We start from the raw sequence: 56,582 nt of genomic DNA, 5'->3' as shown, positions 1-56,582 counted from the left end.
CTGGTACTAATTTACCTAACTGTTCTTGTGTTACTTCTTTTGCCATATCAATTGCTATTGATAATGCTGTTTTGTCAATAACAACAGGATCTACAGCAGAAGCCATATTCATACCATAATCTACAACTTGTACTTCTAAATCATCTGCAATAGACTTGTCAGGTAGATTTTCAATCAAATCTTTCAAATCAATTGTCATAGTTGTTTCGGTTTTGTTGACACGAATAATATCACTAACACGGTTATCTTTATAATAAACAGCTAAAGCCTGAATTCCAGAAGCATCACTAGCATTAACAGTAAGTACATTATCTTTAGTCAAAGACATATCCACTTCAGGTGTAGTTATATCTACATTTACATCAAAAGATTGAGTCTGAACATTATCAGAATTTAACAAGACTTCTAAACAAGAATCTTTATCACCGTAATCCACAGAGTTTAGATACTCATATTCTAGCATAGCTCGAACTTCAAAAGTGTAAGCACCTTCTTCTACTAGATTACCATCAAAATCAGTACCATCCCAGTACATCTGACGGTTATACTTAGTACCATAGCTCAAAGCAGCCTGCTGTGTTAGATTACCATCATTGACTTTTGCTTCAAAATATTCATACTCTGGCCCGATTACATTAACAATATTTCCATCCTTATCTTTAATCGCCACACATAGAGCCTTAGCGTTACGCAATAGATAAAGTGCTGTATAAGCAATATCATCCATACCGTCTCCATTTGGAGAAATAGTGACATAAGCACCATTTAGTTCTTCATTAGCACGTAGACCATTCAAGTAATTACGAATCGTATTATAATAGCTAGTTGAAGATCCTCCAAAATAATCTGGCAATGATGTTCCAGTATACTGGTTAGCCCCCAAAACCACATCATTCCCGTTAACCAAAGAATTCAAAGTAGTTGTGTGGAACAAAGGATACTTAGCATCAGAAGTATTTAAATCACTAATGTCATCATAAGCAGTAGCCAAATCAAAAATTGGAGCTGCATTCCAATCTCCTCTAAATCCCATATAAGGAATATTAAGAGTCTCATAATCTGAATCCACATTATCAAAGAAGACAAAACCTTCTAGGAACATACCATTAGGATATTTTTCATCATAGGCTTTCATTGTCTCTTCGTTTAAAGTTACACTAACTGTAATCTTAGCTGAGCTATTAGCAGGAACAGAAATTTTTGTTGCAGAAGCACCGTCGCCATAGCGATTGATATTGTCAGATGCATTGTCAATAGTACCTCCAGAAACAGAAGTAACTTTCATCACACCATCTTCAATTGCATCGATATCTGAACCATAAGTGTTGACACCAGCAATATTTGTACGCCCATCGGCCTCTGTGGTATTATCAGTCTGAAGACATGCAAGTACATCAAATGTCTTTGCCACAGAATCATAATTATCCATAGTAAATGTAATATCAAAATTTGTACCTAGCTTATCACCCAATTCTACTTTAGCACGAGCAGATTCACCAGTAATATCGTTATAAGAGGCATCGTTATGCAACACAACTAAACTATTGATTATGTTATCAATATTAACCATACCAGCGCCTTGACGTCTTGGAGAGAAATATAGGTTTTGACGAGTCTGATTTGATGAACTCACAAAAGGCTGATAAGCTTTAGCATTAGAAGCTACCAACTGATTCACCAAATTACTATATTCTTGAGTTCCAGGTTTCACTCCAAAAATATCTAGATTATCATCCACATATTGCTGTGCAAGGATAAAGAGTCCCTCTGCATTTGGAGATGCCATTGAAGTACCGCTCTTTGAAGTTAGGGCTGAATCAGATGCTGCACCTGCAGACCAAATATTACCACCAGGAGACATTACATCTGGTTTCAAACTCAAAGATTCAGTAACACCCCAAGAAGTAGAACTTGCAGGACCATTGTCACTATAATTACGATTTACTGTCTGAGATTTTTTCTCAGAAGAGAAACTAACCTGCACAATATAATTAGCAACAGCAGCAGACAAAGTACTATAAACACTGCCATTAGTAGAAGTACCACCAAAAACAGGAATACTCTCACCATTTTCGCCAGTCCATAGACCATCAGTACCAAAATAGTCACCATAATAATCAAAGGTCATATACACAGCTACAGCACCAGCCTTATAAGCGTTCTGCTGAGCAGCCATAATACCCTCTTCATCGTAAGGAACATAACCATAAGTACGTTTTACCAAAGCAATTTTACCTGTTAAATCCCGAGTAATAGATGAACCATCACCACAATCAACCAGCTCATAATTACCAGTTAACGTCTCACCAAGTCCAGTATCGTAAATATCCTCGATTGCAACAGTATTCACAACATCACCAGTTACTCTTCTAGCAATAGCTGTAGTTTCTGTCCAATTGTTAATATAAGAATATCCCGTACCTTGAGCAGAAGCAATAGTCATAGGTGCATATAAAGAACCAGAGAAACCACCTGCTGAACTATTAGGTAACAAAGTAGTATATCCATTTACTAAAGCACCTGGATGACTGTCACGAGCATCATTACCCGCAGAAACGCAAATAGAAATACCACTAGCACTAGCTCGGTTGTAAGCACGTTGATAACCTGCTTGAGCATATGTATTCATAGTTGTAAATCCATTTGGAATACCAAGGGATAGGTTAAAGGCATTGACACCTAAAGTTATAGCATCATCCAAAGCAGCAAATACAGCTTCGTCTGATTCCTGACCAAAGTCATCATTTTCATCAAACACCTTAAAAAACATGATTTGAGAATCGTAGGCAGAACCCTTAACACCAGAAAGTTCGTAATAGCCATCACCACCGTTACCAGCAACAATACCGCTGACGTGTGTACCATGACTGCTAGAATCACCATCCCATGCATCTAAATCACCGCAAGCATAATCAACAGAAAATGGAACTTTAGAGTTGTAATAGAAATCACCATTTAAAATGGTTTCTTGTACATCTTTTGAAAAACCAGTCTCATCATTTTGGTGGAACCAGCTTCCCCAACCAGATTGGAATAAGTTCAAAGTACTCTGATTAGCTTTGATAGACTCAAGTAGATTATCTTTTGTTTTATAGTTAGAAAGCAAACCAGCTTCCCCATCTTTTTCTACTTTAGGATCCATATAAGAAAATAACTGATGAGTGTAACGGATACTACTGTCAAAAACACCAACAACTTTGCCTGCACCAGTATAACCAGCTTCCCAAGCTGCTTCAAGTCCCATTTGACTAGAAGAACCGGCATCAGACATAACAGATTTGTTTAAATCTATAGCATCACATCCAGTAAGCTCGTAATATTCTTCAAGAGATATATATTCCGTGCTCTCTTCATCTTCTTCCCAGTTATCATTATAATCATAGCTTTGGCTTAAATAGACAGACATTACTCCATCCAAAGCTTCAATCTTTTCTATGTATTGGTACTCAATCTGAGCAGCAAAACCATTAAGCAGATTGGTGTAATGATACTTATATACCGTATTAGGAGCAAATGCCGAAATTTGAGTTTGGATTTTCTCCTGTTGGCTTACCATATCAGCTCGGTGAGCTGCTACAGACGCATCAGCAGAATAGCCAATGCTATCATTTCGAAACATAGTAGTAAATTCATCCACGTCCAGGGTGGTTTCTTCTTCCAATTCCACGATTACAGTTACGATCTCATCTGGCTCATACTGGTCGGTAGAAATTTTCTCCCCAGCAGTAAGCTCGTCTAAAAGATTCGCAGCTTCGGTGTTAGTATTTGCATTATTTATCGCTGTGCTTGTCGTAAATGACATGCCAAGCACCATCGCCACAGCAAGAATACTCACCAAAAACTTATTGAATAAAGTTTTTTTCATAAATTCATTTTCTTCTAGTATATTATAAATGACTTATTTAACAGTCATAAATGATATACCTTTCCCCTTCTTTAAATTTTTGTTAGGAATCAAAAAAGTGAATGTCTACTTTGACTACCTTAAAAAGGTCATTGCTACATCATTGTATTTGAATTGTAATAAGTCTTTAAACTTGTATCTCCCGTTAAGTTCTTTGATACCCCATTTGTGATTACCAAATTACATAAAACAAAAAAGAATGTAATGTATATGTATTGCTGGTAAGTTTAATCATTGATCTTCTTTCACTAATCCTGATGCTGCTAAACGTAAAGAAAAAATACGTATGATCAAAGCTGATAAACTCTATACCTTTATCATTGCTTTGATTATGCAAAACAAAACTATATAACTGTGACCAAAAGTAAACTTAAAATGGAGAAAATGAAAAACTCACTCACTATCATTCTTCTTTAACGGAAAATATTAATAGACTTAAAAATCAATTACAGAAATGTATTGACATTGCTTTCCCAAAATTCAATTCAAAATATTCCATTGGTGAAAACAATGATGTTATAACTCTTAAAATAAAGATACTTATTGAAAGACAATTAAAAGATATGGATAAAAAAAATAGAAGAATTAGCTAAAAAGCTTAACTCTCCTATCTTCTCTATCCCTGGTATTGAATTCTACACAGGAATGTGCATTTTAAGCGAAATCAGTGATATTTATTACTTTGATTCTTCCAGAAAAATTGTCGGTTTTGCTAGTATGGATCCCAGTACATATCAGTCAAGACAATGCAACGCCCCCAAAACGCCATTATCCAAACAAGGATTTCGTTATCTTCGTAAAGCCCTATCAGTATATATTACCAACATGCAGATTTAATCCCACTTTTAATAAATATTGTAGTCTAAATCGTGCACAAGATAAATTCCATAAATACATTCAAGGTCATGCAATAAGAAAATTACTAAGAGTTATTTATAAACCTTTATCTGAAAACAAAGATTTCAATGCAGAACTTTTAAAATAACACAAATAAATATTTATCAATGTTTTAAAAAAGCTACAAAAGTAGTTGTTTCAGTGTACAGTTTTATTCACTTTTCAATGTCCTAAAAATACCTGCTAACTTTTATAAGATTACTTTAATCTTATATAATTAGCTTTCTAAAATAAGAATGGCACATTTAAATCAAAATACTTCTGTGTGTAAAACATATTACACAGATTCCCTTGTGTCGTTGCACCACTCGGTTTACAAAATTCCATTTTATCCGCCCCCTGACCTCCTCATATTGAGGCATTTCAAAAAACAAACAGTAAAAAGTTTCCTGAACAAACCTATACATTTCCTCTTTGAAAAGATATTAAGCCACTAAAGGCGAGAAAATAGAAATATTGTAATTCCATTATATCAGAAATAGTAAAAATTGACAATTAGGAGTTTGATAGTTAAACAAGCAAAAAAGCGAAAAAAGTATTGATGTATACTTTATTTTTTATCAATTAGCACTATGCCAGCTTGGTGAATTGTAATCATAATGTAAGTAAGATTATAGAACCCTTCTATAATTAAACACTAATTTATGTGCCAGTTTATAATTCCTTATCTTATATATATTTAACTATGTCCAAAATAAAAAGGATCAACTCCTGTACAATACAGAAATCAATCCTTATTAACTGCTTGATTAAACTTATTAACTTTTAGTCCAAATAATTGGGGTCACTTCAAATTCCTTGTACTGCTTAATTTCTATTTACCCATTATCGAGTAAGATCCACATTAATTAACAGCCTTTTTGTTTAAAAGTTCATTTTCTAACTACGATACATCATATTCATTTGACGTATTTCATCTTTTATTTTATCTCTTAACTCTAATGGTTTAAATACTTCAATATAATTTGCTAACTGTAAAAACCAATTTACTAGACTATCATCATATACAACATTTTCAATCGATATATCTACAAACTGATGAAACTGATTCACTATAAACACACTATCTTTAAAACGATCATGTAACAATTCAAATACTTTATTGCTATTAACTGCATATACTCTTATTTGTAAATTTATCGATACATCTTTTGATACATTAAGAGGATCATTAGATAGCCAAACTTGATCTTTAAATGGTGCAATTCTTTTTTGCACATATTTAGGTGTACGCACCACTCTTAGCTCTGTGATACGATTTATTCGGTAATATTCCAATTCTAAATCTTCACCATTATTAATATGATAACCAATTACATAAATTTGATTATCAATAATATCAATATTAGTTGGATACATCATAATAGCTTTACCAGCTACACTTTCTTTTAATACATTATCATTGACAACATAATCTAAACGTTTAAATGAAATACAAGCAAAGTTATTTATGGCATTAATGATTTTCTCTAAATAAGATAATGTATTTATTTGTTTATTTTCACCATTTAAATTATCTAGTAAATGATATTGATTTATTTTATGTAAAGATGTATCTGATAAAACCTTTTCAATTAATTTAGAATTACCATCCTTATCTAAACTTAAACATTTTTGTAATAATCTAGTCAATATAATTAATTCTATATCACTATAATATGTTTTTTCAACAAATGCTCCTTTTTTCTGTTTAGTTGTATAACCAACACTACAATTTATATTTGCTTTATAAGGAGCCAATAAAGTATCTTGACAATCACTAATAATATCATTAAACGCCTTTATAGATTCTATATCTGCTTTAATCGTATTACTAGATATAGTAGTTCCTAAGCCACTAATCTTTGAAATTAATTCTTCTCTAGAAAGAGCATGATTTTCATCAGTTAATCTTTTTAAAAGATATTCAGTTAACAAAATTCTTGTACCATTGCTAATATCTCCCATACATTTTCCTCCATTACTTTAATTCTACTTTATCTCTTTAAATATGTAAAATCTCAAATAATTATATACATTAATTATTTGGTACATTTAAAAAAAATAATAAATAAATATCCAATATTTTTACTAAAAACAAAAAAAGAGTCAAAAATCGACTCTCATTTTCGAATAAACTAAACTATATTTCTTTAAAAGCTAACACCCTTTATTAAAAAAGCGTCCCTTGCTTTCCCCAGTTTTGATACTCATCAAAAGATACATAAATATCATTAGGTTCAATATTAGTTGTTTCTTTAATCATCTTCATTAACTCTTCAGTAAATTTCTTCTTAGCATCAAAATCAATTGATTTGTATAATTTAACATCTACCATCATACAAGGAATATCTTCACCTCTAAAATACATAATCTGATTATCTTCTAAATGAAGCATTAAATTTTCTTCTTTTTTACCTGGAAGTATTGTAATCAGCTCCCCTGTTCTTCTTGCAATCTCGTTTTCTTGTCTAAGAGTTAATTTATGATTTGTTGTAAATGAAATAAATGGCATATTCATTTCCTCCTTTTAATTAATTTATTATATTCTAACATGTTTTAACGATGATGTTAACATACAATTATATTATAAAAAATAATAAAGCGTTTACTAAACAATTTGATTTATTTAAAAAAATATGGTAATATAAAGGAGCAAAAGTAGCAATATGATTTTCAAAGTATCACAAGTATTAGAAGATTGTATTCCTTTATGTACCGCCGCAATCCTATATTTGTGATTTAGAGTTACATAGAGTATTTCCTTTTTGCACATCTTTCAAGGAGGTACCATTAATGAGTACAGGTAAAGTAAAATGGTTTAATCAAGAAAAAGGTTTTGGATTTATTACTAATGATGAAGATGGAAAAGATATCTTCGTACATTTCTCAGCTATCAATGCTGATGGTTTCAAAACTTTAGAAGAAGGTCAAGTTGTTGATTTCGAAATCAACGAAACTGATCGTGGACCACAAGCTCAAAACGTTACAGTTAAATAATTTTTGAGTTTGAGAAACCCATTTGGGTTTCTTTTTTTATTAAACCTAACTAATAAATAACCTTAAAATTCAATCTAGCTTTATTAAAGCATAATTAATATAGATATGATAAAATATATCCGGATGGAGGTTTATTGCATGAAAACATACTGCGGTTTAGAATATAGTCTAAAAATTAAAAATATTATTATTGATACAATTAAAACAGCAAAAGAAAATCCTTTCATTAATTATTATTTTATTGTTGATGATCCATTATTTTTTGAAGAAGTTTTTTTTAAGTATACTGATACTTTGTTTAATATCCAAATAATTTGCTATCAAGATTTATTAAAAAAATTACTGAATTTTTATCATTTACATCAATACGAAGAATTAACAAGATTGGATAAAATTTTAATTACTAAAGATTTAATTGAATCTTCGAATAATCTTTTCAATACAGATAATAAAATAGAGCTTATTTATGAACTAATAGATATTTTTGATTTATTTCATTTAGAGCAAATCAAAAACTCCCAACTAGAATTATCATTTGCTTCAAAGGAAAAAATAACAACAATAATAGAGCTATATCTATTATTAAATAAAAATATCCCACAATACAAATGTTATCTGTATGAAGATATCTTAATAGATAAAATTGATGAAAATTTATCTAATAATCATTATATCTTTATAACAGATAAAATATTTTATCAACTACGTTTTCAATTTATCAAAAAAATTGCAAAATTTAATGATACTACTATTCTAATTAACGATCATGATGATCCAAGAAATTTAAATACCCCATTTAAAAAATTTCATGAAAATGATTATTATACTGATTTTAATCACCCTTTTCTTAATCATTTAAATACATTTCTTTTTTCACTTCAATCACCAAAATATTTACCAAACTCCCCCTTTTACAATTTAATCCAGACTACCCCAAAAGCCCAAATTGAAAGTGTAGTTTTAAATATCTATCAAAATATTGTTGATAACAACAAACATTACCATGATTTTGCAATTTACTATCCAAATCAAGAATATTTAGATCTTTTGATTGAAACATTAAATAATTTTAATATACCCCATAATATTAAAAAAACATTAGTTTTTAAGGAAATGGATACTTGTTTATTGTGGCTTAAATATTGTTGCAGCAATGATGATAAAGATTTACTTGATTTATTAGATTCTAAGATGATTAATGGTTTCACAGATTATAATTACTTAGATGTGATAAAAAAAAGATATATAGAAACCGGATATATTGAAAATCCTTTTATAGATAAATATGATATAGTTAATTGTAATACCTTGACAGAATTTAGTAACATGATGATAACATTTATTAACAATGAAATCATTTATAGTCAAAATCAAGCTACACTAATCAATTTTTTTAAAAATCTCTTTAGTGAACAATTATTTACACTTAAAGATTTTTATAATCTTGTCACAAAATTAAAGCCAATTTTAAAGGAAGATAAGAAAATATATAATGATCATCTATATCTATTAAATTATAATCAATGCTATAGCGGAATCCTTGAATGTTCTTACATATATCTAGTTGGTGTAAATGAAACTATTGTTCCCATTCAAGCTAAAGATACTGGTATCTTATTAGATCACGATTATCAGGTACTAAATTTACCTGATTTAAACTATAAGATTGCTTTAAACCAAAATAATATTTTAAAAGTATTAAATAGTAATATAAATTTTATTGCAATATGTTTCAGTAATGCAACAATTGACGGACAGCCACTATTAAAATCTTCTTTATATAATCAACTAAAATCAATGTTTAGCTTCACTAATATCGATATTAGCAATGATTATCTACATTATAGTTTAAAAGATAAATTATATCTTTTAGGTGGAAAAGATCCCAATTATAAATTCTTAAATAATATGATTGATCATTATAAACATACAAATAATCAACCAGATAATCTAACTCAATCTTTATTTTCATCCCATCTTTCACCAAGTAAATTAGAAACTTATAATGCTTGTCCTTATAAATATTTTAATCAATATGGTTTAAAAATATATCCATTTAAAAATCCAACTTTTCAAACAAATGAGATTGGTACTATTGTGCATTATGTTTTAGAAAAAACTAAAGCATTATTTTGTGATAACAATGCAGCAATAAATGTAGATTTCAGTCAATTAAATCAATATATTGATCAATATATTAGTGAATATATTGATCTTAATGAATTAAGTGAACGATTAAGCTATGGAACTAACAATTTTATTATTACAATGATCAAACAGGATCTTTTAAACACAATAATTGTCTTAATTAATCAGATGAAAATTACAGATTTTAAAATTATTGGAAATGAGGTTGAAGTTAAACGTGATTATTCTAATTTTAAATTAAGCGGAATAGTTGACAGAGTCGATCAGTATGATAAATATTTAAAAATAATAGACTATAAATCCAGTAATAAAGATCTAGATATTTCTCTAGCTATTCAAGGTTTTAATATTCAAATGTTGTTATATTTAGACACTTTAACAAATCAAATGAAATTAGAAAAAGGAGCCTTATTATATTTTAATACCAAAAAAAGAATTTTAGCTAGTTCAATGAAAATAAATGAAACAGAAAATCCAAATAATTTTTTTAAACTATATAAGATGAATGGATATGTCAATGAAGAGATCATTGAAGAAATTGATAATCAAATAGACAAAGAATCTACAATTATTAAAGCTAAGTTTGTTAAAAAGGATAATTGTTATAAAGGAAATATTTTAAATAGCTACTCTTTTGAAAGACTTTTGGCTTATGTTAACAGGCACATCGAAGAACTATATAAAGAAATTATTTCAGGAAAAATCAGTATTAATCCAAAAGGAAGTGATGATATAACAATACATAATAAAATTAATCCTTGCACTTATTGTAAATATCAAAGCTTATGTAATTATGATGTTTTTTATAACGAACATACACTGATTGATAAAAATAATCTCGAATATCTAATAAAGGAGGATATAAATAATGACAATTAGTTCATTAAATGATGGTCAATTAGAGGCGGTTATAACTCGTAATTGTTCTATTCTAGTTTCTGCTCCAGCGGGTTCTGGAAAAACAAAAATTTTAGTTAATCGGATTATGACCTTAATTGAAGAAGAACATTATAATGTCAACCAGCTTCTTGTTCTAACTTTTACTAATGCCGCTGCTTTAGAAATGAAACAACGACTTCAGACAGCATTACAACAAAGACTCCAAGAGAATATTTGTCAGCAATTAAAAGAACATCTATTAAAACAACAACAGTTATTACCAAAAGCTTATATTACTAATTTTCATGGTTTTTGTAGCACCTTATTAAAACAATACGGCTATCTAATTAACCTAAATAGTAGATTTGATATTTGTACTGATCCAACTATAATTAAACATCAGGTTCTCGATCATTGTATTCAAACATGGGTAGAAGACCCCTTATTTGTTGAGTTTATAAGTATATACTTTCCTGAATATTACTTTAATAATTTTAAAAATGCTATTTTTAAATTCGAAAACTTAAGTAATACGATATATAATTTTAATAATTATCTTGATGAAATTAAAGTTTCTATCTATGACCATATCATCAATGGTGATAACTCATCACTAACTTCATGGCCTATTAATCAGAAAATCATTGAATTATTAAAAATTCAAGCTGCAATGGGATTAAATAAAGTCTATGAACTAGCTAATTTTGCTCGTGATCACAACCTAACATTTTACTACCAAAATCCTTTTGATAATAGTAAACCAAAAAAAGCAGATTTACCATCTCCTTTTGATTGTCACCTTAAATATTATCATGATGTTATAAATGCAATAGATAGTAAAAACATGGAAAAAATTATTAGTGCAAGTAATGCTGCTTTAATAAAAAGTTATGATAGTAGAGGACTTTTTGATGAAAATAATGAAGAATATAAAACTGAATATAATCGTCTAAAGAACAGCATTATTAAATTCTATAAAGATAAATTTAAAGATCTTGTTTATGAGGATATTGAAGAATTTAAATTAGTATTATCAACTTCCTTAATTCCTCTAGAAAAGCTTGTTAATTATTTAGAAGAATATAAACAAGCTTATAGGCAATACAAACAAAATCATAACCTTCTAGATTTCAATGATTTAGAAACTAATGCTTTAAAATTACTAGAACCAAAATACGGAATTGCAAATTTGCTATATAATCAGTTAAAAGAAATAATGATTGATGAATACCAGGATACTAATCAAATCCAGGAAACATTGATTAATAAAATTGCAGATTTTAAAGATCCTAAAATTAATCGTTTTATGGTAGGTGATATGAAACAATCAATATATCGTTTTAGAGAAGCCGATCCAGAGATATTTAATGAAAAATATCTTACCTTTAATCATCTCCCTAATACTAAAAGAATTGATTTAAAATTCAATTATCGTTCTAATAAAATCGTTTTAGATAGTGTCAATTATATATTCAATCAAATCATGGATATTGATATTGGCGGGCTAGATTATTATTTAGATGATAGCGCTAAATTAAATTATGACTATTTAAGAAAAGAAGGTGCAAAAGAATTAGAAGATTTGACAGATGTAACATTAAAAGCCTCAAAACGTTTTGATGAAGAAAAACGTTTTACTAGTGAAGTTCTTTTATCATATCAAACAAAGACAAGTTCTGAAGATGCAGAATTAGAAGCTAAAATGATAGCTAAAAAAATTCAAGAAATCGTAGGACATCTAGAACTTGATAATTTTGATAAGTCTAAAAGAGCTGCAAATTATAAAGATATTGTAGTATTAATGCGTAATACTCGGAGTTTTATTGCTTTCAAGAAAATCTTTTCACGATATAATATCCCTAGTCATATTGTTTTATCTCAAGGTTTTTTACAAGCCTCAGAAATAATAGATATTATAAATGTCTTAAAAGCTTTTGATAATCACTTAGATGATATAGCTTTTACTAGTCTACTAAAAGGAAATTATGCTATTAGTTGTTTTGATGAAAACATGTTAGCAAAAATCAGAATAGATGATAACGCTTCTATCTATGATAATGTTATAAATTATATTGAAACAAAACAATCTAACTATCAATCATTAGAAAAATTTATAAACTATTATCATCAAATGCGAGAATATTTTAATCATCACTCTGTTAAAGATAGTTTATATAAATTCTATCAAGATAGCGAATATTTGAGTTTTTTAGCCTCATTAATTAATGGTGCCCAAAGAGTTGCAAATCTAGAGTTATTGTTACAAAAAATGGATGAAATGAAAGAAGAATCTTTACATACAATTATTACTAAGTTTAATGAAATGATGATCAATGGTGTAAATCTTTCTCCAGCTATGGTTTCTAGTAATGACGATAATGTAGTTTCTTTTATGACGATCCATAAATCAAAAGGTCTTGAATTTCCAATTGTTTTTGTTTCTAATCTTCAAAATAAATTTAATCAGCAAGATGCAAGAGAGAGAATTATTAGTGATAAAAAACTTGGAATTGCAATCAAGCCACGAATAAAACAACAATTAGAACCTTATCAAAATGTTGTTTGCGAATATGAAAATAAATACCGAAAAGTTATTGCTAGTTATCAAACAAACGAAGCCATTAATGAAGAAATGAGAATATTTTATGTTGCTTTAACAAGAGCATCTCAAAAATTGATTTTAACAGGATTAATTAAAGATCCTCAAGATATTCTTAAATGGCAAAAGTATGTTATTAATAATAATGAAGATACTATGGTACATCCGCGTTGCAATGATAAAGTAATTCTCTATTATAATGCCAGAAGACAAAATAGTTACTTAGACTGGTTAGGTATTTCTTTAATGAGTCATGATGATATTATTAATCAGGGAATTAATAAAGAGCTTATAAATAGTGATAATTCAGATGAAATAATTAACGAAATCAAACATAATTTCCAAACAATTATGATTCATAAAAATCAAAATTTAATTAAGGAAAATACTAAACATAGTAAATTTTCAATTAAAATCTATAGTCATAAAGAAATTGAGCAACAAATATTAATTACAGATAAAAAAGACAAAGTTCTCGATTTTATTAATTATAACCGTTATAACAATTTTAAATATCCATATTTATCTAATTTAGATAAAGCTATTGCTGTTACACGTAAGATCAAAGATGGAGATCGTATCTTTAATGATGTAAGTTATGATACCGATGATTCTAATGTCGATGGAGCAACACGTGGTACTATCATACATAGTGTCCTTGAACAATTTGATTTAAAACTTGGATTAGATGATAATTTAGCTCTTTTAAAGAAATATGGTCTTTATGATCAAGAAGCATGGAAAATAATTGATAAATATTATCTGCATCTTAAAAACTTTCTTTCAAGTGAAGTCTATTCATTAATGTGTAATTCTAAAATCGTATATAAAGAAAAAGAATTTTCAATGTTAGATGAAGGACAAATTATTCATGGAATTTTTGATGTTGTTTGTATTAATGATAATGATATTACTATTATTGATTATAAGACTGATAATATTAAGAGTTCTACTTCTAACGACCTATTAGTATCACTTCATAAAGATCAAATGGATTATTATAAAAAAATATTAGCTCGAGTTTTTCCTCAAGCTAATATCAAAGCAATTGTTTATTATTTACATATTAATAAATATGTTACTATTTAGATACACAGTTTTTACTGTGTATCTATTATTTTATCACAACATCCTTTATATTTTTTAAAGTTATTTTTGTCATTCCTCGTTCATCCATTTCCCGGGAAATATCGACACCTTCTAAATAATCTTCTACACTTAATTCAATAATTCGATCATCATCCAACACTAATTTACAGCGTGACATCCTATCTAACGAAACAGGTACATTAACAATCTCATCATCTTCTTCTATTCCTAGATCACGCATAATCGTCTCAACCTCTTCAGTTGCATTATAATCGTTACCCATAACTTTTTTTGCTAACTCCATTGGTTTTACTGGACGATGTTCCATTACAAGTTCAGCTAATTCTTTTTTTACAACTGGCAAAGGATCACCTTCAATTACTCCATATTCACTATCAACCTTTTTAACCACTTTATTAACAATACTCATCTTCTGTTTATCAGTTAATTTAGGTTCTCCTTTGATATATTGTTCATTTAAATAGTACCCAGGTTTTCCATCAATCATAAATCTTTTTTCGATAATTGACAAAACATTATCTTCGATATCGATTATAATAGCTTCTTCAACTGCTGTTGTCTTATTAGGCAAAATTTGTTGATTAATAAATCGAATACTACGTACTCCATCATTTTCTTCAATCAAACTCATTGGCATTGTTTTATAATTTAACTTAATTATCAAAATAAATTTCTTACCATCTACTTTACACTCAACAAACATTAAATTAGCATTTGGCATTTCTTCAATCTTAGTACAAAGGTTAAAAATATCTTGAGCTATTTTAATCGATTCTTCTTTAAAGCTATCATCACTTTCAAGCATTTTTTTACCTGCTTGTAACAAGTGATGTTCACTTCCTGTAAGCAGCTGCTTTATCCCAGAATTTTCTAAACATTTCTCTATTTTTTTATCATAGTATTCTGTCGTTCCTTCTGTTAAATTTATAAAGGTATCAGAGTAAACAACCTTACCATGTTCTAAATCCAACATATGGATCAAGATTTTATCAATTATAATTGTATTATTCATTCTTTCATCACCACGACAAGTATATCATATTTTGACAAATTAATGTATAATAATCTTGGTGATTGAAATGAAAATTATTATTGCACCTGCAAAGGTAATGAAAACTAAATATGTTAAAATTGAACAAACAAAACTTTTATTTCCTAAAAAGACAAAACAGTTACTTAATTATTTGGAAAAATATACTATTAACGAATTACATGAAAATATGAAAATATCATTTAAAATGGCGGAAACCGTTTATAATTATTATCATAATGATTACAATTTTACGCCTGCTATTTATTGTTACCAGGGGACTGTATTAAAACAACTTAATTTGAATTCATATCAAAATGAAGAATTTGATTATTTAGACAAGTATTTTAATATCATGTCTGCATATTATGGTGTTCTAAAATACAATACAGGAATTACTCCATATCGACTAGATATGATTATGAAATTTGATTTAGACTTATATGATTTTTGGCAAAAAGATATAAATAAATATTTTAAAGATGAAGATTATCTTATTTCTCTGGCTTCAAAAGAATTTATAAAAATGATTAATCATCCAAATATTATTAATATTGACTTTGTAGAGGATAAAGCTGGTAAGCTAGTTCGTAATTCTATGTATATTAAACAAGCACGTGGAAAAATGTTAGATATGATGGTTAAAAATAAAATTATTTTATTAGAGGAATTAAAAAAGATTACTTTTGATGATTACTATTATGATGATAATCTATCTACTAATGATAATTATGTATTTATCCGAGATGCTAAACAACATTATAAAAAAATATAGAAAAACAGATAGCTAATGTTATCTGTTTTTATTTAAATAATTAGTTAAAAACTGTATTAATACTTCCATTTGATCTTCTGTACCAATAGTGATACGTAAATATTGATCAATTCTTTCTTTATTCCAGTGACGAACAATAATCCCCTCTTGACGTAGTGCCAAAAACAATTCTTGTCCATCAACTTCGGGATGTTTAACAAAAACAAAGTTAGCATAACTATCAGGAACTATAAATCCTAATTCTTTTAATCTTTGTTTTGTCTTTTCACGTGTTTTAATAATCTTAGCACACTTTTGTTTTGTATCCTGATCATCTAAAATGCTGGCTAATGCTATTTGTTGAGTAATATAATCAATTGGATAAGAGTTGAATGAATTTTTAATATCATAAAGATGGCTAATAGCTTCTTTATTACCTAAAGCTACTCCTAAACGAATTCCTGCTAATGAACGAGATTTAGAGTAGGTTTGAATTACTATTAAATTATCATACTTATTAATTAATGGTACACAGCTTTCACCACCAAAATCAATATATGCTTCATCAACTACAACAATACTATTAGGATTGTTTTTTAAAACTGTTTCTATAAATTTTAAATCTTCCAATAACCCTGTTGGAGCATTAGGATTAGGAAAAATAATTCCACTATTAGGCTGAATAAAATCTTCAACATTTATTTTAAAATCATCATCTAATTTAACTAGTTTATAATCCATTTGATATAGATCACAATATACTGGATAAAAAGAATATGTAATATCTGGAAAAAGAACCGGTTCTTTTCCATTGAAGAAAGTTAAAAATGTTAATGCTAAAACTTCATCTGAACCATTACCAATAAATACCTGTTCATCTTTTAAATTATAATAATTTGCTAATGCTTTCCTCAAATCAACAGCATCACTATTTGGATATAATCTTAACTTATCAATATTTATTGACTTAATTACTTCTTGTACCCTTAAACTAGGTCCATAAGGATTTTCATTAGTATTAAGCTTGATCATATTTACAATCTTAGGTTGTTCCCCTGCCACATACGGCTCCACTTTACGTAATTTTTCTTGCCAAGTCATTAGTTTTACCCCCTTAAAGTATTTCCTCAATCAACATTGATAAATTATCTATCTGCTTATCACTATATTTTTAATGTCATCACTTACATGATTAAATATATAACTATAATCAGTATGCTCAAACACACTTATATCATTGTATGAATCCCCGATAGCATAACTGATTAAATCTTCATTAATTAGATTAGTTAGTTCCTAAATCTTTAGAACTAATATCTAAATAATGCTGATTCAATGTTCTTGAGCATTATTACTATAGTTTTTGCAACAATTTCTTTTATTTTTAAAATATTATCTATTTGTTGATCATCTCGGTGTATTGCTATTATATCAAACTCTTCTACTTTTGAATACTCTTTTACAAAATCATAATTATTACAAGCTATTATTTTCTGACTATCAAATTTATATGTTTGACCTCAATAATATGCTAAAGTAGTTTTACTATCAAAAAAAACAGATCCACAAATTATCATATGTTAAAAAACATTCAATAATCTTAATACCTACACTTCCAAAAATAACCTGTTAATATAAAATAATACGATTGTTATCTATAATATGAGCATCATTGTTTAAAACTAGATTTTCATACTCTAACTAATAACACTCACTATTTCTTTAATATTTCTCTTGGTATTAAAAACAAATATATTACCTGTTTTATGAAATTTCCTTATCATTATTTTATCTTTTGGATAAAGTAATCCTGATAATCAATAATTGTTCCATCCATATCACAAAATAATATTTTTTTCATATCTTTCTCCTACACTAAATCATCAAATAACTGATAAAGCACTTCTTTACTTTTATTCGTTTCTTTTAAAGCTTCTTCTATTCCTTTAGCAACAATTTCACTATTTTTTAAACATACACATTTACCACTTTGTTTATTTACTAATAATTCTATTGCCTTACCAGCCATTCTAGAAGCTAGGATACGGTCCTCTGGAACTGGTGAGCCTCCTCTTTGAATATGTCCTAAAACTATTGCCCGTCCAGAAAAACCAGTTTCTTCACTGATACGTTTTGCTAGACTTTCAACATCAAGTATTTTTTCACTTGCAATAATAATTGCATGACGTTTATTATAAACTGTTTCATTTTTTATCATTTCAGCAATCACAAAATCTTCATCATAACCCGTTTTATGAGTAATTACCAATTCACTGCCACATGAAATAGCTGAATACAAAGCTAGACTATCAGCATTATTACCCATGACTTCAATTACAAAACAACGATGATGTGAACTAGATGTATCTCTTAACTTATTAACAGCATCAATAATATTAGATAACGCAGTATGGAAACCGATCGTTTCGTCTGTACCATTAATATCATTATCAATCGTACCTGGAATTCCAATACAGTTAATTCCTTTTTTACTTAATGATAAAGCGCCTCGATAACTTCCATCACCGCCAATTACTACCAAACTATCAATATCATATCTTTTTAAATTATCTATTGCTTTATCTTGAACTTCTTCCAGTTTAAATTCAGGTAATCTCGAAGATTCTAAAATTGTTCCCCCTTTAGCTAAAATTTCGGATACATCACTATAACCTAGTTTTTTAATATCTCCCTCAACTAAACCACGAAATCCCCCATAAACCCCATAAACTTCAAATCCTCTTTTAATCCCAACTCTGACAATTGCCCTAATCGCTCCATTCATCCCAGGAGCATCGCCACCAGATGTTAATACTGCTATTTTATTCATTATTCAACCCTCACTTAATCTTTTCTTCTAACCATTTTTGATAAAATTGTAATTGGCTATCTAGATGAAAAAAGTGTTCCCCATTTTCCATAATTTTTAAATCACATTTAAATCTCTTTGTAAATCTTTGCACGTATTCATATTCACATAAATTATCTTTTTCACCATATAAAATCATTGTTTGCTTATTCCAGTTAGTGATTGGATGTTCCTTTACATAACAATAATAATCATAATATATAGATTCACCAATTGGTGTTTCAATAATCGTTTGTTCTTTTAAATCTTTTTCACAAATATTAAACCAACTCATCATATTTTCAATTAGTCTTTGCATATCAACTACTGGAGATAAAAATAAACAATGTTTAAAATTGATTTGTTGATAAGCTACCAAACTAAAATATGCACCTAAACTACAAGCCCATAAATTAATTTCTTTATACCTCTTACTTACAAAATCATATACTTTTAAAAACTCGGGTATACAATTTTGTACTTTACACAAAGTATTTTCAGATATTCTATCACCATGTTTTGGTAAATCAAAACTAATTACCTGGTAGCCTTTACTAGCTGCAATTTTAGCTAATATCTCAATTACAATATCTTCCTTATTTGACTGATTACCATGGATTGCAATAAATACTTTTAAACTATCTTCTCCCCAGATAACCGCAGGAATATTATCTATCTTAATATATTTCTTTTTCATTTTCCCACCACTTTCATATCAAAGATTATAACACAGACCAATTACAATAAATAACTTTTCATAAAAAATAATGCTATAACTAATGTATAGTTATAGCATTACTTCATTTCTACTGTATTACATCTTAAACTTGTTTTAGATATTTGCCAGAAACCCAGCCACTTGGAATGTGTGCCCAATTACCAGTCCACTCTTTGACCGAGACTTTTGTACCTTTCAATAATCCACCATTATCATTAGAATGTTTTTTACCACCTTCAGTTAATTCACTTTTTACTTTTCTAGCATAATTAATCCCTGGATCATTATAGACAATGATTAAAAACTATATCATCAACAAGTGCTTCCATGTATTTTTACCAACAATACCGTCCACCTGTAATCCTTTATCTTGTTGGAATTTCTTAATTGCTTTTTGCGTATTAACTCCATTTATACCATCTATACTTCCACAATTATAACCTAGCATGTTTAATCTTTCTTGGACTAATGCAGTAATCTTTCCTCTAGATGTATTTGATAATTGAGGACAAGCAGCTAATGTTATTTTACCCGCAATACCATCAACCTTTTGACTGCTAAATCCCTGCCGGTTACATTCTAATTGTAAACAAGCAATCCAGTTATTAGTATTATTTTCTTGTAGATACTCAATATAAGGACTTTTTCCATGTTTTAACCATTTTCTTTCTTTTTGACCATTATTAATATTTTTACAAGTTGTAATTTGTACTCCATTATCCCATTTAGGTGTAGCTTCGACAACTTGACCATTACCAATATAAATACCCATATGTCCTTTAATCCATACTATTTCTCCAGCTTTAATATCACTAAAATCACTACTAATATTTAAACAATTCGAAATGATTGTATCAGCGTTTTGGTCTAATACTCCATTTGATGCATATTTACCATTTTCAGGATAACCCCATAAAATTCCTTTTAATAGACCACTACAATCCCACTGTCTTTTTCCTTTTGATACCTTATTTCCAAATGTTCCTAATTTATATACTGTAGCACTACTTGCTACAGATTTTACTTTTTCTACTAATTGCTTTGCTGTCATTATCATTTTATTTATCTTCCTCGTTGATCATTTTATCAGCTACTTCTAACCCTTTTGTAAATACTATTGGAATATCGTAACCTGCTTCCACTAAGTTTTCTACAATACTTCTAAGTTCATTTATTGCTAACGAGGCTAATACAAACCATCCTAGCAAAGTAGTAATGCTTAAATCGATTCCTAAAGCATTACCAATTTCAATGAATAAAACTGATGCCAAAAATGAAATCATAATCATAATCCAATATCCTAATTTTTTTAAAATACCTAGTAATCCTGCTGCAGAGTTTATTTTATTAGTCATTTTAGATTTCATCCAGCCTGTTATATAATCAATAACATTGAATAACAAAAAGATTGCAAATAAAATCCAGTGTTCTCCAAAAATCAGACTAAAAAAAGCAATAACTGCACCTATAAATGCATTGTATGTATCCATATAATTTAAATTTCCTAAAATATTCATATTTTCATATTACTCATCTTTATTAACTATTTTTTCTTCTAAGACTTAAATATGCCATTAATAATGCTTTATAAGCATCATCTACAGTATCCTGTGTTGCCCTTCGATCATCTAATACATCCTTTGCATTAGATAATGCTATTGAGAAATTTTCCCAAGTACTTTCAGTATAATCGTTTTGATTCAAGCTTTTCATCTGGTCATAATAATTTTGTAAAGTACTTTTATCAGAATTTACCTCTTCATCCTTTTCATCTTCTTCTACATCATCTTTAGTATAATACAATGTACAAACACAGTTATTAGTTCTAACACTCCAATCAGTTCCTATTCCACAAACCTCAATTTGATTACTGTTGACTATAAACTGTATTTTAACATCAGATGCATCTCTTCTAAAATCAAAAAACCAGAAATTATCATATGTATCAAACCAAGATGATTTTATACTAACCAAAGTATTGAAATTATTTATATTATGATTTATTTGCTTTTTTTGATTGTTAGGTAATGCTCCAATATTAAAAGATTTCTGATAAATCTTACGACCATCTATCCAATAATCCCCTATCCACTGTTCTTCTGTGCTATATGTAAAATTAGCAATATTTCTACCATTAACCTGCAATAATCCCCCAACATCCAAATCATAAAATCCTCCAAAAGCAACACCATTACGGTGTATTGACATATTAGGTTTACCAGTAGTTAAAATGGTGGTTTTTCCTACATTTACTAACTTATCCGTAACAACTAGCTTGAAATCATAATTTTTTCCTGCATCAAAGCCATTAGCCTCCAAATCCCCTTTTATTTCATATTCACCTTCAAATTCATCTGAACGAAAGACCCTTGGTGTAATAGTCGTAGACCCTTGAATCCATGTACCAGCTCCCTGTTCTTTATAATAATATTGTGCAGTTACACCATTGCTTGCTTTTCCAAAAGTATTGTTCCAAAAAATTCCTTTATAGCTTAACGTAACGTTTGTACCAATCCCACCTACAGACCTGCTTAAAGATAAAGAAGTAATTACTGGTGATTCATACTGCTTGTAATTTGTAATATTTAATATCTTCTCAACCGTGTTTCCGCGAGAGTCTTCCACATAGCATTTAATTATGCTGTCACTTACATTTTTTAGATTAAAATCACCATAAGCAGCTCTCGTTTGAACTATATTTCCGCAGATAACTTTATACTGCTTAATAGTTGCTTCTTTTACTGGAGCTGCAATAGGAACTGTAACTGTTACATTACTATATCCTTTTATAACAGTTGTATTATCAGCTAAAGTAGTTAGATTGGTACTTTTCCATGTCGGAGTTGCTACAATCGGCATAGGATCCTTAATAATATATGCTCTATCATGATAACTTGCCCATGTAGTTCCGTTACTGTATAGTCCGATACGAATTAAACAGCTGTTGCCTTTGCATGCCTGTCTTAACTGTTTACGTTCAGCATCTGTCAAAGCCCAGGTATATCTTCCTCCAGTACCTCTAAAAGTTCGTTCACATAAATGCGGTCCTGTTGGATTAGGTTCAAGCCAAGTTTTCAATTCCCAGTTGGCTGGATTGGTATACTCAAACCATGGGTTTTCTTCGTCATTAAAATTATTAATGACATTTGTAATGTTTGCTTGTCTTGGAATTGTTGGCAGTGACCATGATGTAGATACATCTTCGTTAACACTGCTTGTATAGACCGCTGCCACGACATGAGCGCCAAAAGAAGCATTCCCGTTAGCATCATGTTGGATAGTTTTATACCCGTTGTTCAAATCGCCTTTATACCGCTGTGTACGACTGTTACTGTTTACCAAAACTTCTCCAAATGCATCTGCGTAGTCCCTGTAATGATAGTAGTAAGAACTAGATCCACCTACAACTGTAACACGCCAGTATATTGTAGATGTATTGCTTGCAATATCCTGACTAATTAATTGCCATGCAAATTCCAGATATCTTCCTTGATATCCGCCACCACCTAATACTCCACTATTTACCATTGTCTATTACCTCCACTTCTTCTGGATTTATTCTATTGATTACGGTCTGATTGTTAATATCTTGAATCAAAAGGTTTACAATTGTTGCCTTGTTTTTTACTATTATAGAACTAGCTACAAGTCCCTCATTATCGAAAGTAGTAATATATTCACCTTGTTTATTCATAAATCCGATAATATCTGCATTGGCCACAAATATTACATCTGTTCCACTGCTTGATATACGAATTCCTCGTCCAATCTGTACTGTATCAGACCATGTTTCATTTGGATTTAAAGACCATTCTACTGGCTGGTCACCTTTATTTAACATTAGATTTATTATTGGACATGCATTTTCAGTATCACTTACAAATTCTATTTCTATACTGCCAGTTGTTACATTTAATAGGTGTTTAAATTCTGTATAACTGTTGTTAGATAACGCAAATTCTTCTCCATTTATGATAACTTTTACTTTTGCTAGATTAATAAGCTTTTTATATATAAATGATAGCGTATAAGTACCATTAACGACATTTATATGTTGTTTTAAATTGCCTTTTTTTAATAAGATAGCATAACCATAAGAATTCATATTTCGTATCTCATTTGTCGAATCTAAATTAAAACTACCTTCCCATGAACCATCGTTAAAGACACCAATACTATCATGAATCAGATTTTCTCCAAAAGAATTAAATCCATTTATTTTTAGTTCACCATTTTCATTCAAATAAAAACTTGGGTTACTGATATCACCATCATTATCACGTTTACCAATCTTAATTACACCAGTCTGTAGATCAAGTTCAAACATCTCACCATTAATTACTCCAGTATTAATGATATTAGCATTAAAATTACCTTCTAAATCAAAAGCAATATTTTTAAATGTCTTACCACCATCTTCACTATATCCTAAGCCGCCTTGATTCATTTTCCATAACTTTGTATATGATTCTAAAGTAGGAGTATTCATAATTGTCCAGCCACTAGGTTTACCATCGCTATTTAAATCAATGACCAGATTTCCACCATGTTGACCTAAAATAGTTTCAGTACTATGTTTTAATGCATTTGTTAGAGTATTATAAAGCTTATTTAATTTAATTTCAGTTGGACTAGATGTTTTCATTACAACATCATTATCTAGTTTTCCCATACATTCAACTTGGCTACTAAAACCACCATCTAAAATTAGTGTCTGTTTCATTATTACTATATTTTTATCATTATATTTAATAATATCACTATTTTCGATACAAGGATTTCCTCGCCATTTAAGTGAACACGGTTGATAACTAAATCCCTCAATCTTTAAAAAAATCTTATCCAATAACTCTTGAGTCATATATGGGTTTGTAAAACTAATTCCATTACCCGAACCACATACATAGGTATTAGTTTCATCACCACTAGTTAAAGAGTTAATAACTAATTCATTTTCAAATGACTCTTGATAACTATCTTGATAAATTAATTCATCACTAATAACTATCCCAGTATCTTGATACCAATAAAATTCTAATTCATTAACACGATTGATTCTTACATTGCATCCCATCAAACCAGCTAAATAGCCAATTAGTTCTTTACAAGTTATCCCTTCAAAATAATGATCAATAATAATATTTTCATACTCATTTAAATCAATAGGTGCTAATGATACAATACATTGTCTTAATAGATCATTTAGTACATCAATAAACTTTGTTTCATCATTAAAAATAATATTTGGATTATATACTTCTTCAAATCTTTTCATAGCATCAAAACCACTTAATTTAATTGAATATTTATCACGTGTTACTTCATTTACTATATATGTCCCTAAATCAACCCATTCAATCTTATCATCATATTTCAATCCACTTTTAATTACAACTTTTGCTAAATCATAAGAAACTAATCTATCTAAAATAAACATTTCTAGTTCAAATGCATTACTACATACATCACCTATTGAAATCATTTCTTTACTACAGCTAATTTCTTCTATTTTAATCCCCTTAAGATATTTACTTTCTATCTCTTGATCATTAATTATGACTTTTATTAAAAATTCACGTTTTGGAGAAATAATCGTATTTTTATATTCATTACTAACTTCTAACATAGATCATTCCTCCTAACGTTCCATAAATTCAATAGCAAGACCTTGCCATAACCACTCATTAGCATCCTTGTCAAAACAATAAACGGGAACTGTTCTATCACTAACATATACATTCATTGTTACATTTTTACCCTCTTTAGGATCAGGATATGTGATATCAAAGAAGATTGGTTCAATTGCTTTTAATACTTTTGACATTTCATTTGTAAGCATTGGCGGGAAAGTAACGGAAAGCTTACGCTTTACCGTTATTCGATCCCTAAACATTTCCCCTAGTACATTTCGTCCTGAACCTTCACTACTATCCAAATCCGATTCCTGCCATTGTAATGAACTAGGATTAACTGTCAAATCTTTACCTATTTTTAATATTTCCATTGTATACACCTCCTATATCAATAATGGACTTCTACCCGTTTGCATAACTTCTTTATTATGAGCATTTATTACCTGTTTCGCTACTTGTTTACCATCAACCTGGAAGATTGCAGTAACAGTAGTATTATTACGATTACCTTTAGACATTGCTCCAATCATCGCATTATAAACACCTGAACTAATACCAGATACAATCTGATCATTATTCGCAACAGCTGTTTTACCATTGATTCGTCCAACTAATTCTGGACCAGCTTCACGAGCAACAAACAATTCACCCGTATCTGGAAATCCTCCATCTGCAAATCCAAAAAGTGATTTAATTCCAACAAAAACACTACCAATACCATTCATTGCTTTTTTAACTGTATTAACTGATTTATCAACACTATCTTTATCTGTATCTGAAGTTACAGTTGCTTTTAGCTTCTTATTTTTAATTATTCCGTCCATTTGATTCATTAAATTATTAGTTTCATCATTTACTTGACCATTATTTTTACTTAATCCATCAGCAAGGTTTTGACATAGTTTTAGACCTTGAACATTTCCTGCTTCTGCAAATTTTCTAACATTTTCAGCTAATTTCTTTTTATCTTCTTCCGCCATATTAGACATAGCAACGCTTTTCATCAATGCTAATGTATCCAAACCAGCTTTTTGTGCATTATAAATTCCATCTGTAGACATTTTCCACATATCATAGCTAGCTTTTAATTGTTTTTCTTCATCCTCAGATAAAATAGCTCCTTTTTCTTTAAGATTACTAATCATTTTGTCATAGCTGTCTCCAAAAACCATTGCCTTATTAATAGTTTCTGCATTAATCAATTCATTAGCCAAAAGTATAGCTTCTTTTTCCTCACCCTCTGCAGTTAACATCCTTGTCTTACAATCTTCTCTTGCTGCAGCTAAGCTTGCCCAGGTGCTTGTCCCATTTTGTCCAATTACTAACATTTCTTCGGTCATCAAAGCTGCAGAGGTAGCTATTGTTTCATCCATATTTTGTACTGCCATTTGATAAAGATCTGCTCCTTGTTTATTTGCCTCATATGCCGATTTGGCTTGACTTAAAGTTGAACTATATTCACCTAGTTTTATGTTTGATTCTTCCATTTGTTTACTATAATCACCTAACAAAGCTAATTCTTCATAAGTTGCAATACCTTTATTAGATTTTTCAATTATTTCATCATATTTCTGCTGTAATTCTGCCTGTTTCTCTAATTCTGAATTATAATTATTTTGAGCAAGTGTTAATTCACCTCTTAGCTTTGATTCATTTTTTAAACTTTCAACATAACCATCATAATAAGCCTCTACTTTTGCTTTTCGTTCTAATTGCTTAATATTATCTTCTATTGCTTCTGAATTTTTTAACCAATTTACTCTACCATCTTCTGTTAATTCTACTGTTCCAGGCATATTACTATTAATTTCATCAATATAATATTTAACCGCTTCAATATTAGTACTATCAAAAAAACCTTCATTATCTGTTAGACCTTTAAGATTTTCTACTAATCCTTTAATAGCACCAACTTGTGCTACTTGTTCTTTAGCTGATTCAATTGTTGAACTTGTTTGATCTTTTATTGCTTTAGTTGTATCCTCCAATTCCTTTCTTTTTTTTGCTTGAGCTTCAGAAAGTAAATCAGTATCAGTTTTAGCCTTCTCCTCAGTTCCACTAAATAATGATAATGCACCTACTGCTAATCCAATTGCTCCTACTACCGCTACTAAAGGATTTGTTTTTAAAAATTCTAAGGCTGCGCCAAATGCAGTTGTAGCCATTGTACATAGTGTTGTTGCAAATGTGTGAACATCAGTACATGATGTCAAGGTTTTAATTGAATCACCTGCATTAAGCAATATACCACTTAATATTGATCCCTTTGAAGTCATATCATTTAATGTATTACTTAGACCATTTTTTTCCAGTAACTTTATACCATCTGAAGCAATTTTTATACTAGTATCTAATTCGGTAAATAACCCCATTGCATTTATCAGTGGCTCTGTACCAAAATTAAATTCCATATTTTTCAGAATGTCAATTTGTTTTAATTGTTCTGTCATTTTTTTTAGGTAATCATTTGTCTCTTTTAAATTATTTATATTTTCCATTCAAAAACACCTCCTTATAAACTTGAATGAATATTTATGTTATGATACAATTTAAAGCATAACTAGAATGAGAGGTATATAAAATATGGGGAAAAAAATTAAATATGGTGCGTTTAATGAAATAGAACTTTTTGATGATTCGATTTTATTACGGAAAGGAGCTTATCATAAATTTGCATTTGAGCAATTAGAAGCCATCAATATCGAAGAGTACGAAAAGGGATTTATATACTTTAAATTTGTTGAAGAAAAAAATATCTTTAAATTTCTTTTTACTAATCCGCAAATCATGGAAGAAACACATCAATTATATAATCGCTTACTTCCTTATACTAAACGCTTAATTATTGATGAAAATAATCAAACGATTAAAATCTATCCAAAATCTAAAACTAATAATTCTGCTATAAAATTAGACTTTAATCAGATAAAGAATTATGAATTAGTTAAAATGACAAAGAAATTCTATACCTATGAACGCACTGAGGATGTAAATGGGAGTAATAAAGCTGGTCAACAGAATATAGCAGCAATGTTAACATACAATAGTTATGAGCCATTAGTAGAGTTGAAAATTAAACTTGATCTTTATTCATATGATGAACCTTATATCTATATAAGCTATTATCAAAAGTACAATCAATATGATGGTATCCCTATCACAAGTATTTTAGAGCAATGTGAAAAGGACATATCTATTTTGAATAATATTTGTGAATTAAATGCCCAAAAATCAGTACAGTCTAATTACAGTGTAATCCCCCTAGATGAACTAAAAAAATTACATGAGTTATTACAAATGGGAATAATAACTCAAGAAGAATTTGATGCTAAAAAGAAACAGTTATTAGGATTATCATAATTATTCAAGAATGTATTTTTATACATTCTTTTTTATTCCTGATATCATTTAATAATCCTACCAATATTGTAAAATAAAAATATCTAAAAGATTTACAAACTATTATAAGTATTTATTTTTATACCCGCCTCAGTTATAATATTTAAATAAGGAGGTATTTTATATGGGATTATTCCGTTCAGAAGATGAAGTACTAGAAGATGAAAAAAAACAACGAGAAAAAGACTTAGAGAAGGAAAAAGAAGAAAATGAAAGAAAAAGATTTTATAAAGAATTAGGTATTGATTCTAAAGAAGATATAGAGAGATTAGAAAATATAAAAAAACAATCAAAAATAGAAAGTGAAAATTTTTGTATGTCACATTACATAAATGGTGGATTTAAGGCGTATAGCGCTGTTTGTGCTTCTATGATTATAGAGTTTAATACCCTTAATGTACTGTTAGATTATAAGAAATCTCTCAATTCCTTAGTAGAACATAATAAAGATTTAAATGATAAAATTGATACTTTAATTTGTCATAATCAAAATTTAGAAAATAAATTTGATACTTTGATTAAGCAAAATGAAGATTTAAATAATAAGTTTGATACTTTAATTGAGATCCTTAAATCTAAATAGCAATCTAATATAAATAAATATATTCACCTACTTTCTTGAAGTTATTCTCTAACCTCATCTTTATTGTAAAACAAAAGGTAGTGAAAGATTCGCTACCTATAAATCCATATCTAATATAATAATCTGTTTTATACAATTAATAATATTTATTTTTATACCTGTCTCGTTTATAATATTTATATAAGGAGGTATTTTATATAAAGATAAAGCTCTTAATATATTATAAAAAAGTATCATAAGGTAAATAAAATCAAGGGAAAGGATAAAGGGAATTTAGTTAAAACAAATAAACACTATCAATGTAAATTTATATTTGACAAAAATTACTTTTTAACAGGGAAAAGTAATGAAAAAATGATTTAGATTATTATTATTGTGTTTTATAATTATTGGTATAACAGGATGTAGTGGTAAACCTCATGATATGTCTGATGAGACGTATGAAATTGGATTGGAGGTCTTAAAAACTACTGATAACTATCTTGATGGTAAAATTGATGAAAAAGAAGCACTTAGTTCAATTAGCATCATAACAGATAATTTTATTAGCAGTGATGAGCATAATGATATTATGGTTAGCACTATAAAATTAATTAAAATGTCCTTAGATAGTAACTATGGTTCATATACTGAAGTTGAAAAAGCAAGAAATGGTCTTGCTGAAAATTTAGGAGAAGAAGAATACAGCAGTAAGTAAATTCTAAATTATTAAAAAATTATAGAGATTTATCTTACAATCATTAATGGAATTAAATGGTTAATGTCTATGTATAACTTTTCAATGCACTACTTGCATAGCAGGTGGCCAATGGTGTCAACTTAAGATATACAAAGTGACTTAAATTGACTTTTTTATCATTTCAAAACTAATATCACTATCAAAAATGAGTCTTAAGATCAAAAATAATTAAATAAACAAAAATAACAGATATGAGATTATAAAAATATAAAGGGGAAGAAAATGAAAAAAATTTTAATTTTATTAAATGTACTAGTACTATGCTTTTCAATTACAGGATGTAGTAGTAATAGTAAAAATGATTTAACAGATGAACAGATTGATTTATTAACAAGTACACATACAATTGAGGATACATCAAATTTATTGCAGGATATGAAAGATGACGGATATAATTTTGAATTAAATCCCGAAACATTAGAGTTAGTTGTATCAAAAAAAGAAAATAAGATTAGTTTTTCACCAATTGAAAATACAGGAAATTATACTTTTATTTTTAGTGATAAAAATGGTTCATATGAAAAAGAGGAAAGTCTTATAGAAGAAAAAGTAAATATTTCAGATGAAAATAGGGAAACTATAACAAATTTAATTAGTATACTTGAAAAATTTAATGTAAACTTAAATACTTTAGAATTAGAACTAGTAGGATATCATAAGGAAAATCGTAAATCCTTAAATTTAAGCCGTTTAGATAGTCAATATCCAATTAGAGAAAAGTTACGTCAAGCAGGTTATAGTGAAAATGATTACAAATATGAAGATGTTTTACCGACTTGGTCAAAAGTAATCACTTCTAGTGATGGTTCTAGTAGTACTAGAACATTTGACATGACATCTGGTATATTTAGTGAAAACAGTAGTAATGTTACTACTGAATATAATTGGCATAAAAATACAGGAAAAGTTTATAATTATGCAAATTATGATTTTAATACAAGTTCCGTTACATCAACTGTATCTTTAAGTTCAAAAGAAGAAGCAACATTTGTTATTCAAATGCAGTATATTAAACAAGAATTTAATAAAGAGTTATCATTAATTAATACATCAATAGATGAACTTAATCAGTATAAAATGGAAATTAAATAGTTATTAAAGATTTTAGATATTATATATAAATTAAGATTTAGTTTTGTTGATAAATTAAAGCTAAATCTTTTTTATTATCTAAATAAAATATTTAATTCTAAATTAAGCAAAACAAATAATTAATTTGTAAGTACAAAATAAAATAGATGATCGTTATAAAAAAGTAATAAAGAGAATAGTAGAAGAAGATGAAGTTATCCTCCATAAGTTTATTTACTTAAAAAGATATGGCTTTTGCCATATCTATCTCATTAAACCAGCTGTAGTTACATTATACTTTTTTAATACTTCATAATACCAGTCTCTGATTCCAGTAACCTCACTTATATCTTCTTGAGTCATTTCCCCTTGGATAACATTATTTGTTGTAAAGTTATAATGCCAATTGGTTGCCCTTTTTGATTATAACCCCCAACATTAGCCTCGGGAACATACATATAACCTGTCTTACTAATAACATCATATGTTCTAGACAAAACATAAACAAATTCATCTGATACTAAAATACAATATTTCTTATCTTTTATTAAAACACCCATAGTATCAATACTTTTAACTTCTAAATCATAACCAAAAAGATAATCTAAATAATCCTTCCCTGTTAAATCATCTTTTAAATATTTGGAAAAGTCTTTTTCTGCGATCATATTAGTACACCAATCACTAAACTCTTCGTATGTTACATCCATTTCCTCAAGTGATTTGTCTAATTGTTTTTTTATTTTTGCATCTACCTTATCTAACTTAAAATTTTTGTTATCAGATAGTTCAGTATTTTTATATACCTCTACACTTGGGTCTTCATCTGCAGGATAATATAATCTATCAGTAGTAGCTTTATTTTTCCCATTATCATACTGGAAAAACATATCAAAACTCTCGCCATTTAATTCAAAATAATAAATCCCTCCATTTGAATATAATGATACCTTATCCTCTTTAAAACCATAGTCATTAAATGTATCAACTACATCTTTGTAACTTTTAGCATTTCTTCCCCCCACTACATCCACATAACATAAAAATACAACATAACGCTAATAAATATTTCGTATTTATACAAATATATGAAAAAGTTTTATTATTTCTGGTTTGTATTATCATAAAAAGGAATGCTATTATAAACATTCCTTAACTCTTTATTTGTATGCATTAACCCAATTTTCCATCCATACTTTTGCTTTTGCGCGTTCACGTTCAACTGTAGATTCGTGATCTTCTTCTAGTTGCTTTTCATTGATAGGATATGGTTTTGAGGCATAGGAAGCAGCTTGTTGACCAGCTTTACGACAGAATGCATTATATATCGATGTGCTAACAGCATCATAAATATACATTCCTTGAAGCCATAATTGGTTATTATCTCGCTCATTTTTTATATCATAAGCTTTTCGATAAACGGTAGCTAAAGTAACATCTTGATTATAAAACTGGTCAATACTCATTCCAATACTTATATAAAAGGGTAATACTTCTTTGAATATTTCTGTATATGATTTATTTCGTGTGGAAAGTTCATCTTCTAGAAATTGGCTTTCCACTTGATGGCGTTTTTTGAGGTATTATCCTCAAATAGGGTATTTAAAGTATCCATTGCCATTGTACTTAATTTATTGTACATATCATTTTTATCAGTAAATAATTCAAAAATCTCTTCAACCAATGTTTTTGAAATTCTCTTATGGTGTGCAAAGAAGGCATATTGAAATAATTTAGGTAAAATAGTTACTGGTTTTTTATCTAACTGTGCCAATACTATTCCATCTGCTTCCATCTTTTCTAATGTTTTTCTTGTATATTCAAGGGTGTAATCGACATCCTTATATGTAAAATTTATTACCTTAGCCACGTTTATTTCCTCCTAAAAATTATTCTGTTTTTGCTTGCCAAGTTGGGGCATTTGTTGGTGTAATATATAAGTTAGTTTCTAATACACTATTAACAGCCATAGCTGGTAATCCCATTGCACTAGGTTGCCCTGTAAAGAAAACTGACTTTTCTAATCCTGGATGTTTGATTTCAAACCAAACTGCTTTACCGCTTGTTTTAGCTGTTTTATAAGCTTCTACTAAAGTAGTCCATGCTTCTTCTAATTCAGTAGTGAAGTTTGCTAAAAATGCTAATGCTCCACCTAGATCCTTTAATCCTTCTACATATGTTTTAAATTCTGTTTGACTTAAATCAGTTGTTTCTAATGTTTCAGGTGATGGATTCATTTCAGGTACTGATTTAATACTAGGAATTTTAATATATCCGGTAGTTGGTCTTGTTCCAGCAGTAGCTTCTACTGCATAATTTACCGTTACACCGGCTGTACTCATTGCAATTGCTGACATTTGTATGTCCTCCTTATTTTGTTATTAATTTTTCATACTTTGCTAATCTTCTAATATCATTAATTTCTTTGTCTTCAATCAAGCCTAGCTCCATTCGTAGATAGCCAAATTCATTCATCTTTTCATCAATGATAGTTAATATTGCTTTAACATCACTCATTCCCGATTCAAGTGAATTTGCTACTTCAAATTCAAATACTTCATTACAAACATTTTCTATTTGATCAAATGTACTGTATTTAGAGAGTACTGAATTATCTGTTAAAACAATTGAAACAGCAGGATACTTAGTTTGATTAATAGGCAACTTTTGATTAGTAATTACTGCATCTAAGTATGCTTCTTTAATTTTATTACTTATCTGCGTATAGATTTGCTGTTCATTATCACTCATTTATTAAACACCTCCTTTACACTTTTACCCTTTTTGAAGTTATCTTCTAACTTCATTTATATTGTAAAACAAAAAAGCATAAAAGATTCGCAACCTCTTATGCATAAAAAAGATTAAAACATTATGTCTTAATCTTTCTAAATTTATAAAATTAGTTTATAAATGATTTTTAAAACAAAATCCAATGTCCTGACTTTTTTCATAACACTCTTTTTCGTTCTATTATTTCTTGATTTTAATAATATAATCATACTTACCATTAGTAGAAGTAACAACAAATATTTTAATATCAACAAAATAGTACATTTCATCTATTTACTGATTCATTAAACCCTATTCTATAATTAAGCCTATTCTTATTTTAATAAAATAATGTCTATTGATCATTATACTCGTCTATTAACTTTTCTTTTATTTCTGGTGTTTTTTCCTTATTAAACCACGTAAAAGTATCTACTAAATCCTCTTCTTTAATCTCTAATTTATCTAAAAAATCTTCATACTCTTTTTTTATGTTGTCTGCAACCTTAATTTGTTTACTAGAACATTTTTTATTATCTGTTTTTCCCTCATAAACAACCTCGCACGAATCTACATTAGTACCTTCAATTTCCCAAACATTGACTAGTTTATTTTTTTCTTTGAAATCTGCTATATAATATCCGTCATCTGTATAAAAGAATAATAATGGTGTTTTATCTGTTTTAATATCATAAAAAACTTCAATCTTTGGTTTATTATTTTTATCAACCAACAAACACTCTTTACTTTTATCAGGTTTTTCTTTTATTCGATCAGGTTTAATTTCATTACCACTTCTATCATAACATTCTAGATATTTATCATAGAAATGACTTACATCATACGATACTAGAAATTTATAATCATTTTCTTCTAATAAATTATAATAATCACTTGCACTTTTACTACTACAACCACTTACTGTAAAAACCATAAATGCAACAAACAACAATTTTAGTAATTTCTTCATAATAAATCTTTCTTTTCATATTATTAAATTATAATTAGTCTTTTTCCTAAATATTTCTTCTATCAATTCACCCAATACTGATTCACTACAAAAGGCTGTCATTTTTTAAGATATCTGATTTAATTGTACTTGTGATACTTTAAGTTTATTTACGTAAATAAAAAACTTTTAAATATCACTTCCTAGATAATTTTAATTATATAATTTAGACCAAATACATGATATTACTTTTGTCGATATTTAAGAACCTAATTTATTTCATTTTATCAATTGTAGTAGGCATAACTATATTATTAAATATACAGATTATTTACATAAATATAGGGGTATTACCCCCTATATACTTATAATACTGTTCATTCTAAATTATCATCTTAATCTTTATAAGTCTTAAAGAAATTGATTAATTCATCTAAAGTTACAAAACTTTCATCTAAAGTTTTTTCAAATACAAATTCAAGTGTCCCAGATTCTTTTTTAAAATCATCATCACACTCTTTTTCACCCAATGATTGTTCAGTATCAAGATTATAGATATACTCACCATCAGTAGAAGTAACAATAGCTGTTTTACTATCAACATAGTAACAATACATTTTACCTACACTACCATCATATGGTTTGTAATATGAACCTTTAAGAAATACAATTCCAATTAATTTATTATTTTCATCAAGTAAACCTGTAATTGTTGTATTATCAGAATCAGTCAAACTACTAATATACTTAAAATTCATTGTTCCATCAGAATCTTTTACATAAAGAAATTTATTTTCTTTAAATGAATCAATGATTTCCTGATTTGATAAAGCTTTTTGATCCTTATATTTATCAGTTATCTTTTCTTTTATTGCAGGAGTTTTTTCTTTATTAAACCATGTAAAAGTATCTATTAAATCTTCTTCTTTAATTTCAAGGTTTTTTAAAACTTCTTCATACTCTTTTTTTATATTATCAGCAACCTTAATTTGTTTACTAGGACATTTTTTACCATCAGTTTTCCCTTCATAAGCTACCTCACATGAATCAGTATTAGTCCCTTCCCTTATCCAAACACCTGCATATTTCTTTTTATCCTTAAAATTGGCTATATAATACCCATCATCATTTGAATAATTAAATGAACTAATCTCATCTGTATCCTTATCAACATATACAGTAATAATTTCTTCTCTATCTTTATTAATCAACAAATAAAACTTATTTTTAGCTGGTTTATCCATTATTCGTACAGGATCAATTTCTTTTCCCTTTTCATCGTACCATCCTAAATCTTCATCATAAAAATGCTTATAATCAAATGTTACTAGTATCTTATAGTCATTTTCTTTTAATAAATCATAGTAATCACTTGCACTTTTCCCACTGCAGCCACTTACTGTAAAAATCATTAATACAACAAGCAACAATTTTAATAATTTCTTCATAATAAATCTTCCCTTCTTTTCATATTATTAAATTATAATTAGTATTCCAATTTTTCCCTCCTATCTATTAATACAATTATACAGTAATTAATTGACTTTTTTCTATAAATATTATAATAATATTTGTGTTTACTAAAAAATATAGTTTTTCAACTATATTTTTTCTGTTTGATCTAGTATTTTTTTTAAAATTATATTAACCTTATTTCTAAGACCACTATCACTATAAAAATATTTTCTAGCGATTCTTTCCATAGAATCATTTTTGTATATTAATGTATCACTAATAATATTTATTTCTTCATCTGTCAAATTAGAATCTTTAATAATTCTTTCAATTACTTGTATACAATTATTAATTATTTCTTTTCTTTGTAAATCACTAATAATTATTAATTCATTTTGCCAAAATGTATATAATTGTAACAAGCATCTTAAAATCTCAATATCATTTTTCTCTTCCCTACTAAATTTAATATTCCCCACTGCTAACTCTCCACACTTTCTTAATTATCCTTCTTAAATCAGAGTAATACTTATCTTCACTAACACTTAAATCACTTAACAAATCTCTTTTCGAAATCTTATTTGAAAAATGATTTAATAAATATATGTATTCTTTCTCTTCTAAATTATTTAAAATATTTTGATAATAATACAAATATTTTTTAACACCTCACCAAAATCATCATTTGAATAACTATTTTTTTTCTTAATTAAAATAAATAATTTTACTTCTGTATTAGTAATTTTTAAATTCATCCTCATGTCCTCCCACTCTCTATAATTATTATAATTAATAATTTAAAGAAAGTTTTACTCCCTTTTTTATCCTATTCACCTCCATATCTAGTGATTCTTATCCTACTACTTTTATCACCTGCCTATATTTTATAATATTTTAAAAATCCATGTTTTTTAATAACACATTTAGACAGACATAAAACGGTGTTAAAATAAAAAAATATATTATATTTTTTATATCATAGCACACAAAGTGATAACTATTATTTTTTAGACCGTTTAAGTGTATAATTTAAATTTTTACTAAATATTATCCTATAATACATATGGGGTGGTATTGTGTCGACGATAACTGGAGAAAGAATATCATATTTAAGAGATGAGAAAAATTTAACTAGGGATGAGTTATCTAAAATTATTGATGTCAGTAAAAGAACCATTGTTGCTTATGAACAAGGAACTAGGGAACCAAGCCTTAAAACATTACGATTATTAGTTGAGTATTTTAATGTTTCGGCTGATTATATACTTGGTTACACAAATAAACCTCATCGCTTAGACACGATTTTAAAAGAAGAAAAGTCTTTTATTATACTACCTAAAACGATTCAGGAATCACAAACTAAATATAATTCCATTAATGATTATATTGACTATATAGCAAACAAAGATGATTAAAAGCAGGTGCGATATCAAATTGATATTACACCTGCTTTTTAAATTAGTTTATCTAAATTAGCTTTTGCTCTATAAATAATCTTAAAACGATAACCTTCATTTGCTGATAATACTCGCATTGATGTCTTTGAATCATCTGCTGAAGCATTTACTCCAATACCATAATTACCTAAATTTTCACTACGTTCACTAAAACTATTTTCTAAATCATTAAATTTTTTACCAGCTTCATTAAAACTTTTAAAATCTTGATCATCATTGATTAATGTAATAATTTCTTTAAACAATGGGTAGCTATCTTCTTTTATTTTTAATGATTCAAAATCTTTTAAACCAGTAGTACTTTGACTGATATTTATACCATTAGTTTTACCAGATAGATCATAAGATAAATCAATCGTTATTTCATTATTATCAGTATTTAATTCATAACTAAGTTCAGTATAAACATTATTTTGATCAGTTACATAGAAACTATACTCTTTTTTTAACTTAGTCTTTTCATATTTATTAACAAGCTCTTTTAAATCATTTTCGAACTTTTCAATTTTATCAACATATTTATCACTATTGGTAACTAACTTTTTAAAGTCAGATAATGATCCAAAGTAATATTCAGTCTGTTCGCTCTTTATATCAGCTTTTCCTAAGGGACCTAGAGTAATGGCATCCTTAGGTGTATTAACAACATTTTCACTTGATACTGCTTCACCTAAAAGACTTCCAAACAACATTGTCGATATCATTGGTGAAAAGATTAGGAAAATTGCTAAAATAATATATAAAGAGTTTGGGAAAGCATTTGTTCTCTTCATTGGTTTATAACCTTTTTCTAAACGATTGCCACAATGTGGACATACTTTAGCACTATCAGGAACATTTTTTTTACAATACGGACACTGTTTCATTTAACCACCTACTCATAAATATTTGACATCCAGGTTTTGAAATCCTTAACATATTTTTCTTTAGCCTGCTCTTTTTTCTTACTATCTTTAATTTCATAATAATCTTCACTTAAATAAGTATACTCACTAATTGTTTCACCTTTATTAACTAATTTTAAAATCGGTGTCCAGTTAAAATCTAATTTTTCACGAATATTTTCGTAAAAATCTTTTTCTTCTTGCGTCGCATCTTCTTTTTTAGAAGCATCTCTAAACGTTTTAATATTTAAATAATATACATATGTACCCTCATTTTCTTCTAAATATGATGTTAGGATCGGTTCAAATTCTCTACAGTCACCACAATCAGGACGTCCAATATATAAAACAAATAACTCATCACTTTTTAATTTCTTTTGTAATTGTTCATAAGTTATTTCATGGATTCCTGAAAGAGATGAATCTTTTTTTATATGATTAGTGGATGCTTGCTGGCATCCACTAATCATAAATAAACATAAAATTAAAGCGAGTAATTTTTTCATTACTTAATTAAAGATTCTCCATCCATTTCTGCAGGAATTTCTAATCCTAATAATTGTAAGATAGTTGGAGCTAAATCTCCTAACTTACCATCTTCTTTTAATTCTAAATGAGAGTTTGTTAAAATCAAAGGTACTTCATTAGTTGTATGAGCAGTAAATGGATTATTATCTTCATCCAATAACATTTCGCTATTACCATGATCAGCAGTAATCAACATAGTTCCCCCTAATTCAAGAACTTTATCATATACAGCACCAACACATTCATCAACTACACTTACTGCTTTAATTGCTGCAGGAATAATTCCTGTATGTCCAACCATATCACAGTTTGCAAAATTAACAATTATAACATCATGAATATCTTTATCTAATTCCTCAATTAGTTTATCCTTAACTTCATAAGCTGACATTTCAGGTTGAAGATCATAGGTTGCAACCTTTGGTGAATTTACTAATACACGTGTAGCACCTTCAATTTCCTTATCAACACCACCATCAAAGAAGAATGTAACATGCGCATATTTTTCGGTTTCGGCAATTCTTAATTGTTTCATTCCTTTTGCAGATAAATAATCACCTAAAGTGTTAGTTAATTCAGGTAATGCAAAAGCAATTGAACCATTAACACTATCAGCATATTTCATCATACATACAAAAGTTAAATTTTTAGGTACATTATTAAATGTATGATCATAAAAACCTTCATTAGTCATTACTGTTGCTAATTGAATCGCTCTATCAGGTCTAAAGTTTGCAAAGATTACTGAATCACCATCAGCAACTTGTCCATCAACATTTTTATTATATCCTGGAATTACAAATTCATCAAAAGTTTCTTTAGCATAAGAATCTTTAACATATTGAACTGGACATTCAAAGCTTTCACCTTTATGATTAACAATTGCATCAAAAGCTAATTCAACACGATCAAATCTTTTATCACGATCCATTGCATAATATCTACCAGATACTGTAGCAATTTGAGCAACACCGATTTCTTCAATTTTATCTGCTAATTCTTTAACAAAGTCTGCCCCACTATCTGGAGCAACATCACGTCCATCTAAAAATGCATGAACATAAACCTTTTGCAAACCTTCTTGTTTAGCCAATCTTAATAATGCATAAATATGTTCATTTGATGAATGTACTCCACCATTTGATAATAATCCCCAAATATGTAATTTAGTATTATTTTCTTTAGCATTATTGATTGCTTTTAAAAATTCAGCATTTTTATAAAAAGTTCCATCTTCAACTGCTTTATTAATTAAAGTCAATGATTGATAAACTGTTCTACCAGCACCAATATTGAAATGTCCAACTTCACTATTTCCCATTTGTCCATCAGGCAGTCCTACTGGCATACCAGAAGCTTTAATTCTAGTAGTTGGATAAATCATCATTAAATCATCTATATTTGGTGTATTTGCAAGTTTTACTGCATTACCATCAATTCTGTTACTTAAACCGTATCCATCTAAGATACATAATACAATTGGTCTTTTTTTCATTATTTTTAATCCTCCATTTTCATGAACCATTATAACTTGTTTACCTATAATAATCAAACAAGAATGCTTTGAAAAATAAAAAAATTAGTACTTTTTATGATACTAATTTTATTTTTTCTTCTTTTTAGGGGTCGTTATAATATACATACCAATAAAACATAAGATCAACGGCCAATATCCCTTAATATAATAAGCAATTGTTGCTACAATTCCTTGAAAATCTTTGGTTCTATCCATTGTTAAGATCATTCCTAAAAAAACTAGAACTATTCCCGCATTTTTCCGAAAATCCATTTCTATCACCCCTATTATTGTAACAAAAGTAATAAACTGAATTTGTCGATTAGAGGATAGAGTGTGCAAAGGTTAATAAATTATTTAAATTAACTAATTCCCTTCCTTTTTGAGAATAAACATATAACTTATTATCTTTAAATTCAAATTTATTTGAATGGATAATACTATTGATATCTTTTCTTGTTTCCTCATCAATATGAATAAAAACATTTTCAGACATTTTTCTAAGTAAAATACATAAGCTAGCTAAAGCTAATTCTAAATCAAATTGTGCTCTAATTATATCTTTATGTAACACCGTTTCATCAAAAATCCCTTTTTTATTTTTAATCTTTTTTATATGATTAATCACCGCTTCAACACTATTTATCTCATCTTCCAGCATATCTAAATAGCATTCTTCTTTAATTTCTCTTTTGTTCATTTAACAGCTTTTCCTTTTCCTTAACTAGATAATTTAATTCTTTACCATATAATATAAAAGATAATAACATTAAAGCACTGCTTGTAATAATCAATACTGTACTAGCCATAGTATCAGGAATATGTAAACCAATCAAAAGGATTACAATAATGTAAAAATAAGCTGTTGCAATTTTTCCCCACCATGAAGCTCCCTGAATCTTTAAACCATAATCATACAGATATAGTCCCACAATTCCTAACATCCCATCTTTTAAAACAATAATTATTAATAAGATCCATGCTAAAGGATAATTAAATAGTAATGTAATCGCAATCGTAAATTGAGTTAACTTATCAGCAATCGGATCAATCAATTTACCAAAATCTGTAATCATATCATATTTTCTAGCAATAAAACCATCTAAAAAATCACTAATTCCTGATAACACCAATACAAACGCAGCTACAATAAAATGATATTCAAATTCTGATCTAAAATATACATATAAAAATATTGGGATTAGTAAAATTCTAAAATAACATAAACAATTTGGTATATTAAACAAATTCTCTTTATTTTTCATATCCATATATATTCCTCTTTTAGCTTATTATAATTTACTTTTATAATAAGTCAAATTTTTTTATCATAATCAGGAATGCACTTTAAATCAAATAATTATAATGATTTTCTCATTGTAACATGCGGGCACCACTCATCATAATAGACATCACCTTCTATTTGGTACCCTAGTTTTTCATAAAAACCTTGAGCTCGCTGCTGTGCAGATAATTGAGTAGTTAAATATCCTAACCTTTTAGCCTCATTTTCTAAAGTAAAAACTATTTTACTACCGAGTCCTATTTTTCGACACTCTTTGATTGTCGCTATTCGCCCCAAAATCATCGTTGCCTGATCTTGTTCATACATCCTACCAGTTGCTATTGCTTTGTCATTTTGATAAATTACTAAATGATAAGCAGATTCATCAATATCATCAAATTCATTTTCAAAACCTTGTTCTTCAACAAATACTAGCTGTCTAATTAATCTGGCATCATCAAAATCTTCTTTGCCATGACTAATTTTATATTCTAATTTATCTTTCATCTCTTGCTCCTATAAAATCATTAATTTTACTGTAGACTTTTTGTTTATTTACTTCATTTAAAATTTCATGCCTCATTTCATCAAAAAGTATTTCCTCAACATCTTGATACCCACTATTTTTTAAATGCTTAACAGCATGAGTAAACTTCTTTTCATTAATAAGGCAAGGGTCTTCACGACCTGAGATAAACAAAATTGGTAGTTTACTATTAACATCATAATCAACCTGTTGATATGTTTTCTGCATTAATGTAAATAAATTATAAAACCCGTTGATCGTGAATATGAATGTACATAATGGATCTTGATTATATTCATCTACAACATTACTATCACTACATATCCATTGATTAGGCTTTTCAAATCCTTTATTAAAAGCACCAAATGACATTCTTTGCATCAATTTACTACAATATCGATCATCTTTGATAACCATAAAAAGTTTACAAATATGTTTACCTATCTTTGTAAATTTATTATAGCTAGGACTTCCACAAACAATAAGTCCCTCAATTTCATGATCATATTTTTGAATATAGTTTCTTATAATCAGTGATCCCATCGAGTGCCCTAATAAATATAAAGGTAAATCAATAAACCTATTCTTTATATATTTACTTAATAAATAAACATCTTCAACAATTGCATATGCATCATCTTCATAAAAATATCCTAAATCATTTTTATTCAAAACACTTTTGCCATGTCCCCGATGATCATGGATAATTACGATATAACCATTTTGATTCAAGTAATTAATAAAATCTAAATATCGTTCCTTATGTTCACACATTCCATGGGCTATTTGAACAATTCCCTTAGGATCAATACAAGTTGAAACAATAACATCGAGAGGTAAATCATCATAACTAGAATTAATTTTTATTCTTTCCACTAAATCACCCCTATTAATTATATCATATAAAAACAGCCTATGCTAATTTATAGACTGTCTTCATCATCTTTAAATTTCCAATTCCACTCATTATGATAAATCATTCGTTTACTCATGCCACCATCAATCGTAAATGTTTCACCAGTAATAAATGTTTGATTACATAAATACATAACCATTTCTGAAATATCTTTAGGACTTCCTACTTTACCTGCAGGAATCGATTTTTGATCAATTTTACTAATTAATTCTTTTTCATCAACATGAATCCAGCCCGGTGCAATACAATTAACAAGAACATCAGGAGCTAAAGATATTGCTAAACTATGAGTTAAGGCAACTATTCCTCCTTTAGCACTAGCATATGCTTCACTATTAAGTTCTGATTGAAAGGCTCTTGATGAAGCAATATTTATAATCTTACCTTTATTTTTAATTAATTCTTGTTTACATAATAATGCTAATGCATATGGGGCTTTTAGACCTACTGCTAAAACTTCATCAAAATCTTCATAACTGGCATTATTTAATATTCCACCTTTATTTATACAAGCATTATTAATTAGGATATCGATCCTACTCATTTTTTTTAAAGCAAATAAAACAAAGTTATCTAATACTTTTTTATCCTTTATATCACCATGAAAAAAATACAAATTTTCACTTGTATTACCAAAAGCACTACCAGCTTCTTTATCAACATCAATAAAACAAACCTGATATGATTTAGCTAAAAAATCAAGACAAATCTGTTTTCCGATTCCTTTTCCTCCACCTGTAACAATAACTCCCTTTTTCATTATCTAGCCTCCTTTATAAATATTTAATTGTAATATAAAAACAACTATGATAATAATCATAATCGTTTTAAATCAATTATTTAACTTTTTCAATCACTGTTTCCGTTATTTTTAATTTACGTTTCTCTAACACCTTATTAACAAGTTCACTTGCCAAAGAATATAAACATGCTGCACTAGGAACAGCAATCACCATTCCAAATATACCAAAAAGATCACCAAAAATAAAGATTGAAAGTAATACCCAGATTCCTGGTAAACCAACTGAATTGCCAACTACTTTTGGATAGATAAAATTATCTTCCAATTGAGATAAAACCTGAAAATAGATCATGAACCACACTGCCAATAAAGCATCTTTTGATAAAATCAAAACTGCACCTACAAACATTGCAGCAATTGGTCCAAAAAAAGGTACAAAAGAAAATAACGATATAATTGTTGCAATCAATTCCGGATAAGGGAAACTAAATAATCGCATAGTTATATAATATAATACCCATAATATACAGGCTTCTGTCAATTGTCCACTAATAAAACTAGAAAATACTTCATTAGTTTTATGAGCATAATCAAAAATAATTTTAGTAACACGATAACCACAAATAGCCCCGATTGCTTTTCTTAGCTGGCGCAAAAATGTTTCTTTATTACCCAATAAATATAACGAAAATATAAATCCTGTAAAAGCTATTCCAAATTTAGATAGAAAATCTGTAGCATTAGCCATAATTCCACCAGCACTTTTTGATAAAAAATTCAAAGCTTGGGATACCATATCCTGCCAAGGCATATTAATCAAATTTTTTACACTGCCTATATCTTCCATTCTAAAATCAATTCCAAAATATATAAATATTTCATCGATATTATCAAATACATTAACTAAAAAAGATGAAATATTACTAATTAGTGAAACTAAACTACTAACTAAGTTAGGAATAACAATACTTGCAATAATAACAATCAATAATAACATTAAGATCAATGTTGAAACTATTGCTAATCCTCGTTTTTTACGATAGATAAAACCATCTTTCTTACATCTTTTTTCAATTTGTCCCTCAATTAATTTCATTGGCTGATTTATAATATAGGCTATAATTATTCCATAGAACAGATATTTTAAAGAACCCATAATCACAGCTATAACACCATATATATTGCCAAGATTAATTAATAAATAAATAAGAAAAACTGTAAAAGCAGCAATAATTATTCCTGGTTTTACTTGTTTTTTTAAATCCTCATCTAATAAATTACGCATAAATTCACCTCTATATTTAATAATTATAACATATCTCATCTATTATTATAACTATTGTTGATTCTTAAATAAAAATGCAGTTATTAAACTGCATCATAAAACATATTACTTAGATAAATAATTCCTTCTCCGATTCCAACTCCAAATAATATACCTGTAATCAATCTTAATGAATTATTGCTAATATATGGAGTTAATAGCTGTAAAAAGCCATCAATTATCATTGGTATAATTAATAAAATATATTGTATCTTCGGTTTATTATTTCTTAAATAATATAAAATAGCCAACATACCAATAATTACACCACTGCACCGATAACATAAAATAAAACAAAAATCTCCAATATGCAATGCCCTAGAAGGAATACCATTACACAAAGGTACTTTTCCTATTTGCAAGATTCGTTCTATAATTATTTTAATCATTTTAGATACTTATTACATTTATTGTACTCTCTGTAGAATATGAGTGCCAAGATTCTGAATGAAATATTCCCGAAAAAACACAACATATAAAAATCACAATACATATTACTCCAGCAATTATTCCATTCAAACAAGATTTAGCTCTTTTTGGAAACTCTTTAAACCAAACAATATATAATACTAATCCTATATATGGCATGAAAAAACTTAATAATGTATACCCAAAATTTGTTTCATCATTAGGATTAACATATCCTGATGGACTAGACCCTTGATATCTTAAATCTGCGCCACAAACAGGACAAAAGTTTGCTCCATCAACAACTTTTCTTCCACATTTATTACATAACATAATTTACTTTCCCCTTACTTTTCAACTATATCTACTAACATCTCTACTAATTCATGATTAACAACATCATATTCATTATCATGATAACTAAAATCAACTTTATTATTTATTGTAGTTGGGTCTATTATCCACTCTTTACAAGAGCTATGAACTTGATTAATACCTGTATATTCTAAAAATTGTTTAACATTATTAGCATTAATTCCACTTCCAGCTAATATTTCAATACTATTACCATAAGCATCATGTAAATATTTTATCATTTCTTTTCCCCTAGGTGCTTGACTCTGTAACCCGCTTGTCAAGATTCGATCTATTCCTATAGTAATTAAAATATTCATGGCTTTATCAATATCATAAACACAATCAATTGCACGATGGAAAACTGCCGTTTTATGATATGATTTAATAATTTCTAACATTTCTCGTGTTTGTGGAATATTTATTTCCCCTTCTTCATCTAAACACCCAAAAGCAATTCCATCAGCACCATTATCTAATAATATTTCTGCATCTAATTTCATAATTTCAAAATCTTCATCATTATAACAAAATCCAGCTCCCCGTGGTCTAACCATACAGATTACTTCTAAATCAGTATTTTCTTTAACTTTTAACAGGGTTGCTAAGGATGGGGTTAACCCGCCCATATGCAAAGCACTGTTTAACTCAATTCTCCGTGCTCCCCCATATTGTGCCTGCAAAGCATCATAATAACTACCACAACATATCTCAACAATTCTTTCCATATTTTCAACTCCTTACATACTATAATTATAACACTTTTTATATTCTATTGTTTATGATTTGATTTTTATTTATACAAATGTTAAAATCTAATAGCTAGTATATTCATATAGCTTAAAGAATGGGGACCCTATTTTATAAGTGTCTGATCATCTAATTAAAAAAAACTTGGCGCATTAGCTCAGCTGGATAGAGCACACGCCTCCTAAGCGTGGGGTCGGGCGTTCAAATCGCCCATGTGCCGCCATTTTTATTAATAACTTAAGAACATAAAATGTTATGTTCTTTTTTGTTTTTTACCAATATTCAATTAGATAGAAAGAATCAGCAAATAAAACCTTTACTTTTATTAAGTATGCCCAATAAAGCTGAAGAAAGACTTTATTTAAATCTGCTTAACATTTAATCAAAAAATATTTCAGGTATATGAAAAATAAACTAATATATGTTAATCTAGATAAAATTGATATAAATAATGTTTGTGATATTAGCATAAATAGAGATTTAATCAATATACAGTTACTATTATAGTATAGAAAAAAACCATATCTACTTATTAATATTGAATCTTGCCTTAAAAAATCATTTACTATTTATATAAAGTTTTTATTCACATAATAAATAATATTTCAAAAAATAAGCTTCCTTTACTCACTTTTTATTATATGATATTTATTTAATTATTAACCATCTTATTACTTTTCACAAATACATTTTACCTTGAAAATAACAACAAAAATAATTACTATGTCAAAATTTAGAATTTTGACATAGTTTGCTACAAATGATAAAATATTAAACAGATAATTACATAAAAATCAAATTTTAAGCCAATAATATTTTTTACTAATTACAAAAATAAATATCTGTCATTTTAGATGAGAGGAGTCATGATGAAATTAAATAAAATAATTAAATGTTTTTTAATTATTTCATTACTATTTTTTTATAATGGTTGTCAAGATAATTCTAAAAATATAGTGATATCTCAAGATAATGAGGAAGTAATTGAATTGAATTTTTATGGATATAAAACAGAAGCTATTAATGTTGTAGCAATTGAAGAAATATTACAGAGCTTTATGAAAAAGTATCCCAATATAAAAATTACCTATGAAAGTGTAAAAGGAATTGAATATTACGAGATATTAAAAAAACGGTTATCATCAGGGAATTATGATGATATTTTTATGATTGATGAGGATAATCTAAATGAGCTTAAAGATGAGCAGTACTTTGAAGATTTATCTGATCTTTCAACAATTAATAATTTTAATGATCTTTCATTAAACCAAATGTACCAAGATGATGGCAGAATTCTCTACATACCTACTTCTATTTCTGCTTTTGGGTTATATTGTAATTTAGACCTTTTAAATAAACACACAAAAAAAGTTCCTAAAAATGAGGCAGAATTTAAAAAAGTATGCAAATATTTTGTTGATAAAGGAATTACTCCTATAATAGCCAATAACGATATTTCACTAAAAACAATTGCTTTAGCTAAAGGATTAAATAGTTTATATCAAAGTAATGACTTTAAAGAAAAAATTGATGAGATTAATCAAAATAGTCAAATTTTATCAGATTATTTGAAGGTTGGTTATGAATATGTTGAAGAAATGATTAAAAATAAGTATATTGATGTAAATCAAACTATAATTACCAAAAAAACATCTGATGACCTTTTAGAATTTGAAAAAGGAAAAAATCCCTTTATGTTAACAGGGGCATGGGCATCCATAAGAATTAAAAATGATGCTCCAAACCTAAATTATGAAATTCATCCCTACCCTATTTTAGAATCCGGTTCAGTAGTTGTTACAAATATTGATACTAGAATATGTGTCAATGCTAAAGGTAAGCATAAAAAAGAAGCTAAAAAATTTGTTGAATATATGAGTCAACCTGATAATATGTGGAAATTTGCAAATAGTCAGTGCTCATTTAGTCCATTGAAAGAATCCAAATCACCTGATGATATTGCAATTCAACCACTTACAAATCATATTAATAATTTGTCAATATTAGGTTCCGATAGTCGTATCAAATATCCACTTTGGTCTCTAAGCAGAGATGGTATAAAAAAACTATTAGAAGGCAATAGTGTTGATCAAGCATTAGAACTAATAAAAAAGGTTAACAATGAGGAAAATAAGTATGCAAAAAACTAAGAAACCAGTAATCATTATTTGTAGTTTAATTGCTATGATAATAGTTGGGGTTACAATGCTTATCTACATTAATTATGTACAACACTCTTTATGGGAAGATTCTGTATCTGATATTTTAGAGGCAACATCACAGGAAAGTGAATCTTTCCAGTTATATCTAAATAAAAATCTAGAAAATTTAAATAATATTTTAAAAACTATGCCTAATAGAGATGATTCAAATAAGGATGTTTATTTAAAAAAATTAGCGGAAAATAATAGCAGTTATAATTACATAAATTTAGATGATAATTATTATTTTAATAACAACGGTAAGTATCCTTTGACATCTTCAAATATAAATAAGATTAATGATTTTAATAGTAGCGGTATTACTAAACCTTATTTTAATAATGAAACAGGGGTTAATGTAATTGCAACTTATACTAAAATTAATAATGAATTACTAATCAAAGAAACTAAAGTTGATTATTTTGTTAAACAATTCTCTTTATCCTTTTATAATGATTTAGGTTTTTCATATATTGTTAATAGTGATGGAGATGTTTTAATTCGTTCTAGTCATAAAAATTCAAATCGAACAATGAAAAATTTATATGATATAATTGATCTAGAGGGAAATAAACAGGATGTCATTAATTCGTTTAAATCTTCTATTTCTAATGGACAAAAAGGTATAGCCTTATTTAATTATCATAATAATACTAACCTCTTTTGTTATGTACCAATTGATCATACTAATAATTGGTATATTATCTCAATTATTCCAAATGATGCCATAATGGCTCAGGCTAATAAAATAATTATCTTTACTATTATTTTATCCTTAGTAATTATTTGCTCAATAGCTTTGATATTATTGTTATATCATTATAATGATAAAAAACAAAAAGATAAAATATTAAATCTTGCCTATTATGATCCACTAACACATCTATATAATTATCAGAAATTTAAATATGAAGGTGAAGCTAAACTAAAAAACTTAATTGATAAATGGGCAATAATATATATTGATATTGATGGATTTAAAACTATTAATGATTTAAGTGGTTATGAATTTGGAGATCAAATATTAAAAGAATTAGCTAAAATTATTGAAAAAACTATTTCTAACGCTGGTATAGCTTGTCATATTACTGCAGATAAATTTTTAATAATGCATAAATATTCAAACAAAGATGATTTAAAGTTATTATGTCATAAGATAAATCATCAATTTCAATTTACTTTAAAAGAAAATGATTTTCAAAAAGAAACATATTTAAATATGGGGGTATGTTGTTATGAAGATACAAAAGCTGTTACAAATATTGATAGTATGATTGACCGTAGTCATTTAGCTTTAAAGAAGGCATTAATAGATCATGATAATTATTTTGTTTTCTATAATTATAAAATGAGAGAAAAATTAATTAAAGAAGCAGAGATTGAAGCTAAAATGGTAAAAGCTCTTAATAATAATGAATTTGTATTTTATTTACAACCTAAATTTAATTGCCAAGGTAAACAATTGTTTGGTGCTGAGGCATTAGTACGTTGGATCGATGATAATGGTCAAATGATTATGCCAGGCGACTTTATTCCATTATTTGAAAGAAATGGTTTTATTATAAAATTGGATGAATATATTTTTGAAAGTGTTTGTAAATATCTTTCTAATCGAATTCAACTTAATCTTTCAATTATTCCTATCTCAATAAATATCTCACGTTTACATTTATTTCAAAATAATTTTGTTGATAAATATTTAGAAATCAAGAATAAATATGCCATCCCAGATAAAATATTGGAATTAGAAATAACTGAAAATATTTTAATAGATAATCTACATGCTACGCAAAAGGTTATTACAAGATTACAAAGACATGGTTTTATATGCTCAATTGATGATTTTGGTAGTGGTTATTCTTCATTAAATTCACTTAAAGATTTACCATTTGATATTATTAAATTAGATAAACTATTTTTAGATAACAGTTATAATATTAAAAAAAGTCAAGAAATCATTAAATCTATTATTACTATGGCTAAAAATATTAATATCTTAACCGTCGCAGAAGGAGTAGAAACAAATGAACAGTTAAATTTTCTTCAACTAGCAGGTTGTGATATAATACAAGGATATATTTTCTCTAAGCCTATTTCGGTTGAAGATTTTGAAAATATATTTAAAAATTTATATAATAGCTAAATATGTAAGGTAATTTATAATTGATTTTAAACAAACTATAGACCATTTTAGATAATAAGCTGAATTTTAATATTCAGCTTTTCTTTATATTTTCTTGACATTCCCGCACACAGGATACTTTATACTTATTTTAAAGGAGGTAATTATGTATTTAATAAGTCAGTTTTCTAAAATTTCTGGATTAACTATAAAAGCATTACGTTACTATGATGAAAAAGGTATTTTAATCCCAAATTATCGGAATAATGAAAATAAGTACCGTTATTATAGTGATGATGATTTAAAAAAAGCATTACTAATTAAATTATTAAGATCACTAGATTTTTCAATAATGGAAATAACAGAAATTCTAGACTTAGTTAAAAATAAAGAAGATTTAACCTATATATTACAAGAAAAAATTAAACATATTGAAAAAAACATTTCAAAAGAAAAAGATTTAATAAAAAAAATAAATAATAATACAGTTTCTCTAATAAAAGAATCTAATTTTATAACTATAAAATCAATACTATTGAAATTGATGAAGTATATGTTGCCGCAATTAGATTTACTAGTAATTATCAGGATTTAGATAAATATGTTCCTATACTTTATAAAATAGTTAAAAATAATAGTCTTGGCAAACACTTTAATTGTTATTTTGATAATGATTACTCACAACCTGCAAATATTGAATTATGTATCCCGATTAAAAAGGAAATATTTAACTCGTTAATTTCATGTAAAAAACTTCCTAAAATAAGAGCATTACATACTATTCATTATGGAAATTATAATAATCTATATCTTGCCTATAAAGCAGTTTTTAAATATGCAAATGAACATAATATTAATATTCTTACTCCAATTAGAGAATTATATGTTAAAAGTCCTGGAATTATTTTTAAAGGTAATCCTAATAATTATGTTACTGAAATCTTTTTTCCTTTTGAAATATTATAAGGAGAAATAATGAAAAAAATAATAAACACATTTTCTCTTCAAGGAGGAAAACATTGTATTACAAACTCATTAAAACAAATATTTGATTTTTACAATATTACTATTTCTGAAGAAATGCTCTTTGGAATTGCCTCAGGATTATCATTCTTATACATAAATCAAGCTAGTTCACCAATGATATGCGGCAGAGTAAAAGTATTTGAATTCGAAAAAAAATTAGCTCAACGTCTTAATATAACAATTAAATGTAAATCTGGCAAAAATTATTTAAAAATCCATCAAGTAACTAAAAAACTTATTAATCAAAACACTCCTGTTTTAATTTATGTTGATATGTCATATCTAGATTATTTAGGTTTAGATAAAAATAATCATTTTGGAGGTCATGCTATAGTCTTATTTGGTTTTGATGATGAAACTAGACAATATTATCTTAGCGATAGAGATAATCATGATTTTCCTATTAGAGTACCCTATGGTCAAATATCAAATGATTATCACTTAGCTAGTTATGATGAGATTGAAAAAGCACGAAATAGCTCCTTTCGTCCTTTTCCTGCAAAAAACAAATATTTAATTTTCGATTTCGCTGGTTATAATGGTATTGATAAAAAAACCATTTTAGAAGCTATACATGAAACTTGTTTAACAATGCTAAATCCTCCAGCTCAGCTTTTAGGAATTAATGGTATTAAGAAATTTTCAAAAGAAATTTTAAAATGGAAAAAGTTCTCTTCATCTAAATTATGCTTAGCTTGTATTACAAACTATTTTCAAATAAGTAAAGATGGTGGTACTGGCAGTGGTATTTTTAGAAAGATGTATGGGGAGTTTCTAATTGAATCGGCTGCTATTGTAAAAGATGAAAGATTTATTAGTATTGGTGAAGAATTTATTAATATTTCCAAGTCCTGGGATAAGATAGCAGATCTTTTATGGCAAATATCTATAGATGGTAAAACTGAAAGATTAGAGCAAATATCCACTCTAATCTTAAAAATATATGAAAATGAAAAAAGCTTATACTTAAAATTAGAAAAAATTATTTAAACTAAGTTTTTTTATTTCCATTATTACTGTTCCTCCTTTAGAAGAATTATTAGCCAATTTTACTTGTCCATCATGCTTTTCACAAATTATTTTACAGATTGATAAGCCAATACCAAAATCACCCTTATTTAATGAGGAACTATAAAATAGAGATGTGCCATTTATAACATCTTCTTCACTAAAACCAGATCCATCATCTTGAATAATGAAATTTAGATAATCATCTGTTTCTAATATTATCAAGGTTATTTTGTTTGTTGCAAATCGAAATGCATTATTTAATATATTTTCTAGTGCTTTTAAAATCATATTTTTATCAATGTGAATAGTTTTAGATTTTGTTTTATCATGTATTACAAGATTTTTTCGATATTTATTTGCTAATAACTCAAAATCTTTTTTTATTAAATAGATAAAATTAGAAAAATTCACTTCACTTCTAATTATTTCAATATCTTCAATTTTTTGAATGTTTCTAATACTATCTACATAACATTCTAAACGCTGAGATGACTGATACATATTATTTATTGTAGTTTTTAATATTTCTTCATTGATTTGATGTTTAGATAAAGCTTTATCTAAATATTCTAAATAACCTTTAATTACTGTAATTGGTGTTCTCAAATCATGAGAAACTGATGCAATAAGTGCTTTTCTTTCTCTAAGTAATTTCCACATTTTTTGATTATTTTTAGATAACTCATCTTTCATATCATTAAATGTATTACACAATAAACCTAATTCATCATATGAATCATAAGGGATTTTAAAAGTTAAATCTTGATTTGCGATACAGTCAATACCTTCTTTCAATAATTTTATTGGTACTTGTAATTTTATTCGATAGTAAATTTTCACTATTAAAACTGTTCCTAAAATAATATAGGTTGTAGGTAATATAATCATTAAACTAATAGTTAAGTAATAATTAATTTGATTACTAGTTGATAATTTTCCATAAGAATAACTATCAGGTGCTAGTTTATAAACAATACCTGTTTCTACTTGATATGTACTAGAAGTATTATTAATAGTAATACTTCTAGTATTTAATATTTTATGTTGAAGATTAGTAGTTATTAAAATCGTTAAAGTCGATAAAATTGTTACAAAGAATATAATCATTGAAGTAATTATTAGCAAAGCTTTTTTTAATGACATTTTTTTAAATAAATTATTTACTTTTTCCATCTATATCCTACACCCCAAATAGTTTCCAAATAAACAGTTTCTGTAATCTCTGCAAATTTTGCTCTAATCTTTCTAATATGCTCCTTAACAACATTACTATTACCAACACTATCAAGTCCCCAAATTATTTCATATATTTTTTCTTTATCAAATACTTGTCCAGCATGCATTGATAGTAATTTTATAATTTCAAACTCTTTATTAGATAATTCGATTGTTTTAGCTTTAATAACCACACTTCGCTGTGAATAATCAATATACAATTCCTTATAAAATCTACCTTGTGTTTTCAAATGGCTTCTTTCTTCACGACGTAAATGTGCTGTTACTCTAGCTAATAGTTCATCTATTGAAAATGGCTTAGTAATATAGTCATCTCCTCCAACCATAAACCCATTTATTTTATCTTGTTCAAGAATACGTGCTGTTAAAAATATAATTGGACAATTGATATATTTTCTAATATATGCACATAAATCAAACCCATTCATCCCATCCATATTAATATCAAGAAGAATGATATCTGGTGTATTAGTAAGTTTTTCTAATGCTTGATTGGCATTAGTTGCTGTATCCACTAAATATCCTTCTAATTGAAAATGTAAATTGAGCATATCTAATATTGATTGTTCATCGTCAATAATTAAGATTTTATATTTATTTATCATAATCTATCATTCCCATCTAATAATTTGATTTTAAAATAAAAAAGTCAATTTTTTGTCAAATAAAATAATATCTTTGAGCTATTTAATTATATACTTTATTTTAACTATTCTTTAAGTACCTATAATAAGAGGTAATATCAACTATTATAGTTTATAATAATAGTTGATTGGAAAAATTATTTAGATAAGGAATTACAGATCATAAAATAATTAATTATATCTAAAAATTAATCTCAATTAAAATATGGATGCTTATTTAAGAAAGGAGTATATAATGAAATACAAAGGTCCAATGTTAGTAGTAAAAGATATTGAAAAATCAAAAGAATTTTATACTAAAGTTTTACAAATTAGAATAATATCTGATTTAGGAGTAAATGTTACTTTTACAGGTGGTCTTTCTTTACAAACAGAAGAATCATGGCGTCAATTTACTAATTGTAAACAAAATTTTTTTACATATCAAGGTAATGTAGTTGAGTTTTATTTTGAAGAAGAGGATTTTGATAGTTTTATTGAGCGGATAAAGAATGAAAACGTAGATACTCTAGAAGGAGTTACTACAATGCCATGGGGACAGAAAATTATTCGTTTTTATGACCCAGATAAACATATTATTGAAGTTGGTGAAGATTTGGCGGTTATGATAAAAAGATTATATAAAGATGGTATGTCAATAGATCAGCTAGTTGAAAAAACTTATATGAAAAAAGGTATTATTGAACGAATGTTAAAGAAAGCATAGTAAAAAAAAGAATTAATCTTATTTTATAGATTGATTCTTTCTTTTTTTATCTCATATAATAAACAGTTTTAAAATTTACCCCCACCGCCACCATGTGTTCTTCCTGATGAACTATGATGAGTGGAACTACCTGAACTTCTATGTGTTGAACTTTTTATCGAACCACTAGATTTATGTGAGTTAGATATATCATCATCTTCAGAGCTAGGTCTACGTTTTTTAGTTACTTTTTGATATAAATACAGGTCATTAGATTTAGTTAATTTAAAACTATTTTCTTTAATATATTCATTTGCATTTTTTACAGCTTTTTTGGTCTTTAATTTTCCCAACCGAATACATGAAACAATGAATCCAATTATTAGCCCCATACCAACTGATCCTAATATCCTTTTGTTCGAATCTAATGGCTCCTTGTCCTTTATCTCCTGATCACTAACCCCTTGGTCATTAGATACAACTTCATCTTCATCCAGATT

General features: G+C 27.7%; 54 protein-coding genes and 1 tRNA gene (1 of these 55 only partly in view). 16 read left to right on the top strand and 39 right to left on the bottom strand.

What is annotated here, in order from left to right; all coding sequences use genetic code 11:
• On the bottom strand, positions 1-3,802 hold a 3,802-nt coding region (locus ACLR9T_RS01050; RefSeq protein ID WP_413107677.1), incomplete at its 3' end, for a S8 family serine peptidase.
• Between the two features lie 747 nt (positions 3,803-4,549).
• Between ACLR9T_RS01050 and ACLR9T_RS01045 the strand changes: the two genes are divergently transcribed.
• Positions 4,550-4,741, top strand: coding sequence for a transposase (locus tag ACLR9T_RS01045; RefSeq protein ID WP_413107676.1), 192 nt, complete (start codon positions 4,550-4,552; stop codon positions 4,739-4,741).
• Positions 4,742-5,680: 939 nt separating this feature from the next.
• Here ACLR9T_RS01045 and ACLR9T_RS01040 read toward each other — a convergent pair.
• The gene (locus tag ACLR9T_RS01040; RefSeq protein ID WP_413107675.1) at positions 5,681-6,748 is read right to left on the bottom strand and encodes a WYL domain-containing protein; all 1,068 of its coding nucleotides are present in this window, start codon (positions 6,746-6,748) and stop codon (positions 5,681-5,683) included.
• A gap of 205 nt (positions 6,749-6,953) precedes the next feature.
• The gene (locus ACLR9T_RS01035; RefSeq protein WP_413107674.1) at positions 6,954-7,295 is read right to left on the bottom strand and encodes a phenylpyruvate tautomerase MIF-related protein; all 342 of its coding nucleotides are present in this window, start codon (positions 7,293-7,295) and stop codon (positions 6,954-6,956) included.
• 281 nt (positions 7,296-7,576) lie between these two features.
• Here ACLR9T_RS01035 and ACLR9T_RS01030 point away from each other — a divergent pair, with 281 nt between their 5' ends.
• The 3 genes from ACLR9T_RS01030 (at position 7,577) to ACLR9T_RS01020 (ending at position 14,495) form a co-directional block, all read left to right on the top strand.
• Positions 7,577-7,780 (top strand): cold-shock protein, encoded by a 204-nt coding sequence (locus tag ACLR9T_RS01030; RefSeq protein WP_413107673.1) that lies wholly within the window; start codon positions 7,577-7,579, stop codon positions 7,778-7,780.
• Positions 7,781-7,918: 138 nt separating this feature from the next.
• Positions 7,919-10,807, top strand: coding sequence for a PD-(D/E)XK nuclease family protein (locus ACLR9T_RS01025; RefSeq protein ID WP_413107672.1), 2,889 nt, complete (start codon positions 7,919-7,921; stop codon positions 10,805-10,807).
• Positions 10,797-14,495 carry a UvrD-helicase domain-containing protein gene (locus ACLR9T_RS01020; protein ID WP_413107671.1) on the top strand — a complete coding sequence of 1,233 codons (3,699 nt, stop codon included), beginning with the start codon at positions 10,797-10,799 and terminating at the stop codon, positions 14,493-14,495. Before ACLR9T_RS01025 ends, ACLR9T_RS01020 begins: the two co-directional genes overlap by 11 nt.
• Before the next feature lie 25 nt (positions 14,496-14,520).
• Here the strand turns inward: ACLR9T_RS01020 and ACLR9T_RS01015 are convergent, their stop codons facing one another.
• Positions 14,521-15,528 carry a nucleoid-associated protein gene (locus tag ACLR9T_RS01015; protein ID WP_413107670.1) on the bottom strand — a complete coding sequence of 336 codons (1,008 nt, stop codon included), beginning with the start codon at positions 15,526-15,528 and terminating at the stop codon, positions 14,521-14,523.
• A 67-nt stretch (positions 15,529-15,595) separates the two neighbouring features.
• Between ACLR9T_RS01015 and ACLR9T_RS01010 the strand changes: the two genes are divergently transcribed.
• Positions 15,596-16,321, top strand: a complete 726-nt coding sequence (locus ACLR9T_RS01010; RefSeq protein WP_413107669.1) for a YaaA family protein — start codon at positions 15,596-15,598, stop codon at positions 16,319-16,321.
• Positions 16,322-16,339: 18 nt separating this feature from the next.
• On the opposite strand, the gene hisC is transcribed toward ACLR9T_RS01010, so the two are convergent.
• The 10 genes from hisC to ACLR9T_RS00960 form a co-directional block, all read right to left on the bottom strand.
• A complete protein-coding gene (gene hisC / locus ACLR9T_RS01005; protein ID WP_413107668.1) occupies positions 16,340-17,401 on the bottom strand; it encodes a histidinol-phosphate transaminase in 1,062 nt (353 codons plus the stop codon).
• A gap of 48 nt (positions 17,402-17,449) precedes the next feature.
• Positions 17,450-17,527, bottom strand: coding sequence for a hypothetical protein (locus ACLR9T_RS01000; RefSeq protein WP_413107680.1), 78 nt, complete (start codon positions 17,525-17,527; stop codon positions 17,450-17,452).
• Between the two features lie 643 nt (positions 17,528-18,170).
• Entirely contained in the window at positions 18,171-19,130 is a 960-nt protein-coding gene (gene pfkA / locus ACLR9T_RS00995) for a 6-phosphofructokinase (RefSeq protein WP_413107667.1), read from the bottom strand.
• 10 nt (positions 19,131-19,140) lie between these two features.
• On the bottom strand, positions 19,141-19,845 hold the full coding sequence (locus tag ACLR9T_RS00990) for an alpha/beta hydrolase (protein WP_413107666.1): 705 nt from the start codon (positions 19,843-19,845) through the stop codon (positions 19,141-19,143).
• A gap of 325 nt (positions 19,846-20,170) precedes the next feature.
• Positions 20,171-20,923: a peptidoglycan-binding protein gene (locus ACLR9T_RS00985; protein ID WP_413107665.1), complete on the bottom strand. Its 753-nt coding sequence runs from the start codon at positions 20,921-20,923 to the stop codon at positions 20,171-20,173.
• Between the two features lies 1 nt (position 20,924).
• Positions 20,925-21,356 (bottom strand): phage holin family protein, encoded by a 432-nt coding sequence (locus tag ACLR9T_RS00980; protein ID WP_413107664.1) that lies wholly within the window; start codon positions 21,354-21,356, stop codon positions 20,925-20,927.
• A 49-nt stretch (positions 21,357-21,405) separates the two neighbouring features.
• Complete coding sequence (locus ACLR9T_RS00975; protein WP_413107663.1) at positions 21,406-23,394, bottom strand: hypothetical protein; 1,989 nt, start codon at positions 23,392-23,394, stop codon at positions 21,406-21,408.
• Positions 23,384-25,492, bottom strand: coding sequence for a hypothetical protein (locus tag ACLR9T_RS00970; RefSeq protein WP_413107662.1), 2,109 nt, complete (start codon positions 25,490-25,492; stop codon positions 23,384-23,386). Before ACLR9T_RS00970 ends, ACLR9T_RS00975 begins: the two co-directional genes overlap by 11 nt.
• A 12-nt stretch (positions 25,493-25,504) precedes the next feature.
• Entirely contained in the window at positions 25,505-25,870 is a 366-nt protein-coding gene (locus ACLR9T_RS00965; protein ID WP_413107661.1) for a DUF6711 family protein, read from the bottom strand.
• A 12-nt stretch (positions 25,871-25,882) separates the two neighbouring features.
• Complete coding sequence (locus tag ACLR9T_RS00960; RefSeq protein WP_413107660.1) at positions 25,883-27,997, bottom strand: hypothetical protein; 2,115 nt, start codon at positions 27,995-27,997, stop codon at positions 25,883-25,885.
• 85 nt (positions 27,998-28,082) lie between these two features.
• Here ACLR9T_RS00960 and ACLR9T_RS00955 point away from each other — a divergent pair, with 85 nt between their 5' ends.
• From ACLR9T_RS00955 to ACLR9T_RS00940, 4 genes are all read left to right on the top strand, one after another.
• Positions 28,083-28,859 (top strand): SHOCT domain-containing protein, encoded by a 777-nt coding sequence (locus tag ACLR9T_RS00955; RefSeq protein ID WP_413107659.1) that lies wholly within the window; start codon positions 28,083-28,085, stop codon positions 28,857-28,859.
• 163 nt (positions 28,860-29,022) lie between these two features.
• Positions 29,023-29,481 carry a hypothetical protein gene (locus ACLR9T_RS00950; RefSeq protein WP_413107658.1) on the top strand — a complete coding sequence of 153 codons (459 nt, stop codon included), beginning with the start codon at positions 29,023-29,025 and terminating at the stop codon, positions 29,479-29,481.
• A gap of 424 nt (positions 29,482-29,905) precedes the next feature.
• Complete coding sequence (locus ACLR9T_RS00945; RefSeq protein WP_413107657.1) at positions 29,906-30,178, top strand: hypothetical protein; 273 nt, start codon at positions 29,906-29,908, stop codon at positions 30,176-30,178.
• Positions 30,179-30,442: 264 nt separating this feature from the next.
• Positions 30,443-31,312, top strand: a complete 870-nt coding sequence (locus ACLR9T_RS00940) for a hypothetical protein (protein WP_413107656.1) — start codon at positions 30,443-30,445, stop codon at positions 31,310-31,312.
• 338 nt (positions 31,313-31,650) lie between these two features.
• On the opposite strand, the gene ACLR9T_RS00935 is transcribed toward ACLR9T_RS00940, so the two are convergent.
• From ACLR9T_RS00935 to ACLR9T_RS00895, 9 genes are all read right to left on the bottom strand, one after another.
• Entirely contained in the window at positions 31,651-32,316 is a 666-nt protein-coding gene (locus ACLR9T_RS00935) for a hypothetical protein (RefSeq protein WP_413107655.1), read from the bottom strand.
• A gap of 135 nt (positions 32,317-32,451) precedes the next feature.
• Positions 32,452-32,853, bottom strand: coding sequence for a hypothetical protein (locus ACLR9T_RS00930; RefSeq protein WP_413107654.1), 402 nt, complete (start codon positions 32,851-32,853; stop codon positions 32,452-32,454).
• Positions 32,835-33,161 (bottom strand): DUF5055 domain-containing protein, encoded by a 327-nt coding sequence (locus tag ACLR9T_RS00925; protein ID WP_413107653.1) that lies wholly within the window; start codon positions 33,159-33,161, stop codon positions 32,835-32,837. The genes ACLR9T_RS00930 and ACLR9T_RS00925 overlap by 19 nt, the downstream gene beginning before the upstream one ends.
• 19 nt (positions 33,162-33,180) lie before the next feature.
• Positions 33,181-33,648, bottom strand: a complete 468-nt coding sequence (locus ACLR9T_RS00920) for a hypothetical protein (RefSeq protein ID WP_413107652.1) — start codon at positions 33,646-33,648, stop codon at positions 33,181-33,183.
• Between the two features lie 13 nt (positions 33,649-33,661).
• Positions 33,662-34,042, bottom strand: coding sequence for a hypothetical protein (locus tag ACLR9T_RS00915; RefSeq protein ID WP_413107651.1), 381 nt, complete (start codon positions 34,040-34,042; stop codon positions 33,662-33,664).
• A 376-nt stretch (positions 34,043-34,418) separates the two neighbouring features.
• Complete coding sequence (locus ACLR9T_RS00910) at positions 34,419-35,033, bottom strand: lipoprotein (protein WP_413107650.1); 615 nt, start codon at positions 35,031-35,033, stop codon at positions 34,419-34,421.
• A 374-nt stretch (positions 35,034-35,407) separates the two neighbouring features.
• The gene (locus tag ACLR9T_RS00905) at positions 35,408-36,460 is read right to left on the bottom strand and encodes a hypothetical protein (RefSeq protein WP_413107649.1); all 1,053 of its coding nucleotides are present in this window, start codon (positions 36,458-36,460) and stop codon (positions 35,408-35,410) included.
• A gap of 153 nt (positions 36,461-36,613) precedes the next feature.
• Entirely contained in the window at positions 36,614-36,946 is a 333-nt protein-coding gene (locus tag ACLR9T_RS00900; RefSeq protein WP_413107648.1) for a hypothetical protein, read from the bottom strand.
• Between the two features lie 150 nt (positions 36,947-37,096).
• Complete coding sequence (locus ACLR9T_RS00895) at positions 37,097-37,222, bottom strand: hypothetical protein (RefSeq protein WP_413107647.1); 126 nt, start codon at positions 37,220-37,222, stop codon at positions 37,097-37,099.
• A gap of 321 nt (positions 37,223-37,543) precedes the next feature.
• On the opposite strand from ACLR9T_RS00895, the gene ACLR9T_RS00890 reads away from it, so the two are divergent.
• On the top strand, positions 37,544-37,882 hold the full coding sequence (locus ACLR9T_RS00890) for a helix-turn-helix domain-containing protein (RefSeq protein ID WP_413107646.1): 339 nt from the start codon (positions 37,544-37,546) through the stop codon (positions 37,880-37,882).
• 38 nt (positions 37,883-37,920) lie between these two features.
• Here ACLR9T_RS00890 and ACLR9T_RS00885 read toward each other — a convergent pair whose 3' ends face one another.
• The 13 genes from ACLR9T_RS00885 to ACLR9T_RS00825 form a co-directional block, all read right to left on the bottom strand.
• Positions 37,921-38,790, bottom strand: coding sequence for a zinc ribbon domain-containing protein (locus ACLR9T_RS00885; protein ID WP_413107645.1), 870 nt, complete (start codon positions 38,788-38,790; stop codon positions 37,921-37,923).
• Positions 38,791-38,798: 8 nt separating this feature from the next.
• Positions 38,799-39,314 (bottom strand): bacteriocin, encoded by a 516-nt coding sequence (locus tag ACLR9T_RS00880; RefSeq protein ID WP_413107644.1) that lies wholly within the window; start codon positions 39,312-39,314, stop codon positions 38,799-38,801.
• A complete protein-coding gene (gene gpmI / locus ACLR9T_RS00875; protein WP_413107643.1) occupies positions 39,314-40,831 on the bottom strand; it encodes a 2,3-bisphosphoglycerate-independent phosphoglycerate mutase in 1,518 nt (505 codons plus the stop codon). Before gpmI ends, ACLR9T_RS00880 begins: the two co-directional genes overlap by 1 nt.
• 108 nt (positions 40,832-40,939) lie before the next feature.
• Positions 40,940-41,125 (bottom strand): LiaF transmembrane domain-containing protein, encoded by a 186-nt coding sequence (locus tag ACLR9T_RS00870; RefSeq protein ID WP_413107642.1) that lies wholly within the window; start codon positions 41,123-41,125, stop codon positions 40,940-40,942.
• 49 nt (positions 41,126-41,174) lie between these two features.
• Positions 41,175-41,552: a hypothetical protein gene (locus tag ACLR9T_RS00865; protein WP_413107641.1), complete on the bottom strand. Its 378-nt coding sequence runs from the start codon at positions 41,550-41,552 to the stop codon at positions 41,175-41,177.
• Entirely contained in the window at positions 41,533-42,123 is a 591-nt protein-coding gene (locus ACLR9T_RS00860; RefSeq protein WP_413107640.1) for a CDP-alcohol phosphatidyltransferase family protein, read from the bottom strand. Before ACLR9T_RS00860 ends, ACLR9T_RS00865 begins: the two co-directional genes overlap by 20 nt.
• A gap of 89 nt (positions 42,124-42,212) precedes the next feature.
• Positions 42,213-42,644 (bottom strand): GNAT family N-acetyltransferase, encoded by a 432-nt coding sequence (locus ACLR9T_RS00855; RefSeq protein ID WP_413107639.1) that lies wholly within the window; start codon positions 42,642-42,644, stop codon positions 42,213-42,215.
• Entirely contained in the window at positions 42,634-43,539 is a 906-nt protein-coding gene (locus tag ACLR9T_RS00850; RefSeq protein WP_413107638.1) for an alpha/beta fold hydrolase, read from the bottom strand. Before ACLR9T_RS00850 ends, ACLR9T_RS00855 begins: the two co-directional genes overlap by 11 nt.
• 47 nt (positions 43,540-43,586) lie before the next feature.
• Positions 43,587-44,339 carry an SDR family oxidoreductase gene (locus ACLR9T_RS00845; protein ID WP_413107637.1) on the bottom strand — a complete coding sequence of 251 codons (753 nt, stop codon included), beginning with the start codon at positions 44,337-44,339 and terminating at the stop codon, positions 43,587-43,589.
• Positions 44,340-44,415: 76 nt separating this feature from the next.
• Positions 44,416-45,606: an AI-2E family transporter gene (locus tag ACLR9T_RS00840; protein ID WP_413107636.1), complete on the bottom strand. Its 1,191-nt coding sequence runs from the start codon at positions 45,604-45,606 to the stop codon at positions 44,416-44,418.
• A gap of 83 nt (positions 45,607-45,689) precedes the next feature.
• Positions 45,690-46,034 (bottom strand): DUF2085 domain-containing protein, encoded by a 345-nt coding sequence (locus tag ACLR9T_RS00835; protein WP_413107635.1) that lies wholly within the window; start codon positions 46,032-46,034, stop codon positions 45,690-45,692.
• 1 nt (position 46,035) lies between these two features.
• Positions 46,036-46,386 (bottom strand): zinc-ribbon domain-containing protein, encoded by a 351-nt coding sequence (locus tag ACLR9T_RS00830; RefSeq protein ID WP_413107634.1) that lies wholly within the window; start codon positions 46,384-46,386, stop codon positions 46,036-46,038.
• A gap of 14 nt (positions 46,387-46,400) precedes the next feature.
• Entirely contained in the window at positions 46,401-47,135 is a 735-nt protein-coding gene (locus ACLR9T_RS00825; RefSeq protein WP_413107633.1) for a copper homeostasis protein CutC, read from the bottom strand.
• A gap of 168 nt (positions 47,136-47,303) precedes the next feature.
• On the opposite strand from ACLR9T_RS00825, the gene ACLR9T_RS00820 reads away from it, so the two are divergent.
• From ACLR9T_RS00820 to ACLR9T_RS00800, 5 genes are all read left to right on the top strand, one after another.
• Positions 47,304-47,380: transfer RNA gene (locus tag ACLR9T_RS00820), tRNA-Arg, on the top strand.
• A 646-nt stretch (positions 47,381-48,026) separates the two neighbouring features.
• Positions 48,027-49,307, top strand: coding sequence for an ABC transporter substrate-binding protein (locus ACLR9T_RS00815; protein WP_413107632.1), 1,281 nt, complete (start codon positions 48,027-48,029; stop codon positions 49,305-49,307).
• Positions 49,294-51,501, top strand: coding sequence for an EAL domain-containing protein (locus tag ACLR9T_RS00810; RefSeq protein ID WP_413107631.1), 2,208 nt, complete (start codon positions 49,294-49,296; stop codon positions 51,499-51,501). The genes ACLR9T_RS00815 and ACLR9T_RS00810 overlap by 14 nt, the downstream gene beginning before the upstream one ends.
• Before the next feature lie 145 nt (positions 51,502-51,646).
• On the top strand, positions 51,647-52,075 hold the full coding sequence (locus ACLR9T_RS00805) for a MerR family transcriptional regulator (RefSeq protein WP_413107630.1): 429 nt from the start codon (positions 51,647-51,649) through the stop codon (positions 52,073-52,075).
• Between the two features lie 380 nt (positions 52,076-52,455).
• On the top strand, positions 52,456-53,496 hold the full coding sequence (locus tag ACLR9T_RS00800) for a BtrH N-terminal domain-containing protein (protein WP_413107629.1): 1,041 nt from the start codon (positions 52,456-52,458) through the stop codon (positions 53,494-53,496).
• Here ACLR9T_RS00800 and ACLR9T_RS00795 read toward each other — a convergent pair.
• Positions 53,479-54,690, bottom strand: coding sequence for an ATP-binding protein (locus ACLR9T_RS00795; RefSeq protein ID WP_413107628.1), 1,212 nt, complete (start codon positions 54,688-54,690; stop codon positions 53,479-53,481). The genes ACLR9T_RS00800 and ACLR9T_RS00795 overlap by 18 nt on opposite strands.
• On the bottom strand, positions 54,678-55,358 hold the full coding sequence (locus ACLR9T_RS00790) for a response regulator transcription factor (RefSeq protein ID WP_413107627.1): 681 nt from the start codon (positions 55,356-55,358) through the stop codon (positions 54,678-54,680). The genes ACLR9T_RS00795 and ACLR9T_RS00790 overlap by 13 nt, the downstream gene beginning before the upstream one ends.
• Before the next feature lie 274 nt (positions 55,359-55,632).
• Here ACLR9T_RS00790 and ACLR9T_RS00785 point away from each other — a divergent pair, with 274 nt between their 5' ends.
• Positions 55,633-56,103, top strand: coding sequence for a VOC family protein (locus tag ACLR9T_RS00785; protein ID WP_413107626.1), 471 nt, complete (start codon positions 55,633-55,635; stop codon positions 56,101-56,103).
• A 68-nt stretch (positions 56,104-56,171) separates the two neighbouring features.
• On the opposite strand, the gene ACLR9T_RS00780 is transcribed toward ACLR9T_RS00785, so the two are convergent.
• Positions 56,172-56,582: the end of a TPM domain-containing protein gene (locus ACLR9T_RS00780; RefSeq protein ID WP_413107625.1), read on the bottom strand. Its footprint extends 900 nt past the window's final position; 411 of the gene's 1,311 nt are visible here — the last part of the coding sequence; its start codon lies off the right edge, out of view; it ends in the stop codon at positions 56,172-56,174.

It is taken from the genome of Thomasclavelia sp. (assembly GCF_047249845.1).
Taxonomy (GTDB): domain Bacteria; phylum Bacillota_I; class Bacilli_A; order Erysipelotrichales; family Coprobacillaceae; genus Thomasclavelia.
Note: the sequence above shows the minus strand (reverse complement) of the source record. Positions and strands in the feature narration are given on the sequence as shown.

What these genes read in the sequence shown, in the direction of transcription:
- ACLR9T_RS01045 (WP_413107676.1), top strand. Translation starts at nt 4,550, where the DNA reads ATGTGCATTTTAAGCGAAATCAGTGATATTTATTACTTTGATTCTTCC.
- ACLR9T_RS01040 (WP_413107675.1), bottom strand. Translation starts at nt 6,748, where the DNA reads ATGGGAGATATTAGCAATGGTACAAGAATTTTGTTAACTGAATATCTT.
- ACLR9T_RS01035 (WP_413107674.1), bottom strand. Translation starts at nt 7,295, where the DNA reads ATGCCATTTATTTCATTTACAACAAATCATAAATTAACTCTTAGACAA.
- ACLR9T_RS01030 (WP_413107673.1), top strand. Translation starts at nt 7,577, where the DNA reads ATGAGTACAGGTAAAGTAAAATGGTTTAATCAAGAAAAAGGTTTTGGA.
- ACLR9T_RS01025 (WP_413107672.1), top strand. Translation starts at nt 7,919, where the DNA reads ATGAAAACATACTGCGGTTTAGAATATAGTCTAAAAATTAAAAATATT.
- ACLR9T_RS01020 (WP_413107671.1), top strand. Translation starts at nt 10,797, where the DNA reads ATGACAATTAGTTCATTAAATGATGGTCAATTAGAGGCGGTTATAACT.
- ACLR9T_RS01015 (WP_413107670.1), bottom strand. Translation starts at nt 15,528, where the DNA reads ATGAATAATACAATTATAATTGATAAAATCTTGATCCATATGTTGGAT.
- ACLR9T_RS01010 (WP_413107669.1), top strand. Translation starts at nt 15,596, where the DNA reads ATGAAAATTATTATTGCACCTGCAAAGGTAATGAAAACTAAATATGTT.
- hisC (WP_413107668.1), bottom strand. Translation starts at nt 17,401, where the DNA reads ATGACTTGGCAAGAAAAATTACGTAAAGTGGAGCCGTATGTGGCAGGG.
- pfkA (WP_413107667.1), bottom strand. Translation starts at nt 19,130, where the DNA reads ATGAATAAAATAGCAGTATTAACATCTGGTGGCGATGCTCCTGGGATG.
- ACLR9T_RS00990 (WP_413107666.1), bottom strand. Translation starts at nt 19,845, where the DNA reads ATGAAAAAGAAATATATTAAGATAGATAATATTCCTGCGGTTATCTGG.
- ACLR9T_RS00985 (WP_413107665.1), bottom strand. Translation starts at nt 20,923, where the DNA reads ATGATAATGACAGCAAAGCAATTAGTAGAAAAAGTAAAATCTGTAGCA.
- ACLR9T_RS00980 (WP_413107664.1), bottom strand. Translation starts at nt 21,356, where the DNA reads ATGGATACATACAATGCATTTATAGGTGCAGTTATTGCTTTTTTTAGT.
- ACLR9T_RS00975 (WP_413107663.1), bottom strand. Translation starts at nt 23,394, where the DNA reads ATGGTAAATAGTGGAGTATTAGGTGGTGGCGGATATCAAGGAAGATAT.
- ACLR9T_RS00970 (WP_413107662.1), bottom strand. Translation starts at nt 25,492, where the DNA reads ATGTTAGAAGTTAGTAATGAATATAAAAATACGATTATTTCTCCAAAA.
- ACLR9T_RS00965 (WP_413107661.1), bottom strand. Translation starts at nt 25,870, where the DNA reads ATGGAAATATTAAAAATAGGTAAAGATTTGACAGTTAATCCTAGTTCA.
- ACLR9T_RS00960 (WP_413107660.1), bottom strand. Translation starts at nt 27,997, where the DNA reads ATGGAAAATATAAATAATTTAAAAGAGACAAATGATTACCTAAAAAAA.
- ACLR9T_RS00955 (WP_413107659.1), top strand. Translation starts at nt 28,083, where the DNA reads ATGGGGAAAAAAATTAAATATGGTGCGTTTAATGAAATAGAACTTTTT.
- ACLR9T_RS00950 (WP_413107658.1), top strand. Translation starts at nt 29,023, where the DNA reads ATGGGATTATTCCGTTCAGAAGATGAAGTACTAGAAGATGAAAAAAAA.
- ACLR9T_RS00945 (WP_413107657.1), top strand. Translation starts at nt 29,906, where the DNA reads ATGTCTGATGAGACGTATGAAATTGGATTGGAGGTCTTAAAAACTACT.
- ACLR9T_RS00940 (WP_413107656.1), top strand. Translation starts at nt 30,443, where the DNA reads ATGAAAAAAATTTTAATTTTATTAAATGTACTAGTACTATGCTTTTCA.
- ACLR9T_RS00920 (WP_413107652.1), bottom strand. Translation starts at nt 33,648, where the DNA reads ATGTCAGCAATTGCAATGAGTACAGCCGGTGTAACGGTAAATTATGCA.
- ACLR9T_RS00915 (WP_413107651.1), bottom strand. Translation starts at nt 34,042, where the DNA reads ATGAGTGATAATGAACAGCAAATCTATACGCAGATAAGTAATAAAATT.
- ACLR9T_RS00910 (WP_413107650.1), bottom strand. Translation starts at nt 35,033, where the DNA reads ATGAAGAAATTACTAAAATTGTTGTTTGTTGCATTTATGGTTTTTACA.
- ACLR9T_RS00905 (WP_413107649.1), bottom strand. Translation starts at nt 36,460, where the DNA reads ATGAAGAAATTATTAAAATTGTTGCTTGTTGTATTAATGATTTTTACA.
- ACLR9T_RS00895 (WP_413107647.1), bottom strand. Translation starts at nt 37,222, where the DNA reads ATGAATTTAAAAATTACTAATACAGAAGTAAAATTATTTATTTTAATT.
- ACLR9T_RS00885 (WP_413107645.1), bottom strand. Translation starts at nt 38,790, where the DNA reads ATGAAACAGTGTCCGTATTGTAAAAAAAATGTTCCTGATAGTGCTAAA.
- ACLR9T_RS00880 (WP_413107644.1), bottom strand. Translation starts at nt 39,314, where the DNA reads ATGAAAAAATTACTCGCTTTAATTTTATGTTTATTTATGATTAGTGGA.
- gpmI (WP_413107643.1), bottom strand. Translation starts at nt 40,831, where the DNA reads ATGAAAAAAAGACCAATTGTATTATGTATCTTAGATGGATACGGTTTA.
- ACLR9T_RS00870 (WP_413107642.1), bottom strand. Translation starts at nt 41,125, where the DNA reads ATGGATTTTCGGAAAAATGCGGGAATAGTTCTAGTTTTTTTAGGAATG.
- ACLR9T_RS00865 (WP_413107641.1), bottom strand. Translation starts at nt 41,552, where the DNA reads ATGAACAAAAGAGAAATTAAAGAAGAATGCTATTTAGATATGCTGGAA.
- ACLR9T_RS00860 (WP_413107640.1), bottom strand. Translation starts at nt 42,123, where the DNA reads ATGGATATGAAAAATAAAGAGAATTTGTTTAATATACCAAATTGTTTA.
- ACLR9T_RS00855 (WP_413107639.1), bottom strand. Translation starts at nt 42,644, where the DNA reads ATGAAAGATAAATTAGAATATAAAATTAGTCATGGCAAAGAAGATTTT.
- ACLR9T_RS00845 (WP_413107637.1), bottom strand. Translation starts at nt 44,339, where the DNA reads ATGAAAAAGGGAGTTATTGTTACAGGTGGAGGAAAAGGAATCGGAAAA.
- ACLR9T_RS00840 (WP_413107636.1), bottom strand. Translation starts at nt 45,606, where the DNA reads ATGCGTAATTTATTAGATGAGGATTTAAAAAAACAAGTAAAACCAGGA.
- ACLR9T_RS00835 (WP_413107635.1), bottom strand. Translation starts at nt 46,034, where the DNA reads ATGATTAAAATAATTATAGAACGAATCTTGCAAATAGGAAAAGTACCT.
- ACLR9T_RS00830 (WP_413107634.1), bottom strand. Translation starts at nt 46,386, where the DNA reads ATGTTATGTAATAAATGTGGAAGAAAAGTTGTTGATGGAGCAAACTTT.
- ACLR9T_RS00825 (WP_413107633.1), bottom strand. Translation starts at nt 47,135, where the DNA reads ATGGAAAGAATTGTTGAGATATGTTGTGGTAGTTATTATGATGCTTTG.
- ACLR9T_RS00815 (WP_413107632.1), top strand. Translation starts at nt 48,027, where the DNA reads ATGAAATTAAATAAAATAATTAAATGTTTTTTAATTATTTCATTACTA.
- ACLR9T_RS00810 (WP_413107631.1), top strand. Translation starts at nt 49,294, where the DNA reads ATGCAAAAAACTAAGAAACCAGTAATCATTATTTGTAGTTTAATTGCT.
- ACLR9T_RS00805 (WP_413107630.1), top strand. Translation starts at nt 51,647, where the DNA reads ATGTATTTAATAAGTCAGTTTTCTAAAATTTCTGGATTAACTATAAAA.
- ACLR9T_RS00800 (WP_413107629.1), top strand. Translation starts at nt 52,456, where the DNA reads ATGAAAAAAATAATAAACACATTTTCTCTTCAAGGAGGAAAACATTGT.
- ACLR9T_RS00795 (WP_413107628.1), bottom strand. Translation starts at nt 54,690, where the DNA reads ATGGAAAAAGTAAATAATTTATTTAAAAAAATGTCATTAAAAAAAGCT.
- ACLR9T_RS00790 (WP_413107627.1), bottom strand. Translation starts at nt 55,358, where the DNA reads ATGATAAATAAATATAAAATCTTAATTATTGACGATGAACAATCAATA.
- ACLR9T_RS00785 (WP_413107626.1), top strand. Translation starts at nt 55,633, where the DNA reads ATGAAATACAAAGGTCCAATGTTAGTAGTAAAAGATATTGAAAAATCA.